The 54,682-nt window shown below is 42.7% G+C and carries 53 protein-coding genes and 3 rRNA genes; 1 reads left to right on the forward strand and 55 read right to left on the reverse strand.

Features of this window, described 5'->3' with window-relative positions:
- The 43 genes from KHA99_RS29810 to metG form a co-directional block, all read right to left on the reverse strand.
- Positions 1-83 (reverse strand): 16S ribosomal RNA (locus KHA99_RS29810); the annotation flags it as partial.
- Between the two features lie 350 nt (positions 84-433).
- Positions 434-1,930 (reverse strand): lysine--tRNA ligase, encoded by a 1,497-nt coding sequence (gene lysS / locus KHA99_RS29815; protein WP_213121117.1) that lies wholly within the window; start codon positions 1,928-1,930, stop codon positions 434-436.
- Positions 1,931-2,110: 180 nt separating this feature from the next.
- Positions 2,111-3,112: a tRNA dihydrouridine synthase DusB gene (gene dusB, locus KHA99_RS29820; protein WP_213121118.1), complete on the reverse strand. Its 1,002-nt coding sequence runs from the start codon at positions 3,110-3,112 to the stop codon at positions 2,111-2,113.
- Between the two features lie 35 nt (positions 3,113-3,147).
- A complete protein-coding gene (locus tag KHA99_RS29825) occupies positions 3,148-3,354 on the reverse strand; it encodes a helix-turn-helix domain-containing protein (protein ID WP_213121119.1) in 207 nt (68 codons plus the stop codon).
- On the reverse strand, positions 3,306-3,833 hold the full coding sequence (gene folK / locus KHA99_RS29830; RefSeq protein WP_213121120.1) for a 2-amino-4-hydroxy-6-hydroxymethyldihydropteridine diphosphokinase: 528 nt from the start codon (positions 3,831-3,833) through the stop codon (positions 3,306-3,308). The genes KHA99_RS29825 and folK overlap by 49 nt, the downstream gene beginning before the upstream one ends.
- Positions 3,834-3,835: 2 nt before the next feature.
- Positions 3,836-4,195: a dihydroneopterin aldolase gene (gene folB, locus KHA99_RS29835; RefSeq protein WP_213121121.1), complete on the reverse strand. Its 360-nt coding sequence runs from the start codon at positions 4,193-4,195 to the stop codon at positions 3,836-3,838.
- Positions 4,188-5,033, reverse strand: coding sequence for a dihydropteroate synthase (gene folP, locus KHA99_RS29840; protein WP_213121122.1), 846 nt, complete (start codon positions 5,031-5,033; stop codon positions 4,188-4,190). Before folP ends, folB begins: the two co-directional genes overlap by 8 nt.
- A 105-nt stretch (positions 5,034-5,138) precedes the next feature.
- Complete coding sequence (cysK, locus tag KHA99_RS29845) at positions 5,139-6,068, reverse strand: cysteine synthase A (RefSeq protein WP_213121123.1); 930 nt, start codon at positions 6,066-6,068, stop codon at positions 5,139-5,141.
- A 162-nt stretch (positions 6,069-6,230) separates the two neighbouring features.
- On the reverse strand, positions 6,231-7,130 hold the full coding sequence (locus KHA99_RS29850) for a peptidyl-prolyl cis-trans isomerase (RefSeq protein WP_213121124.1): 900 nt from the start codon (positions 7,128-7,130) through the stop codon (positions 6,231-6,233).
- Between the two features lie 24 nt (positions 7,131-7,154).
- Positions 7,155-8,033 carry an Hsp33 family molecular chaperone HslO gene (hslO, locus tag KHA99_RS29855; protein WP_213121125.1) on the reverse strand — a complete coding sequence of 293 codons (879 nt, stop codon included), beginning with the start codon at positions 8,031-8,033 and terminating at the stop codon, positions 7,155-7,157.
- 13 nt (positions 8,034-8,046) lie between these two features.
- On the reverse strand, positions 8,047-8,832 hold the full coding sequence (locus tag KHA99_RS29860; protein WP_213121126.1) for a type III pantothenate kinase: 786 nt from the start codon (positions 8,830-8,832) through the stop codon (positions 8,047-8,049).
- A 111-nt stretch (positions 8,833-8,943) separates the two neighbouring features.
- On the reverse strand, positions 8,944-10,884 hold the full coding sequence (ftsH, locus tag KHA99_RS29865) for an ATP-dependent zinc metalloprotease FtsH (RefSeq protein WP_213121127.1): 1,941 nt from the start codon (positions 10,882-10,884) through the stop codon (positions 8,944-8,946).
- A 135-nt stretch (positions 10,885-11,019) separates the two neighbouring features.
- A complete protein-coding gene (gene hpt, locus KHA99_RS29870) occupies positions 11,020-11,559 on the reverse strand; it encodes a hypoxanthine phosphoribosyltransferase (protein ID WP_249367023.1) in 540 nt (179 codons plus the stop codon).
- A gap of 25 nt (positions 11,560-11,584) precedes the next feature.
- Positions 11,585-12,970 (reverse strand): tRNA lysidine(34) synthetase TilS, encoded by a 1,386-nt coding sequence (tilS, locus tag KHA99_RS29875; protein WP_213121128.1) that lies wholly within the window; start codon positions 12,968-12,970, stop codon positions 11,585-11,587.
- A 275-nt stretch (positions 12,971-13,245) separates the two neighbouring features.
- Positions 13,246-14,259, reverse strand: a complete 1,014-nt coding sequence (gene prkT / locus KHA99_RS29880) for a serine/threonine protein kinase PrkT (RefSeq protein ID WP_213121129.1) — start codon at positions 14,257-14,259, stop codon at positions 13,246-13,248.
- Positions 14,228-14,965, reverse strand: a complete 738-nt coding sequence (locus tag KHA99_RS29885; protein WP_213121130.1) for a VWA domain-containing protein — start codon at positions 14,963-14,965, stop codon at positions 14,228-14,230. Before KHA99_RS29885 ends, prkT begins: the two co-directional genes overlap by 32 nt.
- A 93-nt stretch (positions 14,966-15,058) precedes the next feature.
- Positions 15,059-17,533 carry a stage II sporulation protein E gene (gene spoIIE, locus KHA99_RS29890; protein WP_213121131.1) on the reverse strand — a complete coding sequence of 825 codons (2,475 nt, stop codon included), beginning with the start codon at positions 17,531-17,533 and terminating at the stop codon, positions 15,059-15,061.
- 255 nt (positions 17,534-17,788) lie between these two features.
- Positions 17,789-18,223, reverse strand: a complete 435-nt coding sequence (locus KHA99_RS29895; RefSeq protein ID WP_213121132.1) for a S1 domain-containing RNA-binding protein — start codon at positions 18,221-18,223, stop codon at positions 17,789-17,791.
- 93 nt (positions 18,224-18,316) lie between these two features.
- Positions 18,317-18,700 (reverse strand): FtsB family cell division protein, encoded by a 384-nt coding sequence (locus tag KHA99_RS29900; protein ID WP_213121133.1) that lies wholly within the window; start codon positions 18,698-18,700, stop codon positions 18,317-18,319.
- 12 nt (positions 18,701-18,712) lie between these two features.
- Positions 18,713-19,345 (reverse strand): spore cortex biosynthesis protein YabQ, encoded by a 633-nt coding sequence (gene yabQ / locus KHA99_RS29905; RefSeq protein WP_213121134.1) that lies wholly within the window; start codon positions 19,343-19,345, stop codon positions 18,713-18,715.
- The gene (gene yabP, locus KHA99_RS29910; protein ID WP_213121135.1) at positions 19,342-19,644 is read right to left on the reverse strand and encodes a sporulation protein YabP; all 303 of its coding nucleotides are present in this window, start codon (positions 19,642-19,644) and stop codon (positions 19,342-19,344) included. The genes yabQ and yabP overlap by 4 nt, the downstream gene beginning before the upstream one ends.
- A gap of 113 nt (positions 19,645-19,757) precedes the next feature.
- Positions 19,758-20,036 (reverse strand): RNA-binding S4 domain-containing protein, encoded by a 279-nt coding sequence (locus KHA99_RS29915; RefSeq protein ID WP_213121136.1) that lies wholly within the window; start codon positions 20,034-20,036, stop codon positions 19,758-19,760.
- A gap of 87 nt (positions 20,037-20,123) precedes the next feature.
- Complete coding sequence (gene yabN, locus KHA99_RS29920) at positions 20,124-21,596, reverse strand: bifunctional methyltransferase/pyrophosphohydrolase YabN (RefSeq protein WP_213121137.1); 1,473 nt, start codon at positions 21,594-21,596, stop codon at positions 20,124-20,126.
- 1 nt (position 21,597) lies between these two features.
- Positions 21,598-23,220, reverse strand: a complete 1,623-nt coding sequence (locus tag KHA99_RS29925; RefSeq protein ID WP_307852221.1) for a putative polysaccharide biosynthesis protein — start codon at positions 23,218-23,220, stop codon at positions 21,598-21,600.
- A 202-nt stretch (positions 23,221-23,422) separates the two neighbouring features.
- A complete protein-coding gene (spoVT, locus tag KHA99_RS29930) occupies positions 23,423-23,959 on the reverse strand; it encodes a stage V sporulation protein T (protein ID WP_213121138.1) in 537 nt (178 codons plus the stop codon).
- 222 nt (positions 23,960-24,181) lie between these two features.
- Positions 24,182-27,718 carry a transcription-repair coupling factor gene (gene mfd, locus KHA99_RS29935; protein WP_213121139.1) on the reverse strand — a complete coding sequence of 1,179 codons (3,537 nt, stop codon included), beginning with the start codon at positions 27,716-27,718 and terminating at the stop codon, positions 24,182-24,184.
- 86 nt (positions 27,719-27,804) lie between these two features.
- Positions 27,805-28,035, reverse strand: a complete 231-nt coding sequence (gene fin, locus KHA99_RS29940; RefSeq protein ID WP_213121140.1) for an anti-sigma-F factor Fin — start codon at positions 28,033-28,035, stop codon at positions 27,805-27,807.
- 125 nt (positions 28,036-28,160) lie between these two features.
- Positions 28,161-28,724 carry an aminoacyl-tRNA hydrolase gene (pth, locus tag KHA99_RS29945; protein ID WP_213121167.1) on the reverse strand — a complete coding sequence of 188 codons (564 nt, stop codon included), beginning with the start codon at positions 28,722-28,724 and terminating at the stop codon, positions 28,161-28,163.
- A gap of 615 nt (positions 28,725-29,339) precedes the next feature.
- Positions 29,340-29,975 (reverse strand): 50S ribosomal protein L25/general stress protein Ctc, encoded by a 636-nt coding sequence (locus KHA99_RS29950; protein WP_213121141.1) that lies wholly within the window; start codon positions 29,973-29,975, stop codon positions 29,340-29,342.
- 242 nt (positions 29,976-30,217) lie between these two features.
- Positions 30,218-31,174, reverse strand: a complete 957-nt coding sequence (locus KHA99_RS29955; protein ID WP_213121142.1) for a ribose-phosphate diphosphokinase — start codon at positions 31,172-31,174, stop codon at positions 30,218-30,220.
- 24 nt (positions 31,175-31,198) lie between these two features.
- Positions 31,199-32,572: a bifunctional UDP-N-acetylglucosamine diphosphorylase/glucosamine-1-phosphate N-acetyltransferase GlmU gene (gene glmU / locus KHA99_RS29960; protein ID WP_213121143.1), complete on the reverse strand. Its 1,374-nt coding sequence runs from the start codon at positions 32,570-32,572 to the stop codon at positions 31,199-31,201.
- A 208-nt stretch (positions 32,573-32,780) separates the two neighbouring features.
- Positions 32,781-33,071, reverse strand: coding sequence for a septation regulator SpoVG (gene spoVG, locus KHA99_RS29965; RefSeq protein ID WP_003347151.1), 291 nt, complete (start codon positions 33,069-33,071; stop codon positions 32,781-32,783).
- Between the two features lie 150 nt (positions 33,072-33,221).
- Positions 33,222-33,596 carry a 2-iminobutanoate/2-iminopropanoate deaminase gene (ridA, locus tag KHA99_RS29970; protein WP_213121144.1) on the reverse strand — a complete coding sequence of 125 codons (375 nt, stop codon included), beginning with the start codon at positions 33,594-33,596 and terminating at the stop codon, positions 33,222-33,224.
- A gap of 16 nt (positions 33,597-33,612) precedes the next feature.
- Complete coding sequence (purR, locus tag KHA99_RS29975; protein ID WP_213121145.1) at positions 33,613-34,431, reverse strand: pur operon repressor; 819 nt, start codon at positions 34,429-34,431, stop codon at positions 33,613-33,615.
- A gap of 54 nt (positions 34,432-34,485) precedes the next feature.
- Complete coding sequence (gene ispE / locus KHA99_RS29980) at positions 34,486-35,355, reverse strand: 4-(cytidine 5'-diphospho)-2-C-methyl-D-erythritol kinase (protein ID WP_213121146.1); 870 nt, start codon at positions 35,353-35,355, stop codon at positions 34,486-34,488.
- A gap of 258 nt (positions 35,356-35,613) precedes the next feature.
- Complete coding sequence (locus tag KHA99_RS29985) at positions 35,614-35,802, reverse strand: small, acid-soluble spore protein, alpha/beta type (protein WP_213121147.1); 189 nt, start codon at positions 35,800-35,802, stop codon at positions 35,614-35,616.
- 191 nt (positions 35,803-35,993) lie between these two features.
- Positions 35,994-36,257: a biofilm formation stimulator Veg gene (veg, locus tag KHA99_RS29990; protein ID WP_213121148.1), complete on the reverse strand. Its 264-nt coding sequence runs from the start codon at positions 36,255-36,257 to the stop codon at positions 35,994-35,996.
- Between the two features lie 244 nt (positions 36,258-36,501).
- Entirely contained in the window at positions 36,502-37,392 is an 891-nt protein-coding gene (gene yabG / locus KHA99_RS29995) for a sporulation peptidase YabG (RefSeq protein ID WP_372447650.1), read from the reverse strand.
- A gap of 98 nt (positions 37,393-37,490) precedes the next feature.
- A complete protein-coding gene (gene rsmA, locus KHA99_RS30000; protein ID WP_213121150.1) occupies positions 37,491-38,369 on the reverse strand; it encodes a 16S rRNA (adenine(1518)-N(6)/adenine(1519)-N(6))-dimethyltransferase RsmA in 879 nt (292 codons plus the stop codon).
- On the reverse strand, positions 38,362-38,922 hold the full coding sequence (rnmV, locus tag KHA99_RS30005) for a ribonuclease M5 (protein ID WP_213121151.1): 561 nt from the start codon (positions 38,920-38,922) through the stop codon (positions 38,362-38,364). Before rnmV ends, rsmA begins: the two co-directional genes overlap by 8 nt.
- A 182-nt stretch (positions 38,923-39,104) precedes the next feature.
- Entirely contained in the window at positions 39,105-40,286 is a 1,182-nt protein-coding gene (locus KHA99_RS30010) for a G5 and 3D domain-containing protein (protein ID WP_213121152.1), read from the reverse strand.
- A 237-nt stretch (positions 40,287-40,523) separates the two neighbouring features.
- Complete coding sequence (locus KHA99_RS30015) at positions 40,524-41,291, reverse strand: TatD family hydrolase (protein WP_213121153.1); 768 nt, start codon at positions 41,289-41,291, stop codon at positions 40,524-40,526.
- A gap of 352 nt (positions 41,292-41,643) precedes the next feature.
- Positions 41,644-43,602: a methionine--tRNA ligase gene (gene metG, locus KHA99_RS30020; protein WP_213121154.1), complete on the reverse strand. Its 1,959-nt coding sequence runs from the start codon at positions 43,600-43,602 to the stop codon at positions 41,644-41,646.
- A 485-nt stretch (positions 43,603-44,087) separates the two neighbouring features.
- On the opposite strand from metG, the gene abrB reads away from it, so the two are divergent.
- On the forward strand, positions 44,088-44,372 hold the full coding sequence (gene abrB, locus KHA99_RS30025; RefSeq protein ID WP_213148336.1) for a transition state genes transcriptional regulator AbrB: 285 nt from the start codon (positions 44,088-44,090) through the stop codon (positions 44,370-44,372).
- A gap of 73 nt (positions 44,373-44,445) precedes the next feature.
- Here abrB and rsmI read toward each other — a convergent pair whose 3' ends face one another.
- From rsmI to KHA99_RS30085, 12 genes are all read right to left on the reverse strand, one after another.
- On the reverse strand, positions 44,446-45,324 hold the full coding sequence (gene rsmI / locus KHA99_RS30030; protein ID WP_213121155.1) for a 16S rRNA (cytidine(1402)-2'-O)-methyltransferase: 879 nt from the start codon (positions 45,322-45,324) through the stop codon (positions 44,446-44,448).
- Entirely contained in the window at positions 45,296-45,589 is a 294-nt protein-coding gene (locus tag KHA99_RS30035) for a GIY-YIG nuclease family protein (protein WP_213121156.1), read from the reverse strand. Before KHA99_RS30035 ends, rsmI begins: the two co-directional genes overlap by 29 nt.
- Entirely contained in the window at positions 45,576-46,319 is a 744-nt protein-coding gene (locus tag KHA99_RS30040; protein ID WP_213121157.1) for a tRNA1(Val) (adenine(37)-N6)-methyltransferase, read from the reverse strand. Before KHA99_RS30040 ends, KHA99_RS30035 begins: the two co-directional genes overlap by 14 nt.
- 61 nt (positions 46,320-46,380) lie before the next feature.
- Positions 46,381-46,758 carry a DNA replication initiation control protein YabA gene (yabA, locus tag KHA99_RS30045; protein ID WP_213121158.1) on the reverse strand — a complete coding sequence of 126 codons (378 nt, stop codon included), beginning with the start codon at positions 46,756-46,758 and terminating at the stop codon, positions 46,381-46,383.
- Positions 46,759-46,771: 13 nt separating this feature from the next.
- Positions 46,772-47,599 carry a PSP1 domain-containing protein gene (locus tag KHA99_RS30050; RefSeq protein WP_213121159.1) on the reverse strand — a complete coding sequence of 276 codons (828 nt, stop codon included), beginning with the start codon at positions 47,597-47,599 and terminating at the stop codon, positions 46,772-46,774.
- Positions 47,600-47,601: 2 nt separating this feature from the next.
- Positions 47,602-48,600 (reverse strand): DNA polymerase III subunit delta', encoded by a 999-nt coding sequence (gene holB, locus KHA99_RS30055; RefSeq protein ID WP_213121160.1) that lies wholly within the window; start codon positions 48,598-48,600, stop codon positions 47,602-47,604.
- 123 nt (positions 48,601-48,723) lie between these two features.
- The gene (darA, locus tag KHA99_RS30060) at positions 48,724-49,053 is read right to left on the reverse strand and encodes a cyclic di-AMP receptor DarA (protein WP_213121161.1); all 330 of its coding nucleotides are present in this window, start codon (positions 49,051-49,053) and stop codon (positions 48,724-48,726) included.
- Positions 49,054-49,171: 118 nt separating this feature from the next.
- Positions 49,172-49,807: a dTMP kinase gene (gene tmk, locus KHA99_RS30065; RefSeq protein WP_213121162.1), complete on the reverse strand. Its 636-nt coding sequence runs from the start codon at positions 49,805-49,807 to the stop codon at positions 49,172-49,174.
- Positions 49,808-49,833: 26 nt separating this feature from the next.
- Positions 49,834-51,279 (reverse strand): aminotransferase class I/II-fold pyridoxal phosphate-dependent enzyme, encoded by a 1,446-nt coding sequence (locus tag KHA99_RS30070; protein ID WP_213121163.1) that lies wholly within the window; start codon positions 51,277-51,279, stop codon positions 49,834-49,836.
- A 77-nt stretch (positions 51,280-51,356) separates the two neighbouring features.
- The gene (locus KHA99_RS30075) at positions 51,357-51,575 is read right to left on the reverse strand and encodes a sigma factor G inhibitor Gin (protein ID WP_213121164.1); all 219 of its coding nucleotides are present in this window, start codon (positions 51,573-51,575) and stop codon (positions 51,357-51,359) included.
- A gap of 203 nt (positions 51,576-51,778) precedes the next feature.
- Positions 51,779-51,895: ribosomal RNA gene (rrf, locus tag KHA99_RS30080) — 5S ribosomal RNA — on the reverse strand.
- 238 nt (positions 51,896-52,133) lie between these two features.
- A 23S ribosomal RNA gene (locus KHA99_RS30085) occupies positions 52,134-54,682 on the reverse strand; the annotation flags it as partial.

Consider the following 54,682-nt stretch of genomic DNA (forward strand, 5'->3'; position numbering starts at 1 on the left):
AAGCTCCCAGTGATTCGCTCGACTTGCATGTATTAGGCACGCCGCCAGCGTTCGTCCTGAGCCAGGATCAAACTCTCCAATAAAGTTGAGTTGATTAGCTCAAAAATGTTACGTTGGCTTCGTTTCAAATGAAACGAATATTATTGTTTGTTGACGTTTTTGTTTGTTTAGTTTTCAAAGAACTATTTAACTCGCCGCCTAAAAGCGACTTTCTTATCATACCAAGTTATCAACTTAATGTCAACAACTTTTTTAAATTCCTTTGTTGAAGCTTATTGTCTCGCAACAACAGATATTAATATACCACCATTAATAATTTCGCGCAATAGTTTTTATCAGTTTTTTTAAACCTAAATACAAGTTTAAATATTCACTCTATTAATTAAAAAATAAAAGAAAAAGTGCTGTTTTAACAGCACTTTTCCATAACAAGTTACTTATGACGCATTAGCGGGAATAACAGAACATCACGAATCGATGGTGAGTTTGTCAATAACATTACTAAACGGTCAATACCGATTCCTAGTCCACCTGTTGGAGGCATTCCATATTCCAATGCCTCTACGAAATCTTCATCCATCTCGTGTGCTTCATCATTACCCTGCTCGCGTTCTTTTAACTGGGCTTCAAAACGCTCACGCTGATCAATCGGGTCGTTCAACTCTGTAAATGCATTAGCATGCTCACGGGCAACTATAAACAGCTCAAAACGGTCTGTAAAGCGCGGATCCTCGTCATTTTTCTTCGCAAGCGGAGAAATTTCAACCGGATGCCCATAAATGAATGTCGGTTGTATCAACTTTTCTTCTACTTTTTGCTCAAAGAATTCATTAACGATATGACCATACAGCATATGCTCAGTAATTTCTACACCATGTTCCTTCGCAAGCTGACGGGCATCTTCGACGCTCGTCTCCTTCCAGAAATCCACACCAGTGTATTCTTTGATGGCGTCAACCATGTGGAGTCTTTTCCACTCCGGCTTGAGGTCTACTTCATATTCTCCGTACTGTACTGTTGTTGTACCTAATACTTCTTGCGCAATATGAGCAATGAGGTTTTCTGTCAAACTCATAATATCGCGATAGTCAGCATATGCCTCATATAATTCAATCATCGTAAACTCAGGATTATGACGTGTAGAAACTCCTTCGTTACGGAATACCCGACCGATTTCATAAACCTTTTCAAGACCGCCGACAATCAAACGCTTCAAATGAAGTTCAATCGCTATCCGCATGTACAACGGCATATCAAGAGCATTATGATGTGTGATAAATGGTCTCGCAGATGCTCCGCCAGCGATGGCATGCATCATCGGTGTTTCAACCTCTAGATAACCATGGTCATCTAAATAACGGCGCATTGATTGAATGATTTTGCTGCGGGTAATAAAGGTTTCTTTGCTTTCCTGGCTCATGATTAAATCTAAGTAACGCTGACGGTAGCGCTGTTCAACGTCCTTTAAGCCATGGAATTTATCCGGCAGCGGGCGGAGTGCTTTTGTTAAGAACACAAAGTTATCAACTTTAACAGATAACTCGCCAACTTTCGTTTTAAATAAGGTTCCATGTACTGCGACAATATCGCCTAAGTCAGCTGAATCAAAAATTTCATATGACTCTTCGCCAACTGCGTCCTGTCTTACGTATAATTGAATTTGACCAGTTAAATCCTGGATATGAGCAAATCCAGCTTTCCCTTTGCCGCGTTTCGTCATAATTCTCCCGGCAATGGCAACAGTCACATTTTGGGTTTCCAATTCCTCTTTATCAACTTCGCCATATTGACTGATTAACTCTTGACTGCTATGTGTACGATCAAAACGTTTACCAAAGGGATCTAGTCCTTTTTCCCGCATCGAATGCATTTTTTCACGTCTGACCTTTAATTGGTCATTTAATTCTTCACTCACAACTATCAACTCCATTAAACTTTTTTATGTAAAATGCATGTAAAATTCGCGCATCTGCATACTTCTATTATTTTACACAAACTTCGGAATTCAGACATTAAAAAAGATAGAATAGAATAAAAACTGCCAGTAACACACTGGCAGCCTTCACTTCAAACAAAATAATTATAGAAAATAGCAATATCTATGTCAAATTCAGCCTACTATTGCCTGACTTTGTTCTTTTGCCTCTGCATCTACTACTAATTCGTTTAACAAGGAAACCAGCTGTTCGCGTGTAAGGCACTCATTGACGGCATTGCGCGCCTTGGCATTGCCGCGGATTCCTTTTAAATACCAGGCAGCATGCTTACGCATTTCACGGACTGCGATATCCTCGTTTTTCAACGCAATCAAACGATCGAGGTGTAGAATGCAGACATCAATTTTTTCACGGACAGATGGTTCGCCCATTAATTTCCCGGTTTCTAAATATTGAACCGTACGATAAATCATCCAAGGGTTTCCAAGTGCAGCCCGGCCGATCATGACACCGTCAACACCGGTTTCATCTAGCATTCTTTTGGCATCCTGTGGTGTTTGCACATCACCGTTGCCGATGACAGGAATATTTACTGACTGCTTTACTTCACGGATAATATCCCAATTCGCTTTTCCTTCGTACATTTGGACGCGCGTTCTACCGTGCAGAGCAACAGCTTTCCCGCCTGCCTTTTCAATCATTTGCGCGTTTTTAACCGCAAAGATATGGTCTTCATCCCAGCCCATCCGCATTTTAACCGTAACAGGCTTTTCAACAGCATCTACCACAGCCGAAACCATTTCATAGATTTTATTAGGATCAAGCAGCCATTTCGCTCCAGCATCACATTTTGTGATTTTTGGAACCGGACAGCCCATATTAATATCGATAATATCAGCGTTCGTATTTTTATCGACGAATCTTGCTGCCTCGACAAGTGTTTCTTTTTCGCCGCCAAAAATTTGCAGGCTTAATGGTTTTTCCCGCTCATCAATATAAAGCATGTTCATTGTTTTTTCATTTTTAAAAACTATTCCTTTGTCGCTGACCATTTCGGCGCAGACCAATCCGGCGCCAAACTCTTTTACCGTCAGACGGAATGCCGAGTTACAGACTCCAGCCATAGGCGCCAAGACGACAGGGTTCTTCGTTTCAATATTGCCAATTTTCAGCATTAAACGTCCTCCTTAACTAAAATTTCCCTATCCATCTATTCCTTTGGTGCTAAATCTTCCTTCGTTATTTTTAAAGACAGCGCAATTTTCTCCAGCAACTCCTCTGCTGGCAGACGGTTGCCCCGCTCAATTTCTCCCAAAATGGAAACTGATACCCCCAGTTCCTTTGAAAAGCTCTCTTGTGTAAAACCTTTTAGCTTTCGATAGGCTCGAATCCGCCTTCCCCATTTTTCTGCTTCCATATTCGGACTCCTTCTTTATCTTGTAATTCAACCATACATGCTCTAAGAGGCTTCTTCATCCCCGAAATATGAATATCTGGATTTATTTCAAAAAGCGGAATCATCACAAACGCCCGTTCCAGCATCCGCGGGTGCGGAACAATAAGCTTCTCTGTTTCAATATTTTCGTGATTAAATGTCAAAATGTCAAGGTCAATCGTCCGCGGCCCCCATCTGATCTCCCTTTTCCTGCCAAGTTCCTGCTCGGTTTTTAAACATGTATCCAATAGTTCATTGGCGTTTAAGACTGTTTTAATCTCGATTACCATATTTAAAAATAAATCCTGATCCTCATAGCCGATAGGATCTGTCTCGTATATAGAGGACTTATTTACCAACTGAATTCCCGGATGATTGGTTAAGATTTGGATAGCCTTCGCCATATTATCATAACGGTTTCCGATATTTGAGCCAAGGGCAATAAATGCTGTATTTTCCACTTTTATCTTCTCCTTGTAATCTCGACAGCAACAGATTCGTAATGACCGGGAATAGGCGGATCAGGCTTTATCACCTTCACCGTAACCTCTTCAACTAAAGGAAATCCTAATAAGACACTTCCGGCAATTTTCTCAGCGACTGCCTCGACCAACTTTTTAGGCTCACCCTCGACTACTTCCTTACATAATTGATAAAGCTCACCGTAATGAACAGAATGTTCAAGCGCGTCAGTTTCACCTGCTGTTTTTAAATCCAATGAGACAGACAAATCGACAGAAAAGCGCTGCCCCAATACGGTTTCTTCGGGAAAAACGCCGTGGTAGCCGTAAAACTCCATACCATTAACATATATTTTATCCAAGCATGTCACCCTTTCCCATCATTGCATCCATCATTCTTGCCATCCTGCTCATTTCTTTGACATCGTGAACACGGATCATTTGGCAGCCTTTTTGAATGCCGTAACAGATGGTTGCCCCTGTACCTTCCATTCTTTCATTAACAGGCAGATTTAAGGCCTGTCCAATCATCGTTTTTCGAGAGGTTGCCAAGAGGACAGGGTAGCCAAGCATCACAAGCTTATCCAAATTTTGCATCATCAACAGATTTTCTTGGTAGTCCTTAGCAAAACCAATGCCCGGGTCGAGAATAATATTTTCATCCTTCACACCCGCTTTTTTAACAATCGCGATGCTTTCATATATATCATTGATGACATCCCTTACAAACAATCGATAATTTCGGTCATGTCGATTGTGCATTAGGATAATTGGAACATCATATTCCGCCGCAACCTCACCCATCCGCTCATCCGCCTTTGCGCCCCAGATATCGTTAATAATATGGGCACCAGCTTGGATCGCCTGCCTGGCCACTTCCGCTTTGTATGTATCAATCGAAATTGGCACTTGAACTTGTTTGGCAATGGCCTCAATTATCGGAACTACCCGCTTAATTTCTTCCTCCTCAGGAACCACCGCAAAGCCCGGACGGGTAGATTCTCCTCCGATATCAATAATATCAGCGCCAGATTCAACCAGTTTCTTAGCATGTTCAACAGCCATGTCAATATTATTAAATTTACCGCCGTCGGAGAATGAATCTGGTGTGACATTGAGGATTCCCATCACAATGGTTTTTTGGCTCATGTCCAACGTGTATGGCCCGCAATTGATGTTTTGTTCAAAAGCTACATTCATCCCATTCCCTCCTAAAAACTCTTATCCTTCAATCATACAATAAAATAGGACTAGGACACAAAAAAAGAGGCGCCGGCAATTGCCGACGTCCCCCTGTCCGTTCACTTATTCTACATCGTATTGATATAGAGGAGTACTTAAATAACGCTCGCCGTTATCAGGTATAATTGCTAATACTTTTTTGCCTTTTCCAAGTTCCTTTGCCACTTTTAATGCTGCAGAAATAGCAGCGCCGGAAGAAATACCGCCAAGAATTCCTTCTTCTCTGGCCGCGCGGCGGGAAGCATCAAATGCTTCTTCCGTGCTGATTTGAACAACTTCATCATAAATTTCTGTATTTAATGTATCTGGCACGAATCCAGCACCAAGGCCTTGCAGCTTATGCGGTCCAGGCTTACCGCCGGACAATACTGGAGAATCCTGCGGCTCAATTGCATAAATTTTTACATTAGGGAATTTTTCACGGATAACACTGCCAGCACCGGAAATAGTTCCGCCTGTACCAATACCGGAAACAAATCCATCGAGCTGATCCATTTGCTCGACAATTTCTTTTCCTGTTGTTCTGCGGTGTACTTCAGGGTTGGCTTCGTTTTTGAACTGCTGTGGCATGAAGTAGCCTTTTTCAGCTACTAAAGCTTCGGCGCGAGCAATAGCTCCCTTCATTCCTTCTGGTCCTGGTGTAAGAACTAATTCCGCACCATAGGCACGAAGCAGATTCCGTCTTTCTAAGCTCATTGTTTCTGGCATTACAAAAACAGCTTTATAGCCCTTTGCAGCAGCTACCATCGCAAGTCCGATACCTGTGTTGCCGCTTGTAGGCTCAACGATTGTATCGACACCTGGTTTGATTAAGCCTTTTTCTTCTGCAGCTTCAATCATTGCTAATCCGATACGATCTTTTACACTGCTGCCTGGATTAAAGTATTCAAGCTTTAAATAAACATCTGCGCTATTTTCATCAACTAATTTGTTAAGCTTTACAATCGGTGTTTGCCCAATTAATTCTGTAATGGAATTTGCTACGCGAACCATTTGAAATCTCTCTCCATTCTATTCCGAGTATTTTTATTGGATTTATATATATTGAATTTACCAGTTTTATACTTGTTTTGTCAATCCTTTTGACTAGGGAATTTTGTGAAAATTTTCGTAACAAATTATCTAAAAGAAAAACACAAGATGGACTCCTGTGCTTTAATTTGTTTCTTTATTTTTCCCGTAAAACCAGTCTACCTTGGCTTCTTTCCAGAAGGAAGAAGCGGAGGCTGGGGTCTTCATCTGCTCTAGGGCCAATTGTCGGCGGACTTGTTTTTTAACCTCGTTGAAGGAATACTTTTTACCGCTGGTTTTGCCTTCCATTTTGATGATGGCAAACCCATCATCAATCTTAAATGGTTTACTATAAGCTTTTTTCTTTAATTTTTTTGCCGTGGCAATATAACTTTCCGGGTATCGCTCATCCCCATCACTAATATACCCGATATCCCCGCCCTCATTCGCGGAAAATTCATCAATAGATTTCTCCATGGCCAAGGCCGAAAAGCTTGATCCTTGGGCCAATTCTTTTATTGCCTTACTCGCTTCATCCTTGGTTTTCACGACAATATGGGAAAGATGATAAATCTCAGGAACTTCGTATAAATCCTTGTTCTTTTGGTAATAACTCTGTAATTCTTTATCAGAAATGATCACGTCTTTTGTCAAAAGCTCTTGCAGGAGAAGACTGTCCCGTATTTGTTCTTTCCACCTTTTCTCATCAAGCTGATTTTTTTGGTTGAATGCGCTATTCGAAGCCTGCAGGAGCCGAAATTCACGTTCAACCTCTTGGTCCGAGATTTTAATGTCATACTTCTTTGCCATCTCTCGAATAACCTTTTGATCAATCAGCTCTTTTAAGATATCTTTCCCATATCTTTTTTCCAATTCATTTAGCCATTCCTGCCTTGTAATTGACTGCTTCCCCACGGTAGCCACGGCTTCATCATTTATTGCAGTTCCGCCAGCTCCGGTTCCCTTTGCCAGAAAAAAAGCGATTGTTAAACAATTCAGCATAATAAGGCCGGCGATTATCATCCACAGTTGCTTTTTCCCCAAGCCTAATTCTCTCCCCATAAACGATTATTTAGCTGCTTCTTTCAATTCCTCCAGCTCTTCTTTTGTAAAGAGGTATTTCTCGTTACAGAAATGGCAATGAGCCTCTGCTTGTCCATCCTCTTCAATCATCGCGGTAATCTCATGGGCACCTAATCCGACGATGGCATCAGCAAAGCGCTGTTTTGAACAAGTACATTGGAATTTGACCGGCATGGTCTCCAAGATTTTCACATTCTCTTGTCCAAAAAGTTCATTCAAAATTTCTTCAGGGGTTAAACCCTTTTCCACCAATTTTGAAATAGGCGGAATCGTCTTTAACCGTTCCTCCAATTTAGTAATCACAGCATCTTCTGTTCCAGGCAGGATTTGCAGGATAAAGCCGCCAGCTGCCAGAATGGAATCATCAGGATTCACCAAGACACCCACGCCCACTGAGGACGGAATTTGCTCTGAGGTTGCAAAATAATATGTAAAATCCTCTCCTAGTTCTCCTGACACAAGCGGAACCTGGCCGGAAAAGAAATCCCGGAGGCCAATATCCTTTACAATCGCTAATGTCCCGTCCGTTCCGACCGCGCGGCGGACATCAAGCTTACCGTGCTCATTGGATTCAAAATCAACCTCTGGGTTGGTCACATATCCGCGCACCTCACCGCTCGCGTTACTATCGACGAGAATCGGTCCAAGCGGGCCGCCCCCATCGATTTTGATGGTCAGCTTTTCGTCGCCTTTTAGCATCGCCCCCATCATCACCCCTGCTGTCATCGCGCGGCCAAGCGCGGCAGAGGCAGTCCTCCATGTTTGATGGCGTCTCTGCGCCTCACTGACCATTTCCGTCGTTCGGACGGCATACGCTCTAATATTTCCATCATAGGCAAGTGCCTTAACTAAATAATCCTTCATGTTAAACCCCTTTCTAGTTGCTATTCTTTATATTATCCATATTCCGTTTATAGATAAGGTGAAGGCCCTTTAAAGTTAAAAATGGATCGACTACATCAATAACCGTTGACTCTTGGGCGATTAAACTGGCCAGTCCGCCTGTAGCAATAACAGTCGGCTTTTTCTCACTATGATCTGTGATCCGTCTGACAATGCCTTCAACCTGTCCAACATAACCATAAACAATTCCAGCCTGCATAGCAGCAACGGTGTTTTTCCCAATAACCCCTTCCGGACGGGCAATCTCAATACGCGGCAGTTTCGCTGCTCTTGAATACAAGGCTTCAGTAGAAATGCCAATTCCTGGTGCAATGGCACCGCCCATGTACTGGCGTTCCTCATTTACATAGCAATAGGTAGTAGCTGTTCCGAAATCAACAATTACTAATGGACTGCCGTACTCATGGATCGCTGCAACAGCATTTACAATTCTGTCTGCTCCAACCTCACGAGGGTTTTCATATTTAATATTTAGGCCTGTTTTAATGCCAGGACCAACAACCAGAGGTTTCACATGAAAATATTTATGACACATTCTCTCTAAGGCGAACATGATTGGCGGAACAACAGATGAAATAATAATTCCATCTATATCGGAAAAAGCAAGGCCGGAATAATCAAACAGAGACTTAATATTCATCCCAAATTCATCTTCAGTACGGTTCCGACTTGTTTCCACCCGCCAATGGTATTTCAGCTCTTCTCCTTTGTAAACACCAAGGACAATATTTGTATTCCCCACATCAATAACGAAGATCACATCTATCACTCACTTTTTAGGAAATTTTCATTTATATGCAAACATAATACCATATTTACATTACTGGTGAAAAAAAATAAGAGTGCTTCTGCTGAAGCACTCTTCTTCATTTTATTTATTTTCAGGATCGTTAGGGGCATCTTCCTTAACGTCTTCATCCTTTTTCATGTTTATGTTTACCTTCACATCATCTGCTTTTTTAGTATCTAAGCGAACAGATTCTAATTCAGCAGGATTTTCCGGCAAATGGCCATTTTCAATCAAATACTTAATTTGCTCTGCATTTAGTGTTTCCACTTCCAGCAGGGTTTTAGCAATAAGGTCAAGTTTATCACGATTTTCAGTAAGGATTTGTCGGCATCTTTCATAAGATTCCTTTATAATCCGTTGAATCTCAAGGTCAATTTCATAGGCGATAGCATCAGAATAATTTTGTTCATTATGAAGGTCACGTCCCAAGAATACCTGACCGCCTTGCGCCTGACCAAACTGAAGCGGTCCAAGCTTATCGCTCATTCCAAATTCCGTTACCATTCTACGGGCAATGCCGGTGGCACGCTGGAAGTCATTATGAGCGCCAGTGCTGACCTCACCAAACACAATCTCTTCTGCAACCCGTCCGCCTAATAGACCAACAATCTTATCAAGCAATTCGGGCTTTGTCATGAAGTAGCGATCTTCTCTCGGAAGCATCACGGCATAACCGCCTGCCTGCCCGCGCGGTACAATCGTTACCTTATGAACCATATCGGCTTCATCCAGGACTAAGCCGATAACAGTATGACCGCCTTCGTGGAAAGCAACAATCCGTCTTTCCTTTTCTGAAATGACTCGGCTCTTTTTCGCCGGTCCAGCAATCACGCGGTCAGTTGCTTCATCGATATCAACCATATCAATTTTCTTTTTATTTTGACGGGCGGCAACAAGGGCTGCCTCATTCAATAAGTTTTCCAGGTCTGCACCTGAAAAACCAGGTGTACGCATCGCGATATTTTTTAAATTAACAGCTTCATCTAACGGCTTATTGCGGGCATGGACTTTAAGCACTGCCTCACGGCCATTGACATCCGGACGGTCTACCGTAATCTGACGGTCAAAACGTCCTGGACGAAGTAATGCAGGGTCTAAAATATCTGGTCTATTGGTAGCCGCAATGATAATGATTCCTTCGTTAGCACCAAAGCCATCCATTTCGACAAGCAATTGGTTCAATGTCTGTTCGCGTTCATCATGCCCGCCGCCTAGACCAGCGCCGCGCTGACGTCCTACAGCATCAATTTCATCGATAAAAATAATACATGGTGCGTTTTTCTTCGCATTTTCAAACAAATCACGCACGCGGGATGCACCGACCCCGACGAACATTTCTACGAAATCAGAACCACTGATTGAGAAGAACGGAACTCCTGCTTCACCGGCTACTGCCCGGGCAAGCAAAGTTTTACCTGTTCCTGGAGGTCCGACTAACAGAACTCCTTTAGGAATCCGCGCGCCAAGCTCAGCAAACTTACGCGGGTCTTTTAAGAATTCAACAACTTCCACTAACTCGGCCTTCTCTTCATCTGCACCGGCAACATCTCTAAAACGGACCTTTTTCTTATCGTCGTTATAAAGTCTTGCTTTTGATTTCCCAAAGTTCATAACTCGGCTTCCGCCGCCTTGGGCTTGGTTTAATAAAAAGAAGAATAAAATAAAGATAATCACAAACGGAATAATCGAAGTAAAGAAAGTTACCCAGCCGCTTGTTTCTTTAGCAGGCATTACTTCTACCTTGGAATCAGCTTTATCAATGCGATCTAGGATTTTTTCGCTGTTTGGAATATAGGTAATAAACTTTTTATCACCAGCTTCCAACACTCCACGAACCTCATATACTCCCCGCTCAGGCTGCATCGAAAATGATTTAACTTCACCATTTTCCAGTTGTGTTACGAACTTATCATAGGAAATATGATCGGTTGGTTCATTGCTGCCATTAAAAAAGCTGACTACGCCAATAATGACTAAAAATATTAATAAATAAAAGATGGTATTACGGAAAATCCGATTCATCTCTTACCTCCTCCCGCGGGTAAAGACTATATTAAATAGTATCATAGAAAATCCTGTTAATTCAAGGAATTGCCCTCGCCATAGTAGGTTTTGGCCAGCGAGAATAATGCCTGGCTTTTTGGTTCCGATTAATGACTAATTGCTATATACTTCCGGTTTCAAAACACCAATATATGGAAGGTTCCGGTATTTTTCCATGTAATCCAAACCATAGCCTACCACAAATTCATCAGGAACAATAAAACCAACAACATCAGCTTGTATCTTGCTTTTTCTACCCGCCGGCTTATCCAGGAGCGTGACAATTTTTATGGATTTAGCCTTGCGGTAACGGAATAAATCGACTAAATAGCTGAGTGTTAAACCGCTGTCGATAATATCTTCGATAATTAAGATGTCTCTTCCTTCTACAGATGTATCCAAATCCTTAATTATTTTTACCTCTCCGGAGGAAACCATCGAGTTTCCGTAACTGGAAACATCCATAAAATCCATTTCCAAATAGCAATCCATTCGTTTTAACAAATCGGCCATAAAAGGCAATGCACCTTTTAAAACTCCAATTGCAAGGGGGAAGCGGTCTTTATATTCCTCGGTTAATTGAGCCGCTAACTCCTTTACTTTTTCTTGTATTTCCTCTTCTGATACTAATACTTCTTTAATATCCTGGTTCATTATTAGAGTGCCCCCTAGAAGATGTTTACTTAATATATGTAAGTAGTATATATTGTTTAGCTGACATTTCTATACCTTCATATGATGACTTTTTAAGACCTGGCAGCCATAGGATACTCCCTTCCCTGTCTGTTATGACCGGCCACGTATCCCTGTCATGAAGCGGGATTTTTTGGTCAATAAAGATATCTTTTAACTTTTTGGAACCTGTCATCCCTTTTAAGGTCATTCGATCGCCTTTTTTTCTTGTCCGTATGATAATAGGCCAATACAATCTCTCGGTTTCAAACACCGCCATATTGGCTGGAATATCAGCAATATCCAAACCGGTGTATTCCACTTTAACACTGGTGCCATTAGGCAGATTAATCATTCCAGGCTCATTCACCTCGATAAAGTATTGTTCCCCTTTAGCGGGCTTAAATTCAAAGGATAATTCCTGATAAGAACGGATTACTTTTAATCCACCCGGAAAATCCAATTTCCCCGATGGTCCGCCGCGCTGGATTAGATTAAAAACTTGGTCGATATGTATGGCTGAAAGATCTGCGCACCTTTTTTTGTAAAGATAGTTTAATATTAGTTGAATACCCCTTCTTTGTAAAGGCAAAGGCAATTCGATGAATCCCCCAATGTCAATCAAAATTTTATCGGCTTCTCTTTGTTTTTCTACTTTATTCATTTTTTCAATCGTTAATTCCTGAAGAAACGATTCATCCGCTTGCAGGTCTTCGCTAAATCGCTGAAACTGTTCATGGACAAGAGGATTTTCTGATTTTAAAAAAGGAAGAACTTCGCTGCGAAACCGATTTCTACTGTATACACCCTTTTTATTGCTTGGATCGATTCTTGGTGTAAGCTGATGCTTTTGGCAATACTGTTCAATTTCACCCTTTGTTACACATAAGAACGGGCGAAATATTGTGCCGAAATGGAAGGGGCGGGAGAAAGGAATGCCAGCCCTGGCCAAACCTGTACTGCCCCTTGTAAAGCGCATGAGAATCGTTTCAATCTGATCATCACCATGATGCCCAAGAGCCAAATAGGGGGCTTGATACTTTTCCATAACTTGCGAATAAAAGGAGTATCGTACTTCCCTGCCAGCTACCTGTGAGCTTTTCCCTTCCTCCTTCATGATGTCCGTTACATTTACCCGGGTCATTTCAAAAGGAACTCCATACTGTTCACAAAATTCCTTAACGAACATAGCATCCTCAAAGGATTCCTGGCCGCGAAACATATGGTCAATATGGGCAACTACAATTGTCAGGTTCTGTTTTTCCTTCTTCCTTAGCAGGAAGTCGAGCAGCGCCAACGAATCAGGCCCGCCTGAAACCCCGACGACAATTCTTTTATCTTTAAGCTTAAATGAATGCCGGTTAAGAAAGTCCTCAACCTTGGCTTCTAACATACAGATACACACTCTCTAAAATCAATGTTTTGAAAAAACTTAAGTTTAGAATACCACTCTTTTAGAGTAACTATCAAAATTATAGACCAGTTTGAAAAAGAAATATTTCATAAAAACCTAAACTCTTGTTATTTACGGAGAAAGAATAAAAAAGTTTCATTTTTTTGCTAATAAGAAAGAATAAAATTTTTCCAAATTTTATTCTTCCTTAACGCATAAATTCAACTACGCCTCTGTCATCGTCCTTACGGACTCGCCAATCGGCGAGTTTTCATTTAAAGCAGTTTTAAAAAAATATATAGCCCATACAATACACTTAGCACTATGGCGATAAAGAAAAATTCTAGCCAGCCGCTTTTTTTCTTTTTCTTTCGGAAATCGCGGCGGGAAATGTTAATATTCCCTTTTGGAGATTGTGTTGAATGCTGGCTGGGTCTGCTTCCTTTGGATACTGGTTTGGAATCCTTTTTTGGCTGGTCGCTAATGGTGTCCAATAGGTCTGATCTCATTTGGCTGGCACTAGGATAATGTCCCATTAAAGCCTTTAGGATAACCCGTTCATAGCGATGCAGTTCCGGTTTTAAACGAATCGCCTCCCTTAATTGCTCTATTCCGCCTGTTGTTTTTTTAAAACGCTTAGGATATGCAGTATTAATCATCATCATCGCTGCCGAGAACAAATCATAGGTTGCTTCGGCCTTTCTGGAGCCCAAGCCCCAATAGCCGCGATCATAGAACTCCGTGAATTCTTTAATGGCTCTTCCCTCAATCGTTGTTCCGCCGACATCAATGCACCTGATTTTCGGAGGAGGTCCAGTCACAATCAGGTTTTCTGGCTTTAAGTCCCCAAAAATCCAGCCGCTGCCATGCAGCTTATCCAAATCATTTAATAATTGCAGGAACAAAATCGGCATCCATGATTTTCCCTTCTGCTCTAAAAAGGAAAGCAAATCGGGCCCCTGAATATATTCCATCACATAAAACGAAATAGGGCGGGAGTTCCCTCTGCCAACTTGCCAATCATCGACATCAAACAAAGAAGGCCCAAGGGTTTCTTGGCCCTGGACCTTTGCAAAGGATTTTAAAACGTTTACCTCAGACGTGATGGACATACCGTTATCGCTCATTTTTAGAGCGACCTGTGTATTATTATTCTTTGCAAGGTAGACCACCCCGTTTGCTCCAAATCCTAGTTCCTTTATGATTTTATATTGTTTGGAATGCCATCTCCCTGTAACATTTGTTCCCGGACTGAGTTTATATTGATTCTTCCATGTATGATTCATCATCGTCTGATAAGAGACTCCTTAATGATCGTTTTTGATTAAAGGACGTTAAAGCAGTCCGGATGGCTGGCCCTGTCGGCGTTATTCCCCCTGTAGTCAATTTGGAAAAGATGCTTGTCAAATTTTGTAGGTTTGGCGTCCAATCCAGCAATCTTTCGACATCATTCTTTTTCCCGGGAAATACATAAACAGAAAATTGGTTATCTCCTGACCTTGCGTTTAAACTTAGTGAAAGGTCAAGCAGCGCCTCTTTTACGGTCGGAAGCTTTTGCTTCATGCTCGCGCTTGTATCGACAAGAATCAACACCTCTAATTCGACAGTCTCGCCGAGTTCGTCGACAACCTCCATCACTTCGCCTCTTTTTTCCGGGGGCAGGTCCTCCATTGTCTTGGAACGGCCGAGGATTTGCTGCAATTCCCGATTTACCACCCCTTGGATGGTTTGGTTCATTGCTTTTCTTGTGACCATTTGAACCGTTTGTGAGAGCGCCTCGGCATAGACTATCTGGCTCACGCCCCCGCCTGAAGCAGCGATTCCTTCTATTTCTGTCATTCCTTTTTCATCAATGACATCATGCTCCATTACACCAATGACATTGACGGTTATTCCCTGTTCATGAGCTAGTGCCGCCATCGCAATCGGGTCCTCACCCTGATTGGAGCAGCCATCTGTAATTAATAGGATTTGGCGAATCTTCCCTGTGTACATAACCTTCTCCCTCCACAAATGAATTGGTATCATTGTCGACGAGGGAAAAAATATTTATACATAAATTAGCAGAATCCGGCGTAAAATAATTAGTTACGCTTGGCGCTTCATCTTTTGAACAGGAATAGTTGCCCATTTCGGTGTATTATGTCTGATCTTTGCCACCATGACGGTCATATCATCGTCAATTATTTCTGATTTGGAGCGAATCACATCTTCTAGGATTAAATCAGCTACCTCTTGCGGGTCATCTGTTTCCAATTCAAGGATTTTCCGTTTCATCCATAAATCATAATTTTCTACATGCTTCGGCCCCTCAAAGACACCGTCGCTCATCATAATTAACAAGTCCCCTGCCTTTAACTGTTCATCCACTACATCTACCTCAAAATCCTGAAGAATTCCCATCGGCAGGTTGCTTGCCTGTATCTTAATGACTTTTTTCCCCCTTTTAATAAAGCTCGGCGTAGATCCTATTTTAAGAAATTTGGCAGATGCGTTTTTTAAATCGATCATCGCCAAGTCCAATGTGGAGAATATTTCATCGGTTGTCCGCAGTGAGAGGATGGAATTAACCGATTTGATGGCGATTTTTTCTTCAATGCCTGATTGAAGAATTTTTTGCAACAGCTTTAGTGTCTCATCACTCTCATAATGAGCCCGTTCGCCATTCCCCATTCCGTCACTGATGGCGAGCGCCATTTTTCCAAGTCCCAATTCAATTGTGGAATGGCTGTCACCGGACACTAAACCGCCATCCTTGGCAGCATGAGCTACACCCGTGTCGACCGTATAGGCCTTTGAAGACCTAAAGACAACATGGCAGAAGCCATTTGAATAGGTTGCACATTCCTCCAATCTAACCACAATCGTTTCCCCAAGAATATCGGACAGCATTGGGGCAATTAATTTTTCACACTCCCCGTGGCCATTGCAAAATGGAACAGACATCTCAATATCAACATTTCCCGGCTCCAAGCTGTAAATTTCCACCTGTTCAATATGGATGCCAAATCCTTGCATGGCCTCCATGATTTGCTCCTCCTGTTTGTAGTAATTTTCCCGCTCACGCTGGATTTCCTTGGCGAAATTGTTCATCACTTCGGAAACACCTAAAAGTTGGTCGGCAACCAGCTTTCGGCTTTCGTGTACTTTTTTCTTCAATTTTATATTGGCCTGGTAAAAGGTCAGTTCCTGGGCAATTGTTTCATACACCTTTTTTGGCCGCGAACAAAGCTTTTCCCATTCTCTTGACATCCTTAAAGAAATATTGCCGTCGTTTTGATCCATTTCATGAATAATTTCCTCCATGCAAGCATAGGTTGTACTAAAATTCTTTGCCCAGCACTGCTCTTTTTTAAAGCAGGTTTGGCATGTCTTTTCGGTTACATGACTCATGAAGTAATCCATTTCCCGTTCATCTTCATTTTCAACGGGAAATGCATCCGTTTGTGAAAAGCTTTTGGAGAGGGCATGAAAGACATTTGAAAATTGCGAAACCCTTTGGGCCGTTACATCGCGCATTTTTCTCATATATTTTTGCTGCTCAGCCATATGCTCGGGTGTTCCGGGTATATACTTTGCCAGCCTGGAGGTTAAGCTTTGGGGTGTTAACAGGAATAAACAAATAGCTGCCGCTGTTTCATAGATTGTCAACAGCAGTGAGCCGCCCCCTTCACCGTACATGCCAATCAGCAGGGTAGCGATAAACAAGCCAACGGATACACCAATCTTTTTTCCTTCCTTGAGGAGACCCCCTAAAACACCTGAGAAGGCTAATAGACTCATATGATAGAAACTCGACACACTTGCCAGGCTGAAAATTAGACCAGTGACAACCCCAACCGTTGACCCGACAGTTGCTCCTGCTATAAAAGAAAAGACGAGAACCAAATAACGGGACAAGACATGTTCAAGCGATAGATCATAGACCTTCCAGCCAATCGTTCCCGTCATAATCGAAGCCAGCATGATAATCAAGCAGACGATTTCTTCTGTTTTTAATAGCTGCCTGCGTTTATTAGCCGTTAGCAGTGGAATGCTCTGCAGGAAAATCATCGTCAAAATAAAAGCAAGGCTGGCCTGAACCCCAACCATCATGACATCATAAAGGGTTATGGCTCGGGAGAGAATAAAGGCTTCAGCCAATTTCGAAAGCCCTAAAATAATCCCCACAAAAAAGGGCAGTGCTCTCATTTCATTGTTCAGCCATTTTTGACTGATACGGTAAATAAATAAGAACAGAAAAGTGACAATAAAGGTAAAGGCGGCATTTCCTAATGACAGGGTAGCGGCCCCTGTAACCAGTCCAATCAGGGCGAGCGGTGCCCGATCCTTTTTAATGAAATAAACAGCAGCAAAAAAGGGAAGACTGAACGGAGTCAACTTTGCCAATATCAGGGCTCGTCCAAGTAAAAATCCCACGATTAATAATAGAAATCCCTTTTTAATAAAAAAGGACTCTAGCAAAAATTGAAGCTTTTTAAATCCATAGTTAAAATTCCATTTTGGCGTGTGAAGATTGACTTCCCCGATCGGTTCTATTAAACTCGCATTTGGCTTTTCCATATATCCACACTCCCGATTCATTATTGTTAGAATCTATTATAAGTTTGCTAGATTTAAAAGTTTGTCATAATAGTGAACGAGTTCAAAGAATCGTTCGACGGTTTTCACTATTTTCAATCAAATAATATTATCTATCTTAATTTGTTGTCATTATTTCAAAGTTTTTAATACATATTGGTACAAAAAAAAAGACAGGCCATTACGACCTGTCTTTTTGTAAAACCTGCTCTATTTGTTTAAAAAGTCTGCAGCAAGTTACCCCCGTCTAGCTCCTCTTCCGCCGCGCTTGGACTCGGTGTGCCGCTTTAGGGAAGATAAACGATCTTCACTGTCTTTTAAGAATCTTGCCATTTTTTGCTCGAAGGATTCCGGTCTATTATTATTACGATCGTTTGCCCTTCCCTGACGAGGACGTTGCGAATGGGAGTGTGAATGTTTTTTCTCTGGTTCCGGTCTATCTTTTGCTTTTTTGATGGATAGTCCAATCTTCCCATCTTTCTCAACATTAAGAACCTTCACTTCAACCTGGTCGCCAACTTTAAGATGATCATTGATATCTTTTACATAGTTGTCTGCGACCTCACTGATGTGAACGAGTCCAGTTGAACCATCCGGCAGCTCCACAAACGCTCCGAAATTTGTAATGCCTGTCACCTTTCCCTGTAACTTGCTGCCTACTTCGATTGACATAAAAAAAATGTTCCTCCTTAAAAATTTAAAAATCATCTTACTATATATTATACAGAAAGGCAAAATTGAGTGTCAATAACACTACATATTGGTTCATTTTTCCTTCTTTTCTTCTGGAATATTAAAGATTATTTCGTTCTTGTCCGAGAAAAAATACTCTTTGCGGGCAAGCTTCGCAATGTAATCATCATCATTTAATTTGACGATGTTCTCTTTTAATATCTTCTCTTGCTTTTTTAAATCTGCCAGCTGATGATCAAGCTTCCGCTTCTCCGCCACTTTCGCCTCCAAGATTCTTGTTTGGGAAAGATAACTGGATATCATAAAATAAGAAAGCAAACAGGCAAACACAAAAAACAGTGACAGCCGTCTGAGAAGCAGCTTTTTCCTGCGGGCTGATGCAATTTCAGCATATTCCTGCTGTTGGACATAAGCTGTTTGGATTTTTGATACTGCTTTTTGTTGTTCTGCTCCCATTTATATCCTTCCTTACTCTTTTCTTTTTCTCAACTTGTCCATCCACTTACTAATATAATTCACGATTTCCTTTGATTTTCCTGCCGTTCTATTATATAACTTCTCGACGGATTTTTTAATACCTTTCGGCAAAAGTTTCCAAAAAACAAACAAAATCTTCTTCACAATGACAAATAGCACGTTCAGGATATAAAGAAGGACCTTCCAAATAAATTTGACAAGGGATAATAACCCCCTGCCAAATGTTAATAGGATGGCGATGACAAGCTGGATCAGTCCGACAATTGGTTTATAAATCAAGAGGAGGAAGGTTCTTTTTGTAAATCGGGAGATGGAGATGACAGTCTCAATTAAAAGCTCCAGGAGCCTCAGGTACATCGCTTTTAATAAGCTTTGATAGGCAGCGAATCCACATAGAAGAGCTATAAAAATATAAAACCGCAATTCTCCGTTATTTGCTAAAAATAACGCATAAAAGATTAGTAAGGCTTGAATCATCCAAAATAACAGATCATTTAAAAATACAATCCAGCCTTTTCGATGGGGCCTCTTTAAAAACCGATGATACGTGTCAAGCATTGCCCCAAATAATGACCCCATGCCAATCATGGAAAGCATTGTCAGAAATTGCGCAGAAAGGGTCATCGGAACAACTTGCTAAAGAATCCTTTAGCCTTCTCCCCGTGGTGTTCATCAAGATAGACCAAATCAAATATTTTCCCTTTAATCGAAACAATCCCTTTTTCAACATCCAGGTTCTTCATTTGCAGGTTTTGTCCCTTGATCGCTAAAAAGCCCATTGAAGTTTCTAATAAAAACTCCTCATTATCAAAGCTTTCCACTTGCTTCACACCGGTAATATCAAGAAGCTTTCTTCCTCTCATAATCACATCGTGGTCAGGAATACTGCTTTTAGCAGGAGTATTATCATAATATTGGCTCATCCTTCATCCCTCACAATCATTTGTCCAGCTTCAGCGCCAAGGAGCTTCCGCTTTTCTATTTGTACAACCTTTTTGTACATTTCTATGTGTGAGGTAAAAGAATTAGAACATCATTAGTCGTTTTGCTCCTCGGAATAGCCGACCCGTTCTTCTTTTAGAATTGTATACATTTCTGCTGCTTCTTCCTTACGGGTAGTTTCCTGAATTCGTTCAATTCGGACGGTAATTCTCCTAGGGCCAAGGCGGAGTGTTAATTCATCTCCGACCTTTACAGTAGAGCTTGCTTTTGCCTCTTTACCGTTGATTTCAATTCTCCCTTGGTCTGACACTTCTTTTGCCAGTGTTCTTCTTTTAATTAACCTTGATACCTTTAAAAATTTATCTAAACGCATGTTAACTCGACCCTTTCTAAATCCCTTTTAATTTTGGGATAATTCCAGCATTGATGCATGAGAACCGTCCCCATGCATCCCCATGCATCATAGCCCTTTTAATTTTGCCTCATCCCAGTACTGATCCAATTCCTTGAGGGAATGGGCTTCGATAGCTTTTCCGCTCATCTTTACCTTCTCTTCAATGTACTGAAAACGCCGAATAAACTTTTCATTTGTTGCAAACAAAGCTTCTTCCGGATTAATTTTTAAAAACCGGGCGACATTGACAAACGCAAACAATAAATCGCCGAATTCTTTATTTGCACGGACATGACCCTCTTCCGTTCCATCAAGTTCGGCAATAAATTCATCCAGCTCCTCTTTAACTTTCTCCAAGGCAGGGCCAATTTCCTTCCAATCAAAGCCCACCTTTGCCGCTTTCTTTTGGAGCTCATAGGCGCGCAGCAGATTAGGCAGGGCCAGCGAAACTCCGGCAAGCAAGGAGACATCAGCGTGCTCCCCGCCTTTTTCCTGCTTCTTAATCTCCTGCCAATTCTTGACCACCTCATTGGCATTAGCCGCTTCAGCACCTCCAAAAACATGAGGATGGCGGCGGACCATCTTCGCGGACAAGCCTTCAATCACATCCTCAATGGAGAAATACCCATCATCCTCGCCAATTTGTGCGTGCAGCAAAACCTGCAACAGAACATCTCCCAATTCTTCGATGAGATGGTCAATATCCTCGCTATTAATCGCTTCAATCACTTCATACGTTTCTTCAATTAAATATTTCTTTAATGACTCATGGGTTTGTTCTTTATCCCATGGGCAGCCATTTGGTCCCCTCAAATGGGCAATAATGTTGCGCAGCTTGGGGAAGGTTCTCCATAAAATTTCTTCCTCCTGTACCGGAGGAACGTAGATGGACCTTAAATTTTCAATAGATAAATTCCGGTCTACTTCATATAAAGGTACTTTCATAATTGACTCTTCTTGACTGCCTGCTGCAGAGACAATATATACCTCATAATCATCCGGAAGCTTCTCCATTAAGGTTAATTTCACATTCGAAGCAACAAAGGCATCATAGACCTGGCTGATGATGATATGCTGGTCTATTTGGAGCTGTCCCGCCTCAAGCGAGGTGCCGTCTAACAGCTGAAACCCGTCAATAGGGTCAATTTTTAAGGAAGTGAATAAAGCATCGATAAAGCTTTGACCTCCGCCAATGACAATTTCAACCCCGGCCTTTGCCCCATTTTCCAAAAGGATTTGGACCGTCCGCTCTGCTACAAGGGGATGCCCGGGCACAGCATAGGTTACTGATTCCGATTGCGCCTTCTCCAGCAAGGTTTCGGCAATTTCCTGATAGACATCCTCAAACTGCTCATGCTTTTCATAAACGGAATCAAAGGAAGTATAAACCATTCCTTCCTTCACTAACTCTGCGACTACCGGATGCTCCTTTGTTCGCAAAAAAAGCTGCTGTCCTTTAATAAGTTTTCGATAAACGCCGACCTGAAGCTGCTGCAGATCTCCTGCACCCAATCCGACAATTTCAATTTTTTTCGCCATATTATCTTCGATCCTTTCGAGCCATAAAATGAATGAGTTTACTGCCAAACGGGAAAAGGGCAAGCTCTTCCTCTAGAAAAGTGCGTCCTCTAATAATAATCAACGTGAATAGAATTCCACCAGAAAATACAGCACTTAAAGACTGGATAGCTGCACCAAAGCGGCTTAATCCAAGTGGTTCCAATAGAAGTCCTGCTAGGAACAGCCAGCCTTTCAAAAAAAGAACCATAGCTAGCGCCGCCACCAAAACAGTCCTTATAAAACGAAGATGAAATAGCGGGAGGGGCGCAATTTTTTTAAAATGAATAAATAATAAAATGATAATAATACCGAGCGATAACAAAGTAGAAAGTGCTGCCCCCATTGTACCTAACGTTGGTACGAATATCATGTTTAATACATACTTAACAGGAAATATCGCTGCCACCGCCAAAGCTGGAAGGGCAAAGCTGCCTAATCCCTGGAGAATGGCAACAATCGTTGCAATCATTGATGTAAACAAAATAACAAAACTAAGCATCCCTAAAACATCTGAACCATAATCATTCTCAAACAGCATAGTGTTGGCCGGACGAATAATCGCCCATAATCCAGCAGAAGCCCCTACGCCAATAACGATACTTACTTTTAGCGCCAATTGAATTTTGTGGTGTAAAAATTCCGGTTTGGAAGCAAGCCTCTCGCGGCTAATCAACGGCACCAAAGTTAACGACATCGAAGAAGCCGCAATTGTTCCCAGCTGGATGAGCGGCTGGCCGCGGTCAAAGATTCCTTTTAAGCTTTTTGCCATATCCCCGGGGGTTCCATTCGAAACGAGCAGAGAATAGAGGTTTAAAGAATCCGCCATTTGAATAAAAATCATCAGCATGCCGCTTACACAAATAGTAAGTCCTTGAAACGTGAGCGCTTTAAAGATCCGCTTTACCTGAAGGGCGCTCGTCTTTAAATTACCTTTATTTGGCGCCATTAGTTTCCATTCTTTACGAATCCACAAAAACATAAACAAAATAAGCCCAGAAACCAAACTGCCTGTAATCGACCCAAACATCGCGCCCCCGCCGACAAGATAGAGGGAAACTCCTTTTTCCATTAACAGCCATGATAGAAAAAGAATCGTGACAACGCGGATTGTTTGTTCTGCCACTTGAGATAAAGCGGTCGGTACCATATCGCCTTTTCCCTGATAATAGCCCCGCAAAACCGAGACAAATGGAAAGGTTAAAAAAACTATCGAAACTACCCGGATGATGACGGCCAGATGAGGATCCTTCATCCAAAGAGACAGCTGACCGGCCCCAAAATAAAGAACAAGAAAACAAAGAAGGCCGAATACCTGCAAATAGATAAACGATAAAAATAGAAGAAGGCGTGACTTTTCCTGGTCGCCTTTTTCCAGCAGCTCAGCATACAGCTTTGATATGACAACCGGAAATCCGGTAGTAGAAAGAACAACAGCCACCCCATAAAATGGATAAACCTGCTGATATATGTAAAACCCGATATCCCCGACAATGTTTTGAAAGGGAATACGGTAAAAAGCACTTAAAATTTTGGTAATCAGTGCCGATAAAGCTAAAATAAAGGCCCCTTTAAACACAGCCTTTGAAGGATTGATATTTTTCACAGTTTCACCTGCCTAATTAGCATAAGCGCATCCATTATAAATGAAAACTCGGCGATTGGCGAGTCTGATAGGACGGTTCATGAGCCGTAGTTGAATTTATACGTTAAAGAAAGGGTGAAATTTTGTAAAAATTTCACTCTTTCTTATTAGCAAACATTAAAAAAGGCAGCGCTGGCTGCCTTTTTTAATGTTATACTGCATTTTATTGCTCCATTTGTCTAGCGAGGAAACCTGCGGCCGTTTCAACTGCTTTTTGTTCAACCTCACCAAGGGAGCCTTCCTTTGAAAAAATGATAACTGCCCCAATCGGGTCGCCATTTGCAATTATTGGCCCGATTGTATAAGATGTTACTGGTTCGTCGTTACCCTCAACCAAGGCAACATCGCCCTGCTGGGTACTGAGCATGGAGTTGCGATCCTCCATTGTTTTCTCGACTAAATCACTGATATTTTTATTTAAATAATCTTTCTTAGAACCGCCTGCAACAGCAATATACGCATCTCTATCACAAATTAAAACAGGATTACCGAGGCTGTCAAATAGGGCTTCAGCATATTCTTTGGCAAAATCGCTTAATTCGCTGATTGGTGAATACTTCTTTAAAATGACTTCTCCATCCCTGTCCACGAAGATCTCTAACGGATCCCCTTCACGGATACGCAGCGTTCTGCGTATTTCTTTAGGAATTACAACACGACCCAAATCATCGATTCGACGAACTATTCCAGTTGCTTTCATCCAATGTTGCCTCACTTTCATCTGATGATTTTTCAACTTGGTGAGTGACTTAATTTCCTTTAATTGAAATCATCACCAACTTTGAACTTAGTATCTTTCAACTGGAAAGTTCTATTCACATAGGACATATTTTTTTCACATATTCAGGAAAGATTCCCAACATCACATAAAAGGGCCTGAACCCCGCTTTAATGCGTTAATGTTGGGGTCAGGCCCTTTTCGTTAATTCACAGGATTTCCCTGTTCTTTTTTCGCCAAAGAAATTCCCTTGATCATTTCAAACACAATATTAAGCCATTGTGCAGTCTCAAGGTCCTTTGTTTTAATCATGATTTTCAGCTTACGTCCTTCCATACCCGGGGTAACGGCTCTTCCAAAGCGGTTGCCAATATGGAAAAGCTTGCTGCCTTCAATCGTGTTTGTCATTTCTTCCGTTAATAAAATCGTGACATCCTGCTTGACCTGTTTAATCAGCTCTACGCCATTTTGGATGGCGTATACCTTCATTTCGGCAATTTGGAATAGGTAGCCGACCTCGTCAGGATATTCACCAAAGCGGTCGAGCATTTCAGACTGCAGCTCGTCAATATCCTCAAGTGCCAAAGCTCCTCTGAAGCGTTTATACATTTCGATTTTTTGATGGCCGTCCCGGATATAGGAATCTGGAATATAGGCATCAATTTCAAGGTCAATTTCCACTGAAGGTTTTGCCTCAGCCTTAAGGTCACCCTTCCGTTCCTCAATTGCCTCTTTGAGCATTTGCGAATAAAGGTCAAACCCTACTGAATCAATAAATCCATGCTGCTGGGCGCCGAGTAAATTTCCTGCACCGCGGATGGACAGGTCCCTCATCGCAATTTTAAAACCGGATCCTAACTCGGTAAATTCTTTTATCGCCTCGAGACGTTTTTCAGCTACCTCTGTCAAAACCTTATCCTTCCGATATGTGAAATAAGCATAGGCCACCCTGTTTGATCTTCCGACCCGGCCGCGGAGCTGATAAAGCTGGGAGAGTCCCATGCGATCGGCATCATGGACAATCAAAGTATTAACATTCGGTATATCGACACCGGTTTCAATAATGGTCGTACTGACAAGGACATCGAAATCACCCGCCAAAAAACCAAGCATCACCGATTCAAGCTCGTTTTCCGACATCTGGCCATGGGCAAAGGTGACCCTTGCGTCCGGCACCAGCATGGAAATTTCCTCTGCCTTCCGGTCGATATCCTCGACGCGGTTATATAAAAAGTATACTTGTCCGTCGCGGGCAAGCTCGCGCTCAATCGCTTCCCTTACCAAGGCACCATTGTATTCCATTACATAGGTCTGCACTGGGAAACGGTTTTCCGGCGGCGTTTCAATGACCGATAAGTCCCTTACGCCAAGCATCGACATATGCAGCGTTCTTGGGATTGGTGTCGCCGTTAAGGTTAACACATCAATATTTGTTTTCAGTTTTTTGATTTTCTCTTTATGTGAAACACCAAATCTTTGTTCCTCATCAATAATTAACAATCCCAAATCATGATAAACAATGTCTTTTGAGAGCAGGCGATGGGTGCCAACGACTATATCCACAGTTCCTGCCTTCAGCCCTTTGATTGTTTCTGTTTGTTGTTTTTTCGTACGGAACCTGCTTAATAAGCCGATATTAATCGGAAAGTCTTGAAATCTCTCTCTTAATGTTTCGTGATGCTGCTGTGCTAAAATCGTCGTCGGTACAAGGAATGCCACCTGTTTACCGTCAGCAATTGCTTTAAAAGCGGCGCGGATAGCGACCTCTGTTTTCCCATAACCGACATCGCCGCATAATAACCGGTCCATTGGCCGCGGCCGTTCCATATCCTTTTTGATTTCATGAATCGACCGAAGCTGGTCATCTGTTTCACGATAAGCAAATGATGTTTCAAACTCCCGCTGCATATCCCCATCCGGTGTAAAGGCGTAACCGACTGCCGCTTCCCGCTCGGCATATAATTTGATTAAATCGTCGGCTATATCCTCTACCGATGATTGAACCTTTTTCTTTACCTTCTTCCAATCGGTACCGCCGAGTTTATAGATTTTCGGCTCTTTTCCTTCAGAACCGACATACTTCTGGACAAGGTCGATTTGTTCTACAGGTACATAGAGTTTATCTGTCCCTTGATAGCGGATATGTAGATAATCCTTATGAATCCCGTTTATCACAAGAGTTTCAATGCCTAAATACTTTCCTATTCCATGATTCACATGAACAACATAATCGCCAATCTTCAACTCCGAGTAGCTTTTAATCCGCTCGGCATTGGATAGCTTTTGACGGCTGGAGGACCGTTTCACCCGTTTATTAAAGAGCTCTTCCTCCGTAATAACGGCAATTTTCTGAATTGAAAGTTCAAACCCCGTCTGCAGATTTCCCCTTATAATCTGGGTTTTCCCCGGTAAAAGCTGCTGGTTCTCGGAGGTAACATTTGCGTCAATTTCATAGTCTTCGAGCACCCGTTCTAGCTTGGCAACTCTCTCTTCGTTAGCCCCTAAAAATAAAATGGTATAATTCCCTTTTTTCCATCTTTCTATTTCTGATTTCAACAAATGCATCTGCCCGTGAAAATTCTGCATCGACCGGCAGGAAATATTAATAATATTTTGCGGGCTGGTATTGGCCACATGCCGTAAAAATAACGACATATAAAGAATTGGAAATTGCTTTCTTTGCAAAAACGCCTGCAAATCGTGGGATATTTGTACATCATGGATAATTTGCCCTTCAGCAAGTAAAGCTGTATACCACTCTGCCTCCTCTTTCACAAGGGATTCATTCATCTCTTGAATCCTGCTGATTTCATCGATTATAACCAGCCCGTTCTTAGGCAGATAGTCTAGTAAACTACTAGGGGTTTCATAGGCCAGTGACAGGTATTTAAAAACCTGATCGGGCTTTTGGCCATTTTTCAACTGCTCGAGTTCGAAGCTGATATTTTGGCTAAGTTCGATTTTTGCTTTATCATTTTTTAATTTCCTTAGACTAATCCCTAAACCATCTTCTATTTTTCCAACCATGCGGCTATAATGTTCTGCCTCTAATAATACCTCTGTTGCTGGTCCGATAAAGACCTCGGACACCTTTTCCTTTGATCTTTGATCCTCTAGAGAAAAATAACGAATCGAATCGATTTCTGTATCAAACAGTTCAATGCGCAGCGGGTTTTCCTCTGTTAATGGATAAATATCAATGATGCCGCCTCTTACACTAAATTCACCCGGTGTGGATACCATTTCTCCCCGTACATACCCCATTTGCACGAGGATGTTTAACAATGAATCAAGATTGATATCTTCTCCTACTTTTAAGGAAAGCTGGTATTTTTCCCACAGTGATTTTGGAGGGAGGATTTTCTTTAATCCGGCAATCGGGACAATCATGATTCCCCTGGTCTGTTTGCTCCAATAATTTAAAGCTTCCATCCGCTGCGCCTTGAGCTCTGGACTGGCAATGCTCATTTCAGCAGCAATTAACTCATTTGCAGGAAAAAGAAAAACTTCCTTTTCATTCACTAAATTTGCAATGTCATCATAAAGTTTTTGTGCCTGCAGCAAATTATGGGTGACAACCATTATTGGTCTTTTCATTTTTTCGTAGATTGCAGCTGTCAGCACTGTTCTCGATGAGCCGGATAGGCCCGCAATAAGCTGTTCCCTTAACCCCTCTTCTACTCCGGAAATAACCGAGTAAATATCTTCCTGCTGAAGGAATAGTGATTTTAACCCCTCCAAAGTTTCTCCTCCTCCCGTACATGTTTGCATCTATCAAGTTCATTTCTTAAATAGAAAAACGCTTTGGATTTCCCCTCCAAAGCTGGTTAATGAATAAGATAATCATATTGGTGAAAATCTGGATTCTTCTCTAATGCTTCCTGACAGTCCTCGCAAATTGCCTTTATATGAATATCTCCTGAATTATCATAAGTAACCATATCCTGTCTCTCTTGGTCCGTTAATCTATGAAGTCCAAGCGCTTCTGAATGGATGGACGTTTGCTGAATTGAACCAATATTTGAGCCACAATGGCGGCAATGGTAATGGATGGCCATACAATCCCTCCTGATCTCAAGATTCCTTGATAATAGTATGAACCTTGCAGGAGGAACTTATTCATTCTCAACTCTCCCGTTTCTTGTCTTTATTGTATGAAAGATCCTTCTTTATCATGAACAATTCACTGATTATAATCGTTCATAACCTGCAAAAATGGCCGTTCCAGCCATGCCTCACAGGCATCTGCACTTTTTTCCACCGCTTCTTTGATTGGCTGCTGCTCTTCGGGGCGGAACCTTCCCAGCACATAGTCAGGAACGCTGATTCCCGGTGGATGCGGCCGGTCAATTCCAATCCGGATACGGTTAAAGGCTTGAGTGCCAAGATGGGCCACTGTTGATTTAATGCCATTATGACCGCCTGGACTCCCCTTTTGGCGCAGGCGGATTTTCCCAACCGGCAAATCAAGGTCATCATAGATAACGACAAGGTCTTCTAACTCTATTTTATAATAATCCATCACCGCGCTGATAGATTCTCCAGATAAATTCATATAGGTCAGCGGCTTTAACAGCAATACCTTTTCCCCTTTGTGATTGCCCATGCCGTACAAACCTTTAAATTTTGACTGATTAAGGGGGATTTGCAACCGGTTTGCCAACTCGTCAATGACTTCAAAGCCGACATTGTGCCGGGTTTGATCGTACTGTTTCCCAGGGTTGCCTAATCCAACGATTAATTTCATAGGGACTCCCGCCTCCTCTTCCTGTTTCGCCCGCCTGTTAAAAAATTTTCGAAACATAATGTTATCCTCTTTTTTCAAAGATTGGGCTCATTTTGGGCCCCAATAACCTTTATTGGTGACCTTTTCTCTGATTTCGGGACCGGTTTGGGCTCCAATAGCCCTTATTGGCGACCTTTTTTCATTTTCCAGAACCGGTTTGGGCTCCAATAGCCCTTATTGGTGACCCTTTTTTCATTTTCCAGAACCGGTTTGGGCTCCAATAGCCCTTATTGGTGACCCTTTTTCCATTTTTCAGAACCGGTTTGGGCTCCAATAGCCCTTATTGGCGACCTTTTTCCATTTTTCAGAACCTGTTTGGGCTCCAATAGCCCGTATTGGTGACCCTTTTTTCATTTTTCGGAACCGGTTTAGGCTCCAATAACCTTTATTGGTGACCTTTTCTCTGATTTCGGGACCGGTTTGGGCTCCAATAGCCCTTATTGGCGACCCTTTTTCCATTTTTGTAACCAGTTTGAGCTCCAATAACCTTTGTTATTAACGGCATGCTCCTCCCGCACTTCTCCTTTAAGGATAATGCAACAAAAGACGTAACCTAAAGCTAGGTTACGTCTATTTCTATTCTTTCCCTTCAGGCTCTGTTTCCCTGCCTTCTTCGTTGTCAGGGTGACCGCCTTCCTGCTGCTCGCCAGCATTAATTTCCACTTCTACCTTCGGAGGCAGAATGGAGGCAATTACTTCACTATCCTCATGATTAATCGTAAAATCAAAGGCTGGAATATCCCCCGCCAGAATAGTTTCGCCTACCTGCAAATGAGAAACATCTACTTCAATCTGCGGCGGAATATTGTCTGGTGTGGTCGTGATGGAAAGCTGATGCAATGGCTGCTGCAGAACGCCGCCGTCCTTCACGCCCGCTGCTTCTCCAGCCAAAACAAGTCTAACATCAACTGTTACTTTTGATGACTTATCAACGGCTAGAAAATCAACATGAATAACTTCTTTTTTAATGGCATCCTCTTGGTAAGCCGTTAATATAACATCCTGTTTGCTGCCATCAACATCGAGTGAAATGATTCCGTTTCTGCCTACAGTGCGAATGGTTTTTGTAAAATCAGCCCCACTGACAAACACCGGCTTGCTCTCAACTTTTGCTCCATATACCACAGCAGGGATATTGCCGTTATCGCGGATTTTCCTCAATTCCGAACGGCGCAGCTCCTTCCGCTCCTTCGCTTGTAAAACAGTACTCATGTATAGTCCACCTTCCTATTTCATTTATCTATATAAAATTTCCCCAAAAAAGGAAGGTCTAAACATATTTGTACTGTTTCTTTTTAGAAAAGCTAAAGGCGCCCGCCTATCGGCGACAAGCACAAGACGAGCCGGCCGAAAGGTTGCTTTTTAACCTTTTGGACGGATTGGCTTGTGACCTCGAGCCGATGGCGCCTGGAGCTAGACAATAGAAAAGCGGGACTGTTCACCTTAGATTAATCTTAATCAAACAATGTGCTGACTGATTGCTCTTCGTGGATGCGAATAATCGCTTCGCCGATTAATGGCGCAACAGACAAGCTTTGGATTTTTTCAATTTTCTTTTCTTCCGGAAGATCAATAGAATTTGTTACAACCAATTCTTTGATTTTGGAATTCTGAATTCTTTCAATGGCAGGGCCCGATAAAACTGGATGTGTACAGCAGGCATAAACTTCCTTTGCCCCGTTTTCTACTAACGCGTTAGCGGCAAGGGTAATGGTCCCTGCTGTATCAATAATATCATCAATTAAAATGGCAACTTTGCCTTCAATGTTACCAACGATATTCATAACCTCTGCCACATTTGGTCTTGGACGGCGTTTGTCGATAATTGCGATTGGCGCCTTGAGGCGTTCAGCCATTTTTCTGGCTCTCGTTACGCCGCCATGGTCTGGCGAAACAACCACAATATCACCATTTAATTCTTTATTTCTAAAGTATTCCGATAAAATCGGCACACCCATAAGATGGTCGATTGGAATATCGAAAAATCCTTGGATCTGCGGTGCATGCAAATCAAGGGTCAGCACGCGGGTCGCACCGGCAGTCTCAAGCAGATTGGCCACTAATTTCGAAGTGATTGGTTCACGGGCGCGCGCTTTCCGGTCCTGACGGGCATAGCCATAATACGGCATAACAATATTGATTGTTTTGGCAGAAGCCCTCTTTAGCGCATCAATCATGATTAATAGTTCCATGATATTTTCATTTACTGGTGCACTTGTCGATTGGATGACATAGACATCACAGCCGCGGATACTCTCTTCAATATTAATTTGAATTTCACCGTCACTGAATCTTGTAACCGAGCTCTTTCCAAGCTCTACCCCAATTACCTTTGCAATTTCTCTAGCTAGTGCAACATTGGAGTTTAAACTAAATACCTTTAAGTTTGGATCTAAATATTGGTTCGACATGAGGGCCCTCCATTTTAATTTCGCTTATTTCTTTATATTTAGCTTTTCAACATAATTTTCTTTATTCACTTGATGTGCTCTGGCAATCGCCAATGCATTTCCAGGAACATTCTTTGTGACAGTGGAACCAGCAGCTACATAAGCTCCTTCGCCAATCGTGACTGGAGCAACCAAGTTGGAATTACAGCCAATAAACACATGATCTTCAATCTTTGTTAAATATTTATTTTTACCATCGTAATTAACCGTGATAGAGCCGCAGCCGATATTGACGTCGCTGCCAACCTCCGCATCACCGATATAGCTCAGATGGGACGCTTTGCTTCCTTGACCGAATACAGCCTTTTTGATTTCCACAAAGTTGCCGATTTTCACCTCATCAGCAATTGCTGAATCCGGGCGGATATGGGCGAACGGCCCAATATTGACATGGGAGCCAATCGAACTATTATAAGCGGCAGATTGACGGATAACCGTCTCATCGCCAACATGGCAGTTAGCAATTTCTGAATGTGGGCCAATGATGCAATCTGCCCCGATAACAGTTTCACCTTTTAGGATTGTTCCTGGATGGATAACCGTATCAGGTCCAATTTGTACATCAGCTTCGATATAGCTGTTTTGCGGGTCAATAATGGTTACCCCATTGCGCATTTGGGCTTCATTAATGCGCCCACGCATAATCCGTTCTGCTTCTGCCAAAGCCACGCGGTCATTAACCCCTAGAGTCTCATCCAAATCTTCAGTTTGGTAAGCTGTAACGATTTCTCCCTGCTTCTTCAAGATTTCAATAACGTCCGGTAAATAATATTCTCCCTGCACATTATCATTTGAAACATTTTTCAGTGCTTCGAATAAAGCCTGATTGTCAAAGCAGTATGTTCCTGTGTTTATTTCGTTGATCTTCCGCTCTTCTTCCGTGGCATCTTTATGCTCCACGATTTTTTCAACAAAACCACTTTCATTGCGAACGATACGGCCATAACCGGCAGGATTGTCGATTTTTGCCGTAAGAATCGAGGCTTTTGCCTTTGCTTCTACATGCTCTTTAAATAAAGCCTCCATCGTTTCTGCTTTAATGAGCGGCGTATCTCCGCATACGACAATCGTTGTTCCCTCTTTTCCCTCAAGCATGCTGGCAGCCTGCATCACCGCATGAGCTGTCCCTAGCTGCTTTTCTTGCAGGGCATACAGACTCTCATCACCTAATTGGGCCCGTACTTTTTCGGCACCATGGCCGATGATGGTCACGATATCCTTAATATCAAGTTTTTTGACTTGATCTACAACATGCTGTACCATTGGTTTTCCGCACACTGGGTGCAATACCTTATAAAGCTTTGATTTCATCCGCGTTCCTTGCCCGGCGGCCAAAATCACAGCATAACGATTTGACATGGACTGATCCTCCATTTTTCAACCTTCTTATCCATAAAAAATATTATCGTAAATAGGAACTCATTTCAAGGAATGAACGATATGTGTCTAATGTCATAATATTGCGTTTTTTCCGATTGGGATAATTAATTGTGAGGGGAGGACGAGGGGGGATTTTTTAAATAATAAAAAGAGCCTTACTCAGAAGAAAGGCCCTAGTTGATTATCTTCAGGAAGCTCCGGCTTCTTCGAATTCTACTTCCAATTCACCTAAACGGTGGTACTCAGCCAATACAGCTTCTTGGATTTTTCCACGTGTTCCTGAATTGATTGGATGCGCAATATCACGAAATTCTCCATCAGGAGTCCGTTTACTTGGCATAGCGACAAACAAACCGTTGTTTCCGTCAATAACGCGAATGTCGTGAACCACGAACTCATTATCTAATGTGATTGATGCAATCGCTCTCATACGACCGTCGGTATTAACGCGGCGCAGTCTTACGTCAGTTACTTCCATGTGCTCACACCCTTTTCTCAATGTTAGATTAATAATTCAACAAGATTTTGCGTTTTCCTTCTTTATTTTTAAAAAATTTTTTGAAAAATTAGGGCAAATTGGTGAACATTTGTAAATTTTGGATTTTTGCTGACAAAAAAAACGCCCGTATTATTTTACGAGCGCTACTACTTCGATTTCAACTAAGGCGTCTTTTGGAAGACGAGCCACTTCTACGCAGGATCTGGCTGGTTTGTGGACGGAAAAATATTCACCATAGACTTCATTAACCTCCACAAATTCGTCCATGTTTTTGATAAAGACAGTGGCCTTTACGACGGTTTCTAATGAAGCACCAGCTTCACTCAGAACAGCCTGCAAATTGCGGAACACTTGATGTGTCTGTTCTTTTACATCCCCTGTTACCATTGTTCCTTCAGCAGTTAACGGAATTTGTCCAGAGCTGTAGAATATATTGTTTACAATAATACCTTGTGAGTATGGGCCGATTGCAGCCGGGGCTTGATTGGTTTGTACAACTTTCATCGTATATTCCTCTCCTTTACCTATCAAAAAAGTTTCCCACTTCGACATTGATACTTTTTTCTTTAACATCTACATCTGACAGCTTAACTAACGATAAGTAGTCATCCACTAACCTGTCCTCAGTTTCCTCCGCTTCGACTAAAACAGCAATCCCGGCTACGTGGCCATTGAACTCCTCAAGCATGCTTACCATACCTAAGACTGTACCGCCCGCCTTCATAAAATCATCAACAATGAGGACATTTGCCCCTTCCTTCATGCTTCGCTTGGAAAGAACCATTGTTTGTATCCTTTTGGCTGAACCTGACACATAATTAATGCTTACAGTCGGCCCTTCTGTCACTTTGCTGTCCCTTCTGACAATCACTACCGGAACATTTAATTGACTGGCAACGGCATACGCGAGCGGTATACCTTTTGTGGCTATTGTCATGACGACATCAATTTTTGCATCCGCATAGGCCGAAGCAATGATTCTTCCTGCCTTTTGCACCACCTGCGGACTGCCTAAAATATCAGTCAAATATAAATAGCCGCCGGGCAAAAGCCGGTCAGGACTGCCGATAAGCTGACAGAGCTCATTAATGAAAGGCTCAGCTTCTCTCTTGCTTACCTTGACGAAAAATTTAACACCGCCCGCTGCTCCTGGCACAGTTTGCAGCGTTCCGATTCCCCTTTCTTCAAGCGTCTCTTTGACAATGGCCAAATCTTCACTGATTGAGGACTTTGCCGAAGAATAACGCTCCGCAAAAAAGGTTAGCGGCACTAACTGGCGAGGATGATCGAGAAGATAACTTGTCATATCTATCAAACGTTCACTGCGGCGAAATTTCATAACAACCCCCCGAATCCGAATATTCTAATTAAAGGATACTATTATTGTGCGCCTTTAATCAAGCGTATGCCGTTCACCTAACATTCTTACTGCAAAAACCTGGTCACAAAACCCGCGCAGGCCATTATAAATGCGATGCATTCTGGAATCGTGCTGAACCAGCCCAAAAACGGTCGGACCGCTGCCACTCATTAATACCGCATCTGCACCGAATCGTTTCATTTGGTCTTTTATTTGTGCTACCTCTGGATGAAGGTTTAAAGTTACTTCCTCTAGCACGTTGCCAACATGTTGGCATACTTTTTGATAGTCATTTTGCCCAATGGCATTGATCATTTCGTTTATATTTGGGTGGGTGATTCTGTTTACATCCAAACGCCGATAAACCTCAGCAGTTGAGACACCGATGAACGGCTTGGCCAAAATAACCCAGCATGTCGGCGGAGCCGGCAGTTCGGTGATAAATTCCCCTCTGCCCTTTGCCAGCGCGGTCCCACCGTACACACAAAAGGAGACGTCTGAACCAATTTCACTGCCAAGTTGAGCCAGTTCATCCAACGTCAGTCCAAGATTCCATAGCTTGTTAAGGCCCCTTAAAGCTGCTGCTGCATCGCTGCTTCCACCAGCCAAGCCAGCCGCAACGGGGATTGTTTTTTCAATGGAGATTGATACACCCTTCTTTACATTAAAACGGTTTTTTAGCAGCAGTGCAGCCTGGTAGGCTAAATTACGCTGGTCATCGGGCACGTACCGATTATGAGAAAGAATATGTATTTTATCCTCCTGTAACAAGGAAAGTTCAACCCGGTCGGCTAAATCAATGGTGGTCATAATCATTTCAACCTCATGATATCCATCGGGCCGTTTATGTAAAACATCCAGTGCTAAATTAATTTTAGCCGGTGCTTTAACTAAAAGCTTCACGCTCGTCCACCTACTTTTACAAATATCCTAAGAGACAGGCTCCTTTTGCCTGCATTCCTGCTTTCCGAATCCATATATTGTCCTATTTTACCACAAAACGACAATTGCAAGACGTGAATCCTATCAAATTTTATATTTTATCATAGTTTTGATAAGAAAAAAGTGATATTTTTTTAGCAAGAAAAAAACCGGAGGAGATTCTCCGGCTTTGCTGCGGCGTTTAAGTGTTTAAATAAATAGCGGAAGTTCTTGTGGGAATTAAGATTTATGCGAGTTCCTGCTGGTTAATTGCTGTTCCGCAAGCTCGATGGCCCGCTTTACCATATTCCCTGCATCTTTTGCCCGGATGCCGCCCCAGCCCTCTTTTTGGACAACATCGTAAAATCCAAGTTCTTTTGCTAATTCTTCTTTAAAGCGTTCTGACATGATTCCTCTTCTTCTGCCCATCTAAACAACCCCTTTCCTGTCGCAGCATTATTAGTATGAGATAATTTCGGGTATTAAATAATTTTTTAATATAGGTCTGTTGATTTCCGCTCCAATCAACAGATAGAAGAATCAGCCAAGGTGTTTTTTAGTTCTTTTTGAACAGCAAAAAGCAGTAAACCTTTGGTTTACTGCCATGCGTTGATTATATTCTAGCTTAAAGCTGCATTTCCTGCTGCCTCTTCATAGAAGGTAATTTGAACGGTTTCGGTTAAAACATCAGCATAGCTGTAGGAAACTCGTTCGAATGCATTCTCATCCTGATCCAGTTCGATGACAAAAACAGATGGGTACGTCTCTGCAAGGACACCGGAACGTTCAATTGTTTTTCGACGTCCCCCGTTGGCCTTTAGTAACAACCTTTTCCCTAAATTTGAGTCCAGGGATTTTTTAATATCCGCTAAGGTTTTAGTCATTCGGTCCACCTCACTATGTAAAGTATATCACGCTGACATACTTATGTCAAACAAAAATATAAATTATATCAGTCCGACAAAAAGATTGTCAATATTTTTTGTTCTGTTTTTTTTGCTAAATTTCAACATTTTTAGCGTTGCCTGAAATGTTTGGGAATATGTATCAAGGGGAAAAAATAAACCCATTAGAGCATAGCGAAAGTAGTTTAATATTGATGACTAGCTTTTCGCCTCTCTAATAGGCCTATTCCTCCTCTTGAACAGGGTGATAGGGCATTCCGGTTCTGAGGACTCCTTTTGTTTCAATTCCTCCCAGCCCTTTTTCACCTGTAAGTGTATTTCTCAGCACTTCCCAAACGTTGATTCTTTCCATAAAAGGGGTAAAACTGATTTTGGCGACGATATAGACTGGGTCAAGTGCGTGAATGTTGATCCTAGATGGGGAGCTGGCAAAGTTTGCGCCGGCATGAATAAGCGATTCAAAATGGGATTGGCATGCACCCGCAAAGATGACAAGCTGGTCCAAATGGGGCACTTTCCTTCGGGCTTCCCTAACCGTTTCCACAAAGTGTTTAGAATGGCGGTACGCATTGATATCAGTCATTTTCCCCTTTGCTTTTGAATAAGCATCATGTCCAGTGATAACGAGAATGTCGGGACGATAATAGTCCATGTAGCCGCCAATTTTCGCAGGCATCTCTTTTTCATTGCAATGAATCCCTAAAACAGGTACACCGATTTTTTCATATAAGGCCATGCATTTTTTTAAATAGGCAGGGTCGCCATCTAGGTGAAGGACTTTTCCGGGGATTTGAAAATAGCTGCTCGGCTTTACATAGCCGCTAGTGGCTTCGTATTCCTGCCTCTCCCTCAATAAATCGACATCCTGTGTAAAAAGCCTTAAGGATTGCTCCTCGAGCGTCCGGTACTCCTTCGTGAGCTTTAGCCGCTCATTTGGGTTAATTACCATCAAATCTTGATATGGGGCATCTGCTACTAGGCGGAAATCCTCGCCATAGAGGATCGCCACTGTCTGGCCATTAATTTTTTGTATATCGATAACTCGAAAGAGAATATCGCAATTATATGAACGTCTGCCGACAATATCATTTATTTTTATATCCACTGTCGTCACTCCAATAAGACCGCAGGTAAGGCCTTCAAATAAGGTTCTTTGATAGGCTATGCATGGGTAGTTGTCCTTGTGAAAAAAAATAGACCTATTTTAAAGGTCTATTGGAAGTATGCATATAATTCGTCGCTTAGGCGGCCAAACTCTTCGAGTGACAGTGTTTCCCCTCTTCTTGACGGTTCAATGCCGCTAGCCGCCAAGGCCGCAAGGATTTCCTCTTTCTTTTGTTTGCCATCTGGCAGGCCACTTGTTAAGTTGTTTAATAATGTCTTTCTTCTTTGGGCAAAGCTCGCCTTTGTCACCTGGAAAAAGAAGTTCTCATCCTTTACCTGGACAGCAGGGTTTTCCCTCCGTGTCAGCCTGATGACCGCAGAATCGACGTTTGGCTGCGGGACAAAAACCGTTTTTGGCACAATCATGACGGTCTCCGCTTCAGTATAATACTGAACCGCGATGGACAGGGAGCCGTAGTCCTTTGTTCCAGGCTTCGCAGAAATCCGGTCCGCTACTTCTTTTTGGAGCATACAAACGATGCCGCGAATCGGCAAATGCTCTTCAAGCAACTTCATAATAATCGGCGTCGTTACATAATAAGGCAGATTAGCAACCACCATCAAATCAGAAATGTCAGCAAATTCAGCAGCAATAACCTCCGCAACATCAGCCTTTAACACATCATTATGAATGACTTTTACATTCGAATATGGTGACAACGTATCCTCTAAAATTGGCAGAAGCCTTTGATCAATTTCAAAAGCAACGGTCTTTTTGCTCGAACGGGCCAACTGTTCCGTTAAGGCTCCGATTCCTGGGCCAATTTCAATGGCTCCTGATTCATCGGTAAGGTCCGCAAAGCTGACAATCTTTTTTAATATATTCGTATCGATTAAGAAATTTTGCCCCAGGCTTTTCTTAAAGGAAAAACCGTATTTTTCTAAAATAGCCCTTGTTCTCACAGGGGTAGCGATATCTTTATCCATTACTCTCCTCCTGACGTACCTTGCTAAGTGCCTCAGCAAATTCCTGTTTGCTGATTTGAAACATCATGAGACGCTTATGCAGCTGCTTACCGTTTGTATAGCCAATTTTTAATAGCTTCCCTAATTGAATTCTCCGTTCCTTGGCGCCTTCCCCGCCGATTAGTCCGGCAGTGATTAAATCATCCTGGCTGATTTCTTCTAAAATATCTTCACGCATGACTTGTGCGTCCTTTAAAGCCGCCCTGATTGCATCTGGTGAGGCATGCTCAACCCCGATTCCTTTATCTCTTTTTGCCAAGGCATCCTCTTTTGCCAGGAAAGCATGTTTACAGCCTGGAACCTGTTCGGCAATGGTTTTTCTAATTTTTTCACCAGGATAATCTGGATCAGTAAAAATAATGACTCCCCTTGTTTCCTGGGCACGTTTTATTTTTTCAATCGTGGCTTGATTAACTGCGGACCCGTTTGTTTCAATCGTATCCGCCTCGACTGCCCGTTTAATGGCCGTCGTATCATCTCTTCCCTCCACCACGATAAATTCCTTGATTTTCATTTTGCCTCCAAAAAATAAATATAATTGAAAAAAAGTTGAAACATTTTTGTAATGTCCATCGTCTATATTAACGAAACCATTCATAAACTTTAGTAATCATTTGCTTAGGAGTTCGTTGTTAAGTATAAAGAAATTTTAAGAAAAAGTAAAAAAGCAGGGGTTTCCCCCTGCCGCAAAATGAATTACTGCATTATCGTAATCTTTACTTTTTTTCGTCCCCATCGATATGCATCAGCTTTTGAGGGCATAAATACGTCAATTATATACCCTTTTATGGCCCCGCCTGTATCGGCAGCAACCGCATAGCCATAGCCTTCGACATAAACCTTCGTGCCAAGCGGAATGATATTTGGATCAACGGCAATTATTTTAGCGTCCGGATTAGAGCGCAAATTAAAACCGGTTGCAGTCCTTCCTGAACAGCCATTACAATAGGCTGTATACGCTGTAGACGTCACATAAAGCTCTTTTCCTGCAGGTGCCTCACCGCGGGATACTTGAAGGGCTAAGTCTTTCGTGCCGACAGCGACAACCCTATCCTGTTTTGCTGTAACCATCTGCTCACTGATTAACTTCCTTGATACCTCTTTACCATTTTCGATTAGGACTTCATATTGTTTGGAAACGAGCCCTTTTTTACCTTGAGAGATGGTCTGTTCTTTCCCTTTCTCAAGGCTGTCATCCCTCTTGGTAACCACGGCAAATTCAACAGGTTCTTCCACTACATCGGTGACTTTTTCTACACGAATGACGTTAACAACACCATTCTCTGCTATGGTTTCTGTTAATGGCGGTTCAACTCGGTCAAAATCGTTTAGTTTAGTGCCCTGCTGCGTTAAAAAGTCAGCGACCGTAGTCGAAGTGGACCAGACTGCTTGCTCTTTTCCGCCGTCAATGAAAGTCAGATGATAGGCCTCGGTGACGCCGATTTTCATCTTATTTTTGATTGCCGTCTGCGGTCCGGGTGAAACTTTATCATGCTCGTTTAAAGCAATATGTTGTTCTTTCAAAGCCTCCGCTACAGTCTTGGCTGTAGTCCAAATCGTTTTCTTCTCGTTGTTCTTGACAATGGTAACCTGTTTCGCTTGCAGCCAGACGATATGTAGGTTTTCATTTACCTTCGTACTCGCCTTTGGATACAAGTAGTCTTGGGAGCGCATTGAAACATCCAGTTCATCCAATAATTCCTTAATGGTATCTGCATGCGTTTTGATGACCTTTTGTTCGCCATTAAGAGTAATTGCCACCGTTTTCTTTGATCCTTCGTAAAAAAGAATTCCAAGAGTTGTTAGCAAAACTACGAAACTAGCAAAAGCAATGGTCAAATTCCTCGCACTCCAAGACCGGAAAAACAGGCTTTTCATGTTTTTGAATACGATGAAAAACGCCTCCTTTTCTTATGGAGATATAGTGAAACCATGCCGCCGGCTGTCAACCCTTGCATACCCTGAGAACATATTCCTAATTATGCACATAACTGGAAATTTTGCAAAGGAAAACTTATCGACACGGTTATCCTATGTTGAAAAGGAGACGTGTAGAACTTTTAGTTATCGGAAAAAATTTGGACAAGCTTCTTACTGTTTCGACAATTTCCCTTATCAGTTTATGGCGAAACATTTTTTAGCATTTTGTGTCGTTGCCTCGGCCACCTCTTCGTACGTCAATCCCTTTATTTCGGCAATTTGCTCGGCAACCAACTTCACATAGCTCGGTTCATTTCGTTTTCCCCGGTAAGGATGCGGCGCCAAATACGGGCAGTCTGTTTCAATTAACAACTTACCAAGCGGAATTTCAGCAGCTACCTCCTTCGGCTTTTTGGCATTCTTAAAGGTAACAGGACCGCCCAGCGAGATATAAAAGTTCATGTTCACACATTCCTTTGCTGTCTCGGCGCTGCCGCTAAAACAATGCATAATTCCGCCTACCTCTGCCGCGCCTTCCTCCTTTAATATTTCAACAATATCTTGAGTTGCTTCCCGGTTGTGGATGACAATTGGCAGCTTCACTTTTTTAGCCAGCCGGATTTGTTTCCTGAACACCTCTTTTTGAATATCCTTAGGCGACTTGTCCCAATGATAATCCAAACCCATCTCGCCAATTGCGACTACCTTTGGATGTGCGGCGAGTTCCTCAATCCATTTTAGGTCTTCTTCCGTCATATCAATGGCATCGACCGGATGCCAGCCCACACAGGCATAAATAAACTCATAGCTTTCGGCCAATTCCATCGCTCTTGTAATGGTCGGACGGTCAAAACCCACCACAACCATATTTGTTACCCCTGCCTCTTTGGCCCTTGCAATTACCTCTTCAAGGTCTTCATTAAACTGTTCGGCATTTAAATGGGCATGTGTGTCGAATAACATCTTATTCCCTTCTTTCTTTTTTCATCATCATCTTACTCTTTTCTGCTTAAACACGAAAAAAGGGAAATTTCCACGAAATTTGTTTCACGTGGAACATCGAAAAGCGGAGGCGCCTTGACCAGGGGCGATATAGGGAGACTTATCGACTGGCAAGCGAGAGCGCAGCCAGAGATTAGTCCTCCTTAATGCGTACAGGAAGCGTTAGCTTTCTGTTAGCCAGGCATAAGACGAGCCGGCGAGAAGGCTGCTTTTTAGCCGTCTTGACGGATTGGCTTATGACCCCGAGCCCCTAGGCGCCGCAGCTAGACATCCCTCAATGCAAAAGCGCCTAAACTAGGCGCTTTTCATTTTTTTATTTTACCTTTGAGCCATTCGGCAGTGTTTGGTCCACTGTTGCCAGAGACAGCTGCCCGTCTTTAGAGCCAGCCAAAATCATTCCTTGAGATAATTCACCACGCAGCTTAACCGGTTTTAGGTTTGTGATACAGATTACCTTGCGCCCCACCAATTCCTCTGGTTTATAGTACTGAGCAATTCCTGATACAACCTGGCGTTTTTCATAGCCTAAATCCAACTGAAGCTTTAATAATTTATCAGCCTTCTTAATAGGTTCTGCCTGGATAACCTCCGCTACACGCAGGTCAATTTTCATGAAATCATCAATGGCGATTTCTGCAAGTTCTTCAGGCTTCTCCTCTTTCTTTTCTTCTGCTTCAGGTGCTGGAGCCGTTCCGCCTTGCATCTTAGTCTTAATAAATTCGACTTCCACAGCGATTTCTAGTCTTGGGAACAATGGTGCATCTTTTTCAACTTTTGTTCCGCTTGGAATATTGCCAAATGTGTCAAGGCTTTCCCATGTCTTCAATGCTTCATCGATAATTCCTAACTGTTTGAAGACCCCATTCGGTGTCCGGGTTAAGAATGGCTGAAGAAGAATCCCAATTCGGCGCAGTGATTCCGCTAAATGAACCATAACGCTGGCAAGCTCGCTTTTCTTTGCCTCATCCTTAGCTAACGTCCATGGCTGTGTTTCATCAATATATTTATTTGTCCTGCTGACTAGCTGCCAAACGGAGCTTAATGCAACAGAAAACTCCATTTTCTCCATGGCTTCTTCATACTTGGTAATAGTCTCTTGATTTGTTTGGAGCAAGGACTCATCGAATTCACCAACAGAACCTGCATAGTCGGGAATAATCCCATTAAAATATTTTTCAATCATCGCAACAGTCCGGTTTAGGAGGTTTCCAAGGTCATTCGCTAAATCAAAATTGATTCTTTCGATAAACCCTTCCGGAGTGAAGACACCATCTGCTCCAAAAGGAACCTCACGTAACAGATAGTAGCGAAGTGCATCAAGGCCATAGCGGTCAATCAATGTCACTGGATCGACAACATTTCCCTTTGACTTCGACATTTTCCCATCCTTCATTAACAGCCAGCCATGAGCAAATACTTTCTTTGGCAGCGGAAGGTCGAGCGCCATCAGCATAATTGGCCAATAAATGGTGTGGAAACGGACAATTTCTTTACCGACTAAATGTACATCTGCCGGCCAGTATTTTAAGTAGTTAGCGTCGTTTTCGGTGCCATAACCAAGTGCGGTAATATAATTGGAAAGCGCATCAATCCAAACATAGATTACATGCTTTGGATCGCCAGGCACTTTGATGCCCCAGTCAAAGGTTGTCCTTGAAACGGCCAAATCCTCAAGGCCCGGCTTAATGAAGTTGTTGATCATTTCATTCTTGCGGGATTCCGGTTGGATAAATTCAGGATTCTCCTCATAATATTGCAGAAGTCTGTCCACGTACTTGCTCATTCTGAAAAAGTACGATTCTTCCTTTACCCTTTCGACCGGGCGGCCGCAATCCGGGCAGTTCCCATCAACAAGCTGGCGGTCAGTAAAAAAGGATTCACAAGGCGTACAGTACCAGCCTTCATATTGATCCAAATAAATATCACCCTGCTCAAGCAGTCTGGCAAAGATCTTTTCGACAACCTGTTTATGTCTGTCCTCTGTTGTCCGGATAAAATCATCATAGGAAATATCAAGCTTCTTCCAAAGCTCTTTAATACCTCCGACAATTTCATCGACATAGGCCTGAGGAGTAATGCCTTTTTCCTCTGCCTTGCGCTGAATTTTTTGTCCGTGCTCATCTGTACCTGTTAGATATCTTACATCAAACCCGCGCAACCGCTTATAACGGGCCATTGCATCCCCTGCAACCGTCGTATAGGCATGTCCAATATGTAAATTACCGCTTGGATAATAAATCGGTGTCGTAATATAAAAAGATTTTCCCGCCATTTGTATCACTCCTCTTGTAATAGACAATTAATCCCCATCTAAACATTATTGCCCTTTTTTATTGGTCTCTAACATCAAAATATACCGAAAATTACGTTTTTGTGCAAGAAACCGGCATTTAGACGGATTCCATTTTTTAAAAAAATTTTCCAAAATACACCCATAAAACACCCACAAACTACGAAACTTATTTTTGAAATAAGATAGGATTTTGTAGAATTTTGTCGAATTGTCGAATTTATGTCTAATAAAGAATATTAGTTATCTATAATGTTAATGATGGTAATTATTTAATAGAAATTCAAAAATCCCTTATTAAATCCACCTTTTCAGTATGGGTAAAAATTCCTTATTATTTTTCAAAATTAAATAATTGACGAATTTGGGAAACGCTGGTATTATGAATATATGAAATTTTTGTCGAATAATGACGAATTATAAAGAGAAAAAAATAATTGTTTAATAGTGAGAGGAGATTAATAAAAATGAAATCTACTGGTATCGTTCGTAAGGTTGATGAATTAGGCCGCGTGGTTATTCCGATTGAATTAAGACGTACGCTTGGAATTGCTGAAAAGGATGCTCTTGAAATCTATGTTGATGATGACCGCATTATTTTAAAGAAATACAAACCAAATATGACTTGCCAAATCACTGGTGAGGTTTCTGATGATAATCTTGCTCTTGCTGGCGGAAAGTTAATTCTAAGCCGTGAAGGTGCAGAGCAATTAATCAAAGAAATCCAAAGCAACTTTGAAGTAGTAAAATAAGAAGACTTCCTTACCAAAGGCAATCTCTTCTTTTATAAATAGACCAAGAGGCTGACATAATGTCAGCCTCTTTTTATGGTTCAATATGATAAGCCTGGTAAACTTCCCGTTTATTTAATCCTCTGTCCTTCGCCGTTTGTTTAATGGCGTCTTTAGAAGACATATCTTTTTCAGTTATGTAGTGTCCGACATGCTCTTCAATCGTTAACTGCTCCCACCAAGCGGCCTCTTCGGGCTCCGGTAATTTGCTGGTTCCTTCAACGATGACGCAGAATTCCCCGCGGATTTCCTCTTCATTAGCCCATTGTAGAGCCTCTTCGAGATTTCCTCTAATAAATTCCTCAAACTTTTTTGTCAGCTCCCGGCAAAGGGCGACCTTCCGGCTGCCAAGGACTTCAAGCATGAGGGCTAGCGTTTCCTTCAGCCTGTGCGGGGCTTCATAAAATATGATGGTAGCCGTCTGTCGCTTTAGTCCTTCTAATTGCTCCCGTTTTTCCTTTTTGCTGCGGGGCAGAAACCCATAAAAATAGAAAGGCTGGCAGACAAGGCCCGAGGCAATTAACGAAGTGATCCCTGCATTTGCCCCCGGCAGCGGCACGACCGTCAGCATTTCGGCTGTGGCTTGCACGACAAGCTCGTAGCCAGGGTCAGAAATAGCAGGTGTACCGGCATCGCTCACTAATGCAATTTTGGCGCCATCATTTAACCTTTGAATCAGCTTTTCCCCGCTCGTTTCTTTGTTATGTTCATGGTAGCTTACCACTGGGGTGTCAATTTCAAAGTAATTCAACAGCTTTTTTGTATTTCTTGTATCCTCGGCGGCAATCAGGTCTGCCTCTTTCAATATCCGTACCGCGCGAAAGCTCATATCCTCCAGATTTCCAATCGGGGTCGGAACCAAATAGAGAATTCCCTTTTGCTCCTCATTCGCAAAGCTCTTTTGCTGCCACATCATCATCACCTATCTCTCTCACTAAAAAATCCAACTTTTGTTTCCGTGTCAGCTTTTTAAAATGGTATTCGGCTCTTAGGGCATCACCTTTATTTTCAAAGCCCTTATAGTACGTCAGTTTAACCGGACCGCGGCCCCTTGTATACTTGGCCCCTTTTCCATCATTGTGAAGCTGTATCCTGCGTTCTAGATTATTGGTGTAACCCCCATAGAAGCTCCCGTCCCTGCAGGTCAGCACATAAAAATAATGCTCACTTTTCTCCATATAAAATCTCTCTTATTTCTGGGGTATATTCATCGTTATCTTGATAAACGATCAGCGGTGGGAGAATTTTCAGATCAGGACTTCCATCCTTAATGGCTTCGACTAATATGGTATTAGCTTCCTTCCCCATTTTCGGGTAAACAAATTGGATTCGCTTTGGCTCCAGCCTATATTGACGCATAAAAGTTACGATATCCAATAGTCGCCCCGGGCGGTGTACGAATGCCACTTTCCCACCTTGCCTGACAAGGTCGCTAGATGCCTTAATAGCATCCTCAAGCGTACAGAGAATTTCATGACGGGCGATCGCCAAATGTTCATTTGGGTTAATTTCTCCCTTTGATGGTGTCGTAAAATAAGGAGGATTGCAGGTAACCACATCAAATTTGCCGTATCCCAATTTTTTCGGCATATCCTTAATATCCCCAAGAATCATCTCGAGCCTATTTTCAAGACCATTATATTCAATACTTCTGACCGCCATATCGTAAAGGCGTTCCTGAATCTCCACCCCTGTAATTTTGCCCTTTGTCCTGGCACTTAAAAACAGCGGAATTACCCCGTTGCCACTGCAAAGGTCGATGAGGTTTCCTTTTTGGATGGGGACATAAACAAACCTCGCCAAAAGGACTGCATCCAGTGAAAACGCAAATACAGATGGACTTTGAATAATCCTTAAGTTCTCGGCCAGCAAATAATCTAAGCGTTCATCATCCTTCAAGTTAATCATGTTCATTCATTCCTTATCAAAGTATGAAAATAGAGGCTGATGAAAGGTCAGCCTCTTAAGGTTATTTCTTATTTAGAAAAGATAGACAGAATAAACAGTCGCCTTCCTTGCGCAAACTGCCAAAATGAAGATTGCAGATATGAAATCCCTCTTGATAAAGGCGGGCTAGATTATCATAGCCTTCTCCGACATCAAACGGCTTTACATTGGGAGATGGGGTTTGTGCCGCCTCCTCTGCCTTTTTGCTGCTACTATCCTTCTTCTCAGCTTCTGTGGTTACATCTAAACGGCGTCTTAAATGCTCATTTTCAAGCTTTAAACAATGATTTTCTTCTAGTATTTCAGCTAAGTGCTCCTTTAATTCCCCAAGCTGCTGGTAAAGATGGCCAATTTGTGTTTCCATATTACTTACTGATTCAAATATCTCTTTTTTATCCACGCCTTCCACCTCATTAATCTGTGGATTGTATCGAAAAGGCACCTTCTTTAATGATTTCATCTAGTGTATATTCCAGAACCCGCTCTTGTTCTGTCAATTCCACCTGAAGAACCCGCTCTAAAATATTCAAACCTACCACTTTTCCCCTGCCATTAGGAGTTTCAATGACTTCTCCCAAATCCGGCAGCTGTTCTTTAGCCGATTCGTATTCATCATTTTCATATTTTAAGCAGCACATAAGTCGGCCGCATAAACCTGAAATTTTGGTAGGATTTAAAGATAGATTTTGATCCTTTGCCATTTTAATCGACACAGGATCAAAATCCCCTAAGAAAGTGGAACAGCACAGCATTCTTCCACACGGGCCGATCCCGCCAAGCATCTTGGCTTCATCGCGGACCCCAATTTGGCGCAATTCGATCCTTGTCCGAAAGATGGCTGCCAAATCCTTGACAAGCTCACGGAAATCAACTCGTCCATCCGCTGTAAAATAGAAAATAATTTTATTGCGATCAAATGTATATTCAACATCCACCAGCTTCATATCCAGTTGATGTTCAGTTACTTTTTCATTACAAACCTCATAGGCTTCCTGGGCCGCCTGCTTATTTTCCTCGACAATCATCCGATCCTTCTGATCCGCAATTCTAACAACCTTTTTTAACGGAAGGACCACATCATGTTCCTCAACCCGCTTCCGGGGTATCACAGCCCTGCCATATTCCACCCCGCGGACGGTTTCGACAATGACAAAGTCATCTTTTTGAATTGGGAGGTCTCCAGGATCAAAATAATAGATTTTCCCCGCTTTTTTAAAGCGTACTCCTACAACATCATACAAATTCAAGATCCCTCCTGCAATTTAAGCACAAGCTGTTCCATCATCAGCTGAGGATTCATGTTCGCAGCAAGCTTTCTCTTCGCTTCGAGAATAGCTGACATTTGAGCCGTTAAGCGCCGCCTTGATGTTCTTAGAGCAAACTGCTGCATGCGTTCCAATTCATTTTGGAAAACAATTTGCTCCTGCTTATCTAATTGTATATATAATAAATCTTTAAAAATAAGAAGTAATAAGTCTAACCCACGTTGAATTTGTTCCTTCTCCTTAAAGTGCAAGAACCAATCGGTCTGAAGCGTGACCATCGCTTCGAGCTGATTTTTTTCTAACACCTCATATAATTTTACCACTATTTTTTGGGCTTGTGCAAACCATTCATCGACATTTAATTCTAGCGCCTCATCCAGACTATTAGTCAACTGTGCAAGTAATGGGGCTTTTTGCGGTGTTACACCGTTTTCAACCAACTGACTTACCATTTTTTGCGGTGATAGCGGTTGGAAGGTTAAAGCCTGGCATCTTGAGAGAATCGTCGGAAGGATTTTCTGTGGCTGTTCGGTTAGTAATATTGCAGCCGTTTCGGCATTAGGTTCCTCGAGAAATTTAAGGAGGCTATTGGCAGCACTTACGCTCATCTTATCAGCGTGAACCAGCATATAGACCTTTTTTAAGGATTCTACTCCTTTTTTGGAAAACTCCGCCTGGAGGTTTCTGATTTGTTCTACCTTAATAGATTGACCGTCCGGCTCGATAATGTGCACATCTGGATGATTTCCGCTAATGATACGCCGGCAGCTGCTGCAGGCCTCACAAGGTTTATAGCCATCAATTAACGATTCACAGAAAAGAGCCCTGGTTAGAAGTTCGGCGATTTCTTTTTTCCCCGTTCCTCTCATGCCCTCAAAAAGGTAAGCGTGAGCCACCCGATTTTTTAATAAGCTATTTTTTAACATACGGAGGACCGCCGGCTGCAGCTCCTCCAGTTGACCCCAGGTTTTCACCAAGATTATCACTCACTAACTAAAGAATAGGAATTTATAGAAAACTCGCCGATTGGCGAGCCCCATAATGCGGTTCATGAGACGAGTTGCCCTTATGCGTTAAGAAAGTTTATACTTTCTTATTAGCTAAAAATGTAAAAACTGCTCAATCGGCAGCACGAAAACCGTTGCGCCGCCAACCTCGACTTCTACTGGATAAGGGACATAAGAGTCGGCATTGCCGCCCATTGGCGAAACAGGTGACACTAGCTGGTCGCGAGCACGGCAGTTATCCTTAATAATCTGCAGAGCCCGGTCAACGCGAATATCTTCAGTACCGATTATGAAAGTGGTATTTCCTGATTTTAAAAACCCGCCAGTACTCGCCAGCTTTGTAGCTCTAAAATTATTTTCCACTAACGCCTTTGACAAACGATTGCTGTCCTGGTCTTGAACCACCGCAATAATAAGTTTCATAGTAAATCCACCCTCTCCTTTAGAATTTCCGGCATTACTTATCCTATATTATAACAGTTTCTTTGGGGACTTACATTCGCAATAATTAGGAAGGTTTTCCTTGCTAGCAAAAAAAGCCTTATAGCGAAGGCTTTCTTTCTGTTAGTTTTGATTTAATTATATCGAGTGTTTGTTGAAAAATATCCTCGATTGTTCCTGAGGCATCAAGTTTGATAATCCGGCCGGGGGATCGGTCTAAAAGGATATGATAGCCTTCTCTCACCTTTTGGTGAAACTCCAGGTTTTCCAAATCCAAGCGGTTAACTTCTCTGCCTTTATTCTTATTAATTCGCTCGAGCCCAGCTTCCGGCTCAATATCAAAGTAGATCGTCAAATCTGGCATCATCTTCTCGATCGCAAATTGGTTAATCGACCATACCTCATCAATTCCCAATCCCCGTGCATAGCCTTGATAAGCCAGGGAGCTATCAACGAAGCGGTCACACAAAACAACCTTTCCCTCTTCTAAGGCAGGTTTTACTTTTTCAATTAAATGCTGTCTTCTTGCGGCAGCATAGAGCAACGCCTCCGTCCGCGGGTCCATGGCCGTATTTTCTTTTGACAAAATGACGCGGCGAATTTGTTCCGCAATATCAATGCCGCCAGGTTCCCTTGTAACCATTGCCATTGGCAGCTGCTCAGCAACCATACTGAGGATTGTAGTCTTGCCTGCCCCATCCGGGCCCTCAAATGTAATAAATGTTCCGTTCTTCATCAATGAAACCTCCAAAACTGTATATCTTAAGTTGTCCGAAAAACCTTCAGCATACTTTTTCTTAATAAGGACCCACCTTGAAACCTTGCCCCCGTTTTCATCAGATTATGTAAGCGGCTTAGCTTTTCAGCAGTGATTCGTTCTCCTTTTAACAAAAGCGGAATCCCAGGAGGATAAGGAATAATCGTTTCCGCACAAACCTTGTCCTCTGCTTCAGAATTAGAAATTTCCCACTCCTCATAATCGCCCATCTTTTTGAAAGGAATAGCTAACTCAGAAATTCGATTATTACTTAATTGAAATTCTTCCTTTTTCTCGCCACAATCACAAAAAGTGTCTTTTAGAGCCTCTTTTATTTTTACGGCCGTTTCCCTAAAAGGATACTTTTGGCCATCCTTCAGTAGTGGAAGTATGAAAAGGACATTATTTGGATCTGCTAATTCTGTATAAATGGAGTATTCCTCCAGCCTTTGCTGCAGCTCAAAGCCACTTAATTTGCTTCGTGACTGAAGCGTGATTTTTAATAAATCCCCCTGCTGATTTGGGTAGTCTAATACCTTAATCGCGGAAACATCGGCTAAATCCTTTTTAAATAAGTGGATCTCGCTTTGTAAAAATTCTAAATCCCTCTGCTCATAGGCTGCTAGATAACCTCTCGCCAAATCCAGCGATGCCATTATCGGATAAGACGGGCTGCTGGACTGAAACATTTCCAAGTAACCCTTGATTTTTTTATTCTCAAGAAGACTGCTATTAACATGCAAAAAGGACCCCATCGTCATGGCCGGGAGTGTCTTATGTGCTGACTGCACAACAATATCCGCACCAAGTTGAACAGCTGATGCTGGGAAAGGCTTTCCGAGGATAAAATGGGGCCCGTGTGCCTCATCCACTAGGACTGGGATGTTATGCCCGTGCGCCTCCTGAATAATCCCTTGCAAATCATAGACCATTCCATAGTAGTTCGGGTATGTCAATATAAGGGCTTTTGCATTGGGATACCGACGGATGGCTTCTTTAACAGTCTCGACTGATATTCCAGAGGGAACATTCCATTCGTGGTCATATTCCGGCTCCAGAAATATGGGTCTGGCCTTGGCCAGTTGTATAGCATTCATGACTGACTTATGGCTATTCCTTTGTACCAGGACCGTATCGTCCTCCAAGCACGCCGCTAAAATCATGGCAATATTTCCGACAGTGGAGCCATTTACAAGAAAGTAACTTTTCTTTGATTGGTAAAGCTGCGTTAAAAGGTCTTCCGCTTCTAAGATTGCTCCTTCAGGAGAATGCAAGTCATCTAATCCAGTTAACTCAGTTGCATCCAGCTTTAGAATTTGTTTAAAGTGCTCTTGTGCATTCGCATCAAAAATAAGACCATATTTATGTCCAGGAACATGAAATGAAACAGGTTTCCTGATTTCATGTTTCATTAACGCATCATATAAAGGTGTTTTCATCTGCTTAAACATTTCCTTACATCCTTGTTAAGATTCTAACCTATTGTCTCGTTTTAAGGAAAAAAAATAAAGCCCCAATCAGGACTTTGTTATGAAAATATTTCCGGAGTCGTAATTTTTTTAAGCTGTTTCAAATAATGTTTATATTTTGGATCGCTCGTGTCTGTTTGAATTAAATCATTTTCACATTCTGTGCAAATAAAAGAAGTGTATAGATGTATGCCTTTCGCTTTAAGATTCTCACAAATAACGCAAGTTTCCCTTAAATGGTTATGTGCTAAGTTTGAACTCAATCGCTCCACCTCCATACACCCATTCTGCCCGATAACAAAAATTTGTATACAATTTTTCGAATTTTCGCATCCGCAATAATAATATATGTCGCCATTCACAATTGGGTGTATGTCTAATATCGATTTTTTATTGATGCACGGGGACGGTTCTCATGCATCATTCAAGCATAAATAACCAACAAAAAAAAGACAACCTGAAAATAGTTGTCTTTTTGCTTGCCCGGCAGCGTCCTACTCTCACAGGGACTTGCGTCCCAACTACCATCGGCGCTGAGAAGCTTAACTTCCGTGTTCGGGATGGGAACGGGTGTGACCTTCTCGCCATTGCTACCGGACCTATTAAATTAGAGGTTTCATTCCCTCAAAACTAGATAATGCAGAAGAAGTTTATAAGAACGAGTTCGTCATATTACTTTGATAATTGTCTAGCTCCAGCGTCCAGCAACTAGTGTCCTTCGGTCTTTTCCCTACGATAAGTCAACATCGATTCGCTATCGCTCATCGTGTTTCCTTTATCTCAGTCAAAGCCCTCCAGGCCATACGTTGCTAACCGGCCGCTTCCGCTTTTCGATTTTGGTTAAGTCCTCGATCGATTAGTATCAGTCAGCTCCACACGTCACCGCGCTTCCACCTCTGACCTATCAACCTGATCATCTTTCAGGGATCTTACTAGCTTGACGCTATGGGAAATCTCATCTCGAGGGGGGCTTCATGCTTAGATGCTTTCAGCACTTATCCCGTCCGCACATAGCTACCCAGCGATGCCTTTGGCAAGACAACTGGTACACCAGCGGTGCGTCCATCCCGGTCCTCTCGTACTAAGGACAGCTCCTCTCAAATTTCCTGCGCCCACGACGGATAGGGACCGAACTGTCTCACGACGTTCTGAACCCAGCTCGCGTACCGCTTTAATGGGCGAACAGCCCAACCCTTGGGACCGACTACAGCCCCAGGATGCGATGAGCCGACATCGAGGTGCCAAACCTCCCCGTCGATGTGGACTCTTGGGGGAGATAAGCCTGTTATCCCCAGGGTAGCTTTTATCCGTTGAGCGATGGCCCTTCCATGCGGAACCACCGGATCACTAAGCCCGACTTTCGTCCCTGCTCGACTTGTAGGTCTCGCAGTCAAGCTCCCTTGTGCCTTTACACTCTGCGAATGATTTCCAACCATTCTGAGGGAACCTTTGGGCGCCTCCGTTACATTTTAGGAGGCGACCGCCCCAGTCAAACTGCCCACCTGACACTGTCTCCCACCCCGATAAGGGGTGCGGGTTAGAATTTCAATACAGCCAGGGTAGTATCCCACCGACGCCTCCACCGAAGCTGGCGCTCCGGCTTCTCAGGCTCCTACCTATCCTGTACAAGCTGTACCAAAATTCAATATCAGGCTACAGTAAAGCTCCATGGGGTCTTTCCGTCCTGTCGCGGGTAACCTGCATCTTCACAGGTACTATAATTTCACCGAGTCTCTCGTTGAGACAGTGCCCAGATCGTTACGCCTTTCGTGCGGGTCGGAACTTACCCGACAAGGAATTTCGCTACCTTAGGACCGTTATAGTTACGGCCGCCGTTTACTGGGGCTTCGATTCAGAGCTTCGCTTGCGCTAACCCCTCCTCTTAACCTTCCAGCACCGGGCAGGCGTCAGCCCCTATACTTCGCCTTGCGGCTTTGCAGAGACCTGTGTTTTTGCTAAACAGTCGCCTGGGCCTATTCACTGCGGCTCTTCGGGGCTATTCACCCCAAAAAGCACCCCTTCTCCCGAAGTTACGGGGTCATTTTGCCGAGTTCCTTAACGAGAGTTCTCTCGCTCACCTTAGGATTCTCTCCTCGCCTACCTGTGTCGGTTTGCGGTACGGGCACCTTTTATCTCGCTAGAGGCTTTTCTTGGCAGTGTGGAATCAGGAACTTCGGTACTATAATTCCCTCGGCATCACAGCTCAGCCTTAAGGTGAACGGATTTTCCTATTCACCAGCCTAACTGCTTACACGCACATATCCAGCAGTGCGCTTACCCTATCCTCCTGCGTCCCCCCATCACTCAAACGATAAAGAGGTGGTACAGGAATATCAACCTGTTGTCCATCGCCTACGCCTTTCGGCCTCGGCTTAGGTCCCGACTAACCCTGAGCGGACGAGCCTTCCTCAGGAAACCTTAGGCATACGGTGGATGAGATTCTCACTCATCTTTCGCTACTCATACCGGCATTCTCACTTCTAAGCGCTCCACCAGTCCTTACGGTCTAGCTTCAACGCCCTTAGAACGCTCTCCTACCGCGGACACCATAAGGTGTCCACCCACAGCTTCGGTGATACGTTTAGCCCCGGTACATTTTCGGCGCAGAGTCACTCGACCAGTGAGCTATTACGCACTCTTTAAATGGTGGCTGCTTCTAAGCCAACATCCTGGTTGTCTAAGCAACTCCACATCCTTTTCCACTTAACGTATACTTTGGGACCTTAGCTGGTGGTCTGGGCTGTTTCCCTTTTGACTACGGATCTTATCACTCGCAGTCTGACTCCCACGGATAAGTCATTGGCATTCGGAGTTTGTCTGAATTCGGTAACCCGATGAGGGCCCCTAGTCCAAACAGTGCTCTACCTCCAAGACTCTAACTACGTGAGGCTAGCCCTAAAGCTATTTCGGAGAGAACCAGCTATCTCCAAGTTCGATTGGAATTTCTCCGCTACCCACACCTCATCCCCGCACTTTTCAACGTGCGTGGGTTCGGGCCTCCATCCAGTGTTACCTGGACTTCACCCTGGACATGGGTAGATCACCTGGTTTCGGGTCTACGACTACATACTATTTCGCCCTATTCAGACTCGCTTTCGCTGCGGCTCCGTCTCTTCAACTTAACCTCGCATGCAATCGTAACTCGCCGGTTCATTCTACAAAAGGCACGCCATCACCCATGAACGGGCTCTGACTACTTGTAGGCACACGGTTTCAGGATCTCTTTCACTCCCCTTCCGGGGTGCTTTTCACCTTTCCCTCACGGTACTGGTTCACTATCGGTCACTAGGGAGTATTTAGCCTTGGGAGATGGTCCTCCCTGCTTCCGACCGGATTTCACGTGTCCGGCCGTACTCAGGATCCACTCAGGAGGGAACGAAGTTTC

It is taken from the genome of Neobacillus rhizophilus (genome assembly GCF_018343535.1).
GTDB classification, from domain to species: domain Bacteria; phylum Bacillota; class Bacilli; order Bacillales; family Cytobacillaceae; genus Neobacillus; species Neobacillus rhizophilus.

What these genes read in the sequence shown, in the direction of transcription:
- lysS (WP_213121117.1), bottom strand. Translation starts at nt 1,930, where the DNA reads ATGGAGTTGATAGTTGTGAGTGAAGAATTAAATGACCAATTAAAGGTC.
- dusB (WP_213121118.1), bottom strand. Translation starts at nt 3,112, where the DNA reads ATGCTGAAAATTGGCAATATTGAAACGAAGAACCCTGTCGTCTTGGCG.
- KHA99_RS29825 (WP_213121119.1), bottom strand. Translation starts at nt 3,354, where the DNA reads ATGGAAGCAGAAAAATGGGGAAGGCGGATTCGAGCCTATCGAAAGCTA.
- folP (WP_213121122.1), bottom strand. Translation starts at nt 5,033, where the DNA reads ATGAATGTAGCTTTTGAACAAAACATCAATTGCGGGCCATACACGTTG.
- cysK (WP_213121123.1), bottom strand. Translation starts at nt 6,068, where the DNA reads ATGGTTCGCGTAGCAAATTCCATTACAGAATTAATTGGGCAAACACCG.
- hslO (WP_213121125.1), bottom strand. Translation starts at nt 8,033, where the DNA reads ATGAAGGATTATTTAGTTAAGGCACTTGCCTATGATGGAAATATTAGA.
- ftsH (WP_213121127.1), bottom strand. Translation starts at nt 10,884, where the DNA reads ATGAATCGGATTTTCCGTAATACCATCTTTTATTTATTAATATTTTTA.
- hpt (WP_249367023.1), bottom strand. Translation starts at nt 11,559, where the DNA reads ATGAACCAGGATATTAAAGAAGTATTAGTATCAGAAGAGGAAATACAA.
- tilS (WP_213121128.1), bottom strand. Translation starts at nt 12,970, where the DNA reads ATGTTAGAAGCCAAGGTTGAGGACTTTCTTAACCGGCATTCATTTAAG.
- prkT (WP_213121129.1), bottom strand. Translation starts at nt 14,259, where the DNA reads ATGATGAATCATACATGGAAGAATCAATATAAACTCAGTCCGGGAACA.
- KHA99_RS29885 (WP_213121130.1), bottom strand. Translation starts at nt 14,965, where the DNA reads ATGTACACAGGGAAGATTCGCCAAATCCTATTAATTACAGATGGCTGC.
- spoIIE (WP_213121131.1), bottom strand. Translation starts at nt 17,533, where the DNA reads ATGGAAAAGCCAAATGCGAGTTTAATAGAACCGATCGGGGAAGTCAAT.
- KHA99_RS29895 (WP_213121132.1), bottom strand. Translation starts at nt 18,223, where the DNA reads ATGTCAATCGAAGTAGGCAGCAAGTTACAGGGAAAGGTGACAGGCATT.
- KHA99_RS29900 (WP_213121133.1), bottom strand. Translation starts at nt 18,700, where the DNA reads ATGGGAGCAGAACAACAAAAAGCAGTATCAAAAATCCAAACAGCTTAT.
- yabQ (WP_213121134.1), bottom strand. Translation starts at nt 19,345, where the DNA reads ATGACCCTTTCTGCGCAATTTCTGACAATGCTTTCCATGATTGGCATG.
- yabP (WP_213121135.1), bottom strand. Translation starts at nt 19,644, where the DNA reads ATGAGCCAATATTATGATAATACTCCTGCTAAAAGCAGTATTCCTGAC.
- KHA99_RS29915 (WP_213121136.1), bottom strand. Translation starts at nt 20,036, where the DNA reads ATGCGTTTAGATAAATTTTTAAAGGTATCAAGGTTAATTAAAAGAAGA.
- yabN (WP_213121137.1), bottom strand. Translation starts at nt 21,596, where the DNA reads ATGGCGAAAAAAATTGAAATTGTCGGATTGGGTGCAGGAGATCTGCAG.
- spoVT (WP_213121138.1), bottom strand. Translation starts at nt 23,959, where the DNA reads ATGAAAGCAACTGGAATAGTTCGTCGAATCGATGATTTGGGTCGTGTT.
- fin (WP_213121140.1), bottom strand. Translation starts at nt 28,035, where the DNA reads ATGGCCATCCATTACCATTGCCGCCATTGTGGCTCAAATATTGGTTCA.
- pth (WP_213121167.1), bottom strand. Translation starts at nt 28,724, where the DNA reads ATGAAATTAATCGTTGGATTAGGCAACCCTGGGAAACAGTACGATCAA.
- KHA99_RS29950 (WP_213121141.1), bottom strand. Translation starts at nt 29,975, where the DNA reads ATGAGTACTGTTTTACAAGCGAAGGAGCGGAAGGAGCTGCGCCGTTCG.
- KHA99_RS29955 (WP_213121142.1), bottom strand. Translation starts at nt 31,174, where the DNA reads ATGTCGAACCAATATTTAGATCCAAACTTAAAGGTATTTAGTTTAAAC.
- glmU (WP_213121143.1), bottom strand. Translation starts at nt 32,572, where the DNA reads ATGTCAAATCGTTATGCTGTGATTTTGGCCGCCGGGCAAGGAACGCGG.
- spoVG (WP_003347151.1), bottom strand. Translation starts at nt 33,071, where the DNA reads ATGGAAGTAACTGACGTAAGACTGCGCCGCGTTAATACCGACGGTCGT.
- ridA (WP_213121144.1), bottom strand. Translation starts at nt 33,596, where the DNA reads ATGAAAGTTGTACAAACCAATCAAGCCCCGGCTGCAATCGGCCCATAC.
- purR (WP_213121145.1), bottom strand. Translation starts at nt 34,431, where the DNA reads ATGAAATTTCGCCGCAGTGAACGTTTGATAGATATGACAAGTTATCTT.
- KHA99_RS29985 (WP_213121147.1), bottom strand. Translation starts at nt 35,802, where the DNA reads ATGGGCAGAAGAAGAGGAATCATGTCAGAACGCTTTAAAGAAGAATTA.
- veg (WP_213121148.1), bottom strand. Translation starts at nt 36,257, where the DNA reads ATGACTAAAACCTTAGCGGATATTAAAAAATCCCTGGACTCAAATTTA.
- rsmA (WP_213121150.1), bottom strand. Translation starts at nt 38,369, where the DNA reads ATGGATAAAGATATCGCTACCCCTGTGAGAACAAGGGCTATTTTAGAA.
- rnmV (WP_213121151.1), bottom strand. Translation starts at nt 38,922, where the DNA reads ATGAAAATCAAGGAATTTATCGTGGTGGAGGGAAGAGATGATACGACG.
- KHA99_RS30010 (WP_213121152.1), bottom strand. Translation starts at nt 40,286, where the DNA reads ATGAAAAGCCTGTTTTTCCGGTCTTGGAGTGCGAGGAATTTGACCATT.
- KHA99_RS30015 (WP_213121153.1), bottom strand. Translation starts at nt 41,291, where the DNA reads ATGTTATTCGACACACATGCCCATTTAAATGCCGAACAGTTTAATGAA.
- metG (WP_213121154.1), bottom strand. Translation starts at nt 43,602, where the DNA reads ATGGCGGGAAAATCTTTTTATATTACGACACCGATTTATTATCCAAGC.
- abrB (WP_213148336.1), top strand. Translation starts at nt 44,088, where the DNA reads ATGAAATCTACTGGTATCGTTCGTAAGGTTGATGAATTAGGCCGCGTG.
- rsmI (WP_213121155.1), bottom strand. Translation starts at nt 45,324, where the DNA reads ATGTGGCAGCAAAAGAGCTTTGCGAATGAGGAGCAAAAGGGAATTCTC.
- KHA99_RS30035 (WP_213121156.1), bottom strand. Translation starts at nt 45,589, where the DNA reads ATGGAGAAAAGTGAGCATTATTTTTATGTGCTGACCTGCAGGGACGGG.
- KHA99_RS30040 (WP_213121157.1), bottom strand. Translation starts at nt 46,319, where the DNA reads ATGATTAACTTGAAGGATGATGAACGCTTAGATTATTTGCTGGCCGAG.
- darA (WP_213121161.1), bottom strand. Translation starts at nt 49,053, where the DNA reads ATGAAACTTATTATTGCGGTGGTTCAAGACCAGGACAGCAATCGTTTG.
- tmk (WP_213121162.1), bottom strand. Translation starts at nt 49,807, where the DNA reads ATGAAGAACGGAACATTTATTACATTTGAGGGCCCGGATGGGGCAGGC.
- KHA99_RS30070 (WP_213121163.1), bottom strand. Translation starts at nt 51,279, where the DNA reads ATGTTTAAGCAGATGAAAACACCTTTATATGATGCGTTAATGAAACAT.
- KHA99_RS30075 (WP_213121164.1), bottom strand. Translation starts at nt 51,575, where the DNA reads ATGGAGGTGGAGCGATTGAGTTCAAACTTAGCACATAACCATTTAAGG.